At 42.5% G+C, this 57,671-nt stretch carries 44 protein-coding genes (1 of these 44 running past the window's edge); 18 read left to right on the top strand and 26 right to left on the bottom strand.

Annotated elements, in window-relative coordinates:
* The 6 genes from MWU82_RS13320 to MWU82_RS13295 form a co-directional block, all read left to right on the top strand.
* Nucleotides 1–1,874: the 3' portion of a TraG family conjugative transposon ATPase gene (locus tag MWU82_RS13320; RefSeq protein WP_247096738.1), read on the top strand. The gene continues 541 nt to the left of window position 1, outside the view; only the last 1,874 of its 2,415 coding nucleotides appear in the window; its start codon lies off the left edge, out of view; its stop codon occupies nt 1,872–1,874.
* A complete protein-coding gene (locus tag MWU82_RS13315; RefSeq protein WP_247096737.1) occupies nt 1,871–2,452 on the top strand; it encodes a conjugal transfer protein in 582 nt (193 codons plus the stop codon). The genes MWU82_RS13320 and MWU82_RS13315 overlap by 4 nt, the downstream gene beginning before the upstream one ends.
* Nucleotides 2,452–3,294, top strand: coding sequence for a hypothetical protein (locus MWU82_RS13310; protein WP_247096736.1), 843 nt, complete (start codon nt 2,452–2,454; stop codon nt 3,292–3,294). Before MWU82_RS13315 ends, MWU82_RS13310 begins: the two co-directional genes overlap by 1 nt.
* Nucleotides 3,295–3,358: 64 nt before the next feature.
* Nucleotides 3,359–3,973, top strand: a complete 615-nt coding sequence (locus tag MWU82_RS13305) for a conjugal transfer protein TraK (protein WP_247096735.1) — start codon at nt 3,359–3,361, stop codon at nt 3,971–3,973.
* Nucleotides 3,963–4,886 carry a conjugative transposon protein TraM gene (gene traM / locus MWU82_RS13300; protein ID WP_247096734.1) on the top strand — a complete coding sequence of 308 codons (924 nt, stop codon included), beginning with the start codon at nt 3,963–3,965 and terminating at the stop codon, nt 4,884–4,886. The genes MWU82_RS13305 and traM overlap by 11 nt, the downstream gene beginning before the upstream one ends.
* 21 nt (nt 4,887–4,907) lie before the next feature.
* Nucleotides 4,908–5,729: a DUF4138 domain-containing protein gene (locus MWU82_RS13295; protein WP_247096733.1), complete on the top strand. Its 822-nt coding sequence runs from the start codon at nt 4,908–4,910 to the stop codon at nt 5,727–5,729.
* A 521-nt stretch (nt 5,730–6,250) separates the two neighbouring features.
* On the opposite strand, the gene MWU82_RS13290 is transcribed toward MWU82_RS13295, so the two are convergent.
* From MWU82_RS13290 to MWU82_RS13255, 8 genes are all read right to left on the bottom strand, one after another.
* Entirely contained in the window at nt 6,251–7,480 is a 1,230-nt protein-coding gene (locus tag MWU82_RS13290; protein WP_247096732.1) for a M20 family metallopeptidase, read from the bottom strand.
* A 312-nt stretch (nt 7,481–7,792) separates the two neighbouring features.
* Nucleotides 7,793–8,809 carry a Gfo/Idh/MocA family oxidoreductase gene (locus MWU82_RS13285; RefSeq protein WP_247096731.1) on the bottom strand — a complete coding sequence of 339 codons (1,017 nt, stop codon included), beginning with the start codon at nt 8,807–8,809 and terminating at the stop codon, nt 7,793–7,795.
* Nucleotides 8,810–8,929: 120 nt separating this feature from the next.
* Nucleotides 8,930–9,997, bottom strand: a complete 1,068-nt coding sequence (locus MWU82_RS13280) for a dihydrodipicolinate synthase family protein (RefSeq protein WP_247096730.1) — start codon at nt 9,995–9,997, stop codon at nt 8,930–8,932.
* 139 nt (nt 9,998–10,136) lie between these two features.
* Nucleotides 10,137–11,702, bottom strand: a complete 1,566-nt coding sequence (locus MWU82_RS13275) for a sodium/solute symporter (protein WP_247096729.1) — start codon at nt 11,700–11,702, stop codon at nt 10,137–10,139.
* Nucleotides 11,699–13,072: a hypothetical protein gene (locus MWU82_RS13270; protein ID WP_247096728.1), complete on the bottom strand. Its 1,374-nt coding sequence runs from the start codon at nt 13,070–13,072 to the stop codon at nt 11,699–11,701. The genes MWU82_RS13275 and MWU82_RS13270 overlap by 4 nt, the downstream gene beginning before the upstream one ends.
* Before the next feature lie 17 nt (nt 13,073–13,089).
* Nucleotides 13,090–13,866: an SDR family oxidoreductase gene (locus MWU82_RS13265; protein WP_247096727.1), complete on the bottom strand. Its 777-nt coding sequence runs from the start codon at nt 13,864–13,866 to the stop codon at nt 13,090–13,092.
* A 15-nt stretch (nt 13,867–13,881) separates the two neighbouring features.
* The gene (gene dgoD / locus MWU82_RS13260) at nt 13,882–15,060 is read right to left on the bottom strand and encodes a galactonate dehydratase (protein WP_247096726.1); all 1,179 of its coding nucleotides are present in this window, start codon (nt 15,058–15,060) and stop codon (nt 13,882–13,884) included.
* A 9-nt stretch (nt 15,061–15,069) separates the two neighbouring features.
* Complete coding sequence (locus MWU82_RS13255) at nt 15,070–16,389, bottom strand: aspartate aminotransferase family protein (RefSeq protein ID WP_247096725.1); 1,320 nt, start codon at nt 16,387–16,389, stop codon at nt 15,070–15,072.
* Nucleotides 16,390–16,581: 192 nt separating this feature from the next.
* Between MWU82_RS13255 and MWU82_RS13250 the strand changes: the two genes are divergently transcribed.
* Complete coding sequence (locus tag MWU82_RS13250; protein WP_247096724.1) at nt 16,582–17,397, top strand: SMP-30/gluconolactonase/LRE family protein; 816 nt, start codon at nt 16,582–16,584, stop codon at nt 17,395–17,397.
* 25 nt (nt 17,398–17,422) lie between these two features.
* Here MWU82_RS13250 and MWU82_RS13245 read toward each other — a convergent pair whose 3' ends face one another.
* The 4 genes from MWU82_RS13245 to MWU82_RS13230 form a co-directional block, all read right to left on the bottom strand.
* Nucleotides 17,423–18,058: a GntR family transcriptional regulator gene (locus MWU82_RS13245; protein WP_247096723.1), complete on the bottom strand. Its 636-nt coding sequence runs from the start codon at nt 18,056–18,058 to the stop codon at nt 17,423–17,425.
* Nucleotides 18,059–18,267: 209 nt separating this feature from the next.
* Entirely contained in the window at nt 18,268–21,006 is a 2,739-nt protein-coding gene (locus MWU82_RS13240) for a hypothetical protein (RefSeq protein ID WP_247096722.1), read from the bottom strand.
* A 75-nt stretch (nt 21,007–21,081) separates the two neighbouring features.
* Nucleotides 21,082–22,695, bottom strand: a complete 1,614-nt coding sequence (locus MWU82_RS13235) for a RagB/SusD family nutrient uptake outer membrane protein (protein WP_247096721.1) — start codon at nt 22,693–22,695, stop codon at nt 21,082–21,084.
* 10 nt (nt 22,696–22,705) lie between these two features.
* Nucleotides 22,706–25,807, bottom strand: a complete 3,102-nt coding sequence (locus MWU82_RS13230) for a TonB-dependent receptor (protein ID WP_247096720.1) — start codon at nt 25,805–25,807, stop codon at nt 22,706–22,708.
* Between the two features lie 518 nt (nt 25,808–26,325).
* On the opposite strand from MWU82_RS13230, the gene MWU82_RS13225 reads away from it, so the two are divergent.
* The 4 genes from MWU82_RS13225 (at nt 26,326) to MWU82_RS13210 (ending at nt 31,899) form a co-directional block, all read left to right on the top strand.
* Entirely contained in the window at nt 26,326–27,837 is a 1,512-nt protein-coding gene (locus tag MWU82_RS13225; RefSeq protein WP_247096719.1) for a PQQ-dependent sugar dehydrogenase, read from the top strand.
* Nucleotides 27,838–27,841: 4 nt separating this feature from the next.
* Nucleotides 27,842–29,065: an Nramp family divalent metal transporter gene (locus MWU82_RS13220; protein ID WP_247096718.1), complete on the top strand. Its 1,224-nt coding sequence runs from the start codon at nt 27,842–27,844 to the stop codon at nt 29,063–29,065.
* Between the two features lie 4 nt (nt 29,066–29,069).
* Nucleotides 29,070–30,089, top strand: a complete 1,020-nt coding sequence (locus MWU82_RS13215; protein ID WP_247096717.1) for a hypothetical protein — start codon at nt 29,070–29,072, stop codon at nt 30,087–30,089.
* Nucleotides 30,090–30,474: 385 nt separating this feature from the next.
* Nucleotides 30,475–31,899: an L-serine ammonia-lyase gene (locus MWU82_RS13210; protein ID WP_247096716.1), complete on the top strand. Its 1,425-nt coding sequence runs from the start codon at nt 30,475–30,477 to the stop codon at nt 31,897–31,899.
* 999 nt (nt 31,900–32,898) lie between these two features.
* Here the strand turns inward: MWU82_RS13210 and MWU82_RS13205 are convergent.
* The 11 genes from MWU82_RS13205 to MWU82_RS13155 form a co-directional block, all read right to left on the bottom strand.
* Nucleotides 32,899–34,485: a type IV secretion system DNA-binding domain-containing protein gene (locus MWU82_RS13205; protein WP_247096715.1), complete on the bottom strand. Its 1,587-nt coding sequence runs from the start codon at nt 34,483–34,485 to the stop codon at nt 32,899–32,901.
* Nucleotides 34,486–34,535: 50 nt separating this feature from the next.
* Nucleotides 34,536–35,561, bottom strand: coding sequence for a MobB family relaxase (mobB, locus tag MWU82_RS13200; protein ID WP_247096714.1), 1,026 nt, complete (start codon nt 35,559–35,561; stop codon nt 34,536–34,538).
* A gap of 4 nt (nt 35,562–35,565) precedes the next feature.
* A complete protein-coding gene (locus MWU82_RS13195) occupies nt 35,566–36,120 on the bottom strand; it encodes a BfmA/BtgA family mobilization protein (RefSeq protein ID WP_247096713.1) in 555 nt (184 codons plus the stop codon).
* A 396-nt stretch (nt 36,121–36,516) separates the two neighbouring features.
* Nucleotides 36,517–36,897, bottom strand: coding sequence for a DUF6876 family protein (locus MWU82_RS13190; RefSeq protein WP_247096712.1), 381 nt, complete (start codon nt 36,895–36,897; stop codon nt 36,517–36,519).
* A gap of 93 nt (nt 36,898–36,990) precedes the next feature.
* The gene (gene ssb / locus MWU82_RS13185) at nt 36,991–37,329 is read right to left on the bottom strand and encodes a single-stranded DNA-binding protein (protein WP_247096711.1); all 339 of its coding nucleotides are present in this window, start codon (nt 37,327–37,329) and stop codon (nt 36,991–36,993) included.
* 679 nt (nt 37,330–38,008) lie between these two features.
* Nucleotides 38,009–39,121, bottom strand: a complete 1,113-nt coding sequence (locus MWU82_RS13180) for an endonuclease/exonuclease/phosphatase family protein (protein WP_247096710.1) — start codon at nt 39,119–39,121, stop codon at nt 38,009–38,011.
* Nucleotides 39,122–39,272: 151 nt separating this feature from the next.
* Complete coding sequence (locus tag MWU82_RS13175) at nt 39,273–39,956, bottom strand: ATPase (RefSeq protein WP_247096709.1); 684 nt, start codon at nt 39,954–39,956, stop codon at nt 39,273–39,275.
* The gene (locus tag MWU82_RS13170; protein WP_247096708.1) at nt 39,940–40,614 is read right to left on the bottom strand and encodes a hypothetical protein; all 675 of its coding nucleotides are present in this window, start codon (nt 40,612–40,614) and stop codon (nt 39,940–39,942) included. Before MWU82_RS13170 ends, MWU82_RS13175 begins: the two co-directional genes overlap by 17 nt.
* Nucleotides 40,614–40,901: a helix-turn-helix domain-containing protein gene (locus MWU82_RS13165; RefSeq protein ID WP_247096707.1), complete on the bottom strand. Its 288-nt coding sequence runs from the start codon at nt 40,899–40,901 to the stop codon at nt 40,614–40,616. Before MWU82_RS13165 ends, MWU82_RS13170 begins: the two co-directional genes overlap by 1 nt.
* 285 nt (nt 40,902–41,186) lie before the next feature.
* Nucleotides 41,187–41,927 carry an RteC domain-containing protein gene (locus tag MWU82_RS13160; protein WP_247096782.1) on the bottom strand — a complete coding sequence of 247 codons (741 nt, stop codon included), beginning with the start codon at nt 41,925–41,927 and terminating at the stop codon, nt 41,187–41,189.
* Between the two features lie 122 nt (nt 41,928–42,049).
* Nucleotides 42,050–44,479, bottom strand: coding sequence for an aminotransferase class I/II-fold pyridoxal phosphate-dependent enzyme (locus MWU82_RS13155; RefSeq protein WP_247096706.1), 2,430 nt, complete (start codon nt 44,477–44,479; stop codon nt 42,050–42,052).
* Between the two features lie 165 nt (nt 44,480–44,644).
* Between MWU82_RS13155 and MWU82_RS13150 the strand changes: the two genes are divergently transcribed.
* The 4 genes from MWU82_RS13150 (at nt 44,645) to MWU82_RS13135 (ending at nt 47,024) form a co-directional block, all read left to right on the top strand.
* Nucleotides 44,645–45,046: a hypothetical protein gene (locus tag MWU82_RS13150; protein ID WP_247096705.1), complete on the top strand. Its 402-nt coding sequence runs from the start codon at nt 44,645–44,647 to the stop codon at nt 45,044–45,046.
* A 62-nt stretch (nt 45,047–45,108) separates the two neighbouring features.
* Nucleotides 45,109–46,080 carry an AraC family transcriptional regulator gene (locus tag MWU82_RS13145; protein ID WP_247096704.1) on the top strand — a complete coding sequence of 324 codons (972 nt, stop codon included), beginning with the start codon at nt 45,109–45,111 and terminating at the stop codon, nt 46,078–46,080.
* A gap of 82 nt (nt 46,081–46,162) precedes the next feature.
* Nucleotides 46,163–46,609: a MauE/DoxX family redox-associated membrane protein gene (locus MWU82_RS13140; RefSeq protein ID WP_247096703.1), complete on the top strand. Its 447-nt coding sequence runs from the start codon at nt 46,163–46,165 to the stop codon at nt 46,607–46,609.
* A gap of 145 nt (nt 46,610–46,754) precedes the next feature.
* Nucleotides 46,755–47,024, top strand: a complete 270-nt coding sequence (locus MWU82_RS13135) for a DUF6520 family protein (protein ID WP_247096702.1) — start codon at nt 46,755–46,757, stop codon at nt 47,022–47,024.
* 82 nt (nt 47,025–47,106) lie between these two features.
* Here MWU82_RS13135 and MWU82_RS13130 read toward each other — a convergent pair whose 3' ends face one another.
* Genes MWU82_RS13130 through MWU82_RS13120 form a run of 3 tightly spaced genes read right to left on the bottom strand, consistent with a single transcriptional unit; the run spans nt 47,107 to nt 54,443 of the window.
* Nucleotides 47,107–50,013 carry an insulinase family protein gene (locus MWU82_RS13130; RefSeq protein ID WP_247096701.1) on the bottom strand — a complete coding sequence of 969 codons (2,907 nt, stop codon included), beginning with the start codon at nt 50,011–50,013 and terminating at the stop codon, nt 47,107–47,109.
* Nucleotides 50,010–51,413 (bottom strand): RagB/SusD family nutrient uptake outer membrane protein, encoded by a 1,404-nt coding sequence (locus MWU82_RS13125; protein ID WP_247096700.1) that lies wholly within the window; start codon nt 51,411–51,413, stop codon nt 50,010–50,012. The genes MWU82_RS13130 and MWU82_RS13125 overlap by 4 nt, the downstream gene beginning before the upstream one ends.
* Nucleotides 51,414–51,422: 9 nt before the next feature.
* Complete coding sequence (locus MWU82_RS13120) at nt 51,423–54,443, bottom strand: SusC/RagA family TonB-linked outer membrane protein (RefSeq protein WP_247096699.1); 3,021 nt, start codon at nt 54,441–54,443, stop codon at nt 51,423–51,425.
* Nucleotides 54,444–55,323: 880 nt separating this feature from the next.
* Between MWU82_RS13120 and MWU82_RS13115 the strand changes: the two genes are divergently transcribed.
* From MWU82_RS13115 to MWU82_RS13105, 3 genes are all read left to right on the top strand, one after another.
* The gene (locus MWU82_RS13115) at nt 55,324–55,644 is read left to right on the top strand and encodes a hypothetical protein (protein ID WP_247096698.1); all 321 of its coding nucleotides are present in this window, start codon (nt 55,324–55,326) and stop codon (nt 55,642–55,644) included.
* Between the two features lie 349 nt (nt 55,645–55,993).
* Nucleotides 55,994–56,974 (top strand): hypothetical protein, encoded by a 981-nt coding sequence (locus MWU82_RS13110; protein WP_247096697.1) that lies wholly within the window; start codon nt 55,994–55,996, stop codon nt 56,972–56,974.
* Nucleotides 56,967–57,488 (top strand): hypothetical protein, encoded by a 522-nt coding sequence (locus tag MWU82_RS13105; RefSeq protein ID WP_247096696.1) that lies wholly within the window; start codon nt 56,967–56,969, stop codon nt 57,486–57,488. The genes MWU82_RS13110 and MWU82_RS13105 overlap by 8 nt, the downstream gene beginning before the upstream one ends.
* The last annotated feature ends 183 nt before the right edge of the window (nt 57,489–57,671 follow it).

Genomic DNA, 57,671 nt, shown 5'->3' with positions numbered 1-57,671 from the left:
ATGGGTTCAATGAGGGTTTCGATACCGATATTCTTTTGGACAAATCTAAGATTACCATCGGCCAAAACGATTTTGATGTCCTAGCCATAAATAGTGAACTATGTTTTGGAGAAAGTGTCCAGAGCAGTAAGACCAATGAGCGGTTTACCTCGGATGATTTTGTATTCCATCAGGGTTTTATAGATGGCATAGGGTTAACATTGAACGAAAACCATATCGTCAACCAGATTATATACCTGGATGATAAACATAAATGGCGCAAGCTATTGGACAAGAAAATAGAGGAACTGAACAAAAGTTCCAATTTCGGTTCCCAGAACAAAGTAACCCTGACCAAAGTCCAGCATATTCTGGACAAGATTAATGGGGATGACAGTTCTAGGATCGTTCGGGGCCATCTTAACATCATCTATTGGGACCATACGGCCAAGGGACTTGAAAAAATAGGCTCCAAAATTAGGACCGAGTTCAAAGAGCTTGATATTATACCCTACTATCCTAGGGGCGAGGAGCGCAAAAATTATTTTCTGAACAGCTACTTCTGCTTTTCTTCCAATTTTTCTGATGAGGACCTATACGTTACGGACCTGAAGCATGCTCTGTGCCTTAGCATAAACAATAGCAACTATAAATCCGATGCTACTGGAATCATTTTCAATGACCGGGAACATAATATACCTGTCTTAAAGGACGTCTGGGATGAAAAGAAAAAGCGTATCAAGGCCCGGAATTTTGCCATTTTCGCCCCAACAGGCGAGGGCAAATCTTTCTTGGCCAACAATATACTCCGTCAATATTTCGAAAATGGGGTGCGCCTGGTCATTATAGACCTTGGAGGCTCCTACACTAAATTCGCGAACCTTTATCCCGAACAATATACCGTCCTGAGATATGAAAGCGGGAAGAACCTAGGCATCAATCCCTTTTACATAAGTCATAAAGCAGACTTGACTCCAGAACGTTTGGAGGATCTGTCTGTATTTCTATTTGAACTGTTGGCCACGGAGCTTAAGGCCACCAAGGCCCAATCGGTATCTATAAAAAAAATACTACAGCATTATTATCAGATCGTTGATGGGAACCATTCCTTGGACAGCTTTTATAGATTCATGGAAGGGAATCAAAAAGATCTGTTGGATCAGCTTAAAATTCAACCTGAATATTTTAACATAACAGGCTTCCTCCACATCATGTCGGAATATGTCGGCGATGGACTCTATAGTTTCTTGTTCGAGGTCAGCAAGGACCAGACCTTTAAAATTGAGGACAAACGATTGATCGTTTTTGAACTGGATGAAGTAAAGGACAATAAGGAAATTCTTTCGGTAATGCTGAAGCTTATAAAATCTGCCATCCAACGGACCATCTGGAAAAACCGAGCGGAAAAGGGCATCATCCTGTTTGACGAATTTGCCAAACAGCTCAAATTCGAAAGCGTTCTGGAAAGTGTGGAATTCTACTATCAGGCCATCCGAAAACAGAACGGGGCCATAGGGATCATACTCCAATCCATCAACCAACTGCCTAACAATTCCACCTCGGCCAGCATACTGGAAAATACCCAGGTCATATATAGCCTTAATAATGAAAAGGGATATATAGAATTAAAAAACAGGTTAAGCCTGTCCAGCCATGACCTGAACCAGTTGAAATCCATTAGGAACAATCTTACCGGTCCCCGAAAGTACACGGAAATGTTCATCAAGATAGGTAGGGAAAGCAACATTTTTAGGTTGGAGGTTCCCCCCGAAGTTTATGGTGCCTATCTAACAGATGGAGCTGAAAACGAGGCCATAATGGCCATTTATAATAAGACCCAGAATATGGAGAAGGCTATTCAAGAATTTATAACACTAAAAAAAGAAACATTATGAGAAAGAAAATCAAAACATTGGGAATCGCGCTGGCCATTACCCTTTTATTGCCTGCAGGTGCTGCTTGCCAGGGTGTACCGGTTTATGACAACACCAATTTCATCTCCTTCATGAAATCCTTGCTGGAATCCGGCAAACAGACCTCCCAATTATTAAAAACGGTCAAATTTCTGAAACAACAGAAGGAAAATGTGGATAAGGTCAATGACGTGATCAAACAATTAAAGGCCGTAAAAGAACTTGCCAATAGTAACCAACGCTTGTTCGACATTGTACAGGACGATCTGAGGGAGATTTTCAGTTCTCCCTATATCCATCCTGATGAAGTTACCCGTATCTCGGATTCTTTCAATGATATCATAGAAAACTCCTTGTCCGGTTTGGACTATATTGAAGAAGTACTATCCAGTGATAATCTCAGAATGACGGATGCCGAACGCGCTTCGATCCTCAAGGAGAAAGAACTGCAATCCAAGGAAATGGTGGCGGAGATTGAATCCAAGACCCGACGATACCGTGAAATCATCGCTTTTAGGGAAATGCAGGACAAGATCAATAACCGAGAAGCCAAACATTAATGTCAGGAATATTTTTAGGTATTGGGCTCGAATATGTGGACTCTGTCTTTCAGACCATCAAGAATAGTGATTTCTCCGTATACACAATAACGGGTATGAAGGCCCTTGCCCTACTTTTTTTCCTGATCAATATCCTCAAAAAGTACAATGAAGGAGTGGCCAACAATGAAGGTTACACCTGGGGGCTTACCCCTACCGAATTGGCCAAGAATTTTGCTGTTTTCATTTTAGTCATTTTTTCAACACAGGTATTAGCAGTGTTCGACACCATTTTGGTGGCCATCGAGGGGCAATACCGGGACACGGCACCGGCGCTCCTCCCGTTACAGATGCAAGAATTGGATATTGAGCAGGATGTGGGCGCCTTGGATGCCGCCAAAAAAGCTATGGCCCTTTTATATGAAGCATTGGTTACCCCTTTGTTCGGTCTGAAGATTTTGGCCTTTATTATCGGTCTTTTCCTTTGGCTGATGGACCTGTTCATCTATCCCTTGTTCTTGGCGGAACGTTTCTTTCTTCTGGGGATCATGCAGGCCTTTTTCCCCTTGATCATCAGTTTTGCCGTTTTTGAAAAGTTCAGGTCATTGGCTTACAACTATTTCAAACTCTATGCAGGGGTCTATATGTTGGTACCTGCATTTTTCTTGGTAAATGTATTTATCAATAATCTGTATACCGAAGTGAACACCAACTTTTGGTCGAGCCTGTTTGGTACAGATTGGGGCAGCCAGTTTTTTGCACCGTTGATGCAATTGGGCTCCATAGGTTTTATCGTATTGCTCAAGTTCAAATTGTACCGTAGGGCCATCTCCTTTACCATTAGGCTTTTTAGTGGGGCATAGGATACATTGAAATAAATCAGAACCGTAATCCATGGACAACCAATAAGAACTAAAAACTCAAAAGATGAAAACACCTTATAAAAATATTTACAGAGTGCTGAACCAAAATCGCTTTATTGTGTGGTCTTTGGTTATTGGCACAACCGTAACCTGTATCGTAGCCATACTATCCGTAATAAAACTGCACAAGGAAACCGTTAACAATGCTTTTGTGGTCAATACTGATGGAAGTGTCATTCCGTTAAAAATGATTGCTCAAAAAGAAAACCTAGGCGTAGAAGTATTGTCCCATTTGGAACTGTTCCACACCCACTTCTATAATATTGATGCCAGTAATTATGAAAAGAACTTGGAAAAGGCACTTTGGTTGGGCAACAGCTCCGTGGATGCCCTGTACCGACAGAAAAAATCGGATGGAGTCTATAATAGGTTATTGCAATATTCCCTGGTTCAAAAGGTACTCGAGATCGATTCCGAAATAGTGCTATCCCACGAACCCTATACCTTCCTCACTAAGACGCGGTTCGAAATCAATCGGGGAGCCATAACGGACACTTACGAATTGGTCACCACAGGTAATTTGATCCATGTGGACCGAAACTTCCCAAAAAATACCCACGGGCTCCTGATTACCAACTATTACGAGAAATCCTTAAAAAAACTGCAAAATGAAAATTGAAAAGAACAAGATCGTATTTGGCTCGGTAGTTCTGATCATTGTACTGTTCATAGTCGGCTATTCCTTCATGGTCATGAGCAATGGGGATAATGCAGATGCACAATTGGAACATACTGAGGTACCGGAATTGGAACAGCAACAGCAAGAATATTCCACCAAACTGGAAGCATTGGACAATATCCAGGAAGTACGTATGAAAAATGCCCCGAGCGTTTACGATGAAAAGTTTTTGGATTCCGCAGGCGTTTATGATCCAAATTTTATGGATAAGGAAAAACAGCGCATTGTGGACAGCATTTACAGTTATGGACGGATCGATTATACTCAAAGCAGCTATCGAAAAATAGATCCTCCAAGTGAAAGACCCATTGAGGCTACTGTTCTGGATACTATTGAACTGGAAGGCCAAGAGCCAATATCCTCCAAAGAACTGGCATTGGAGCATCAGCTGTTCTTTGCTTCGGATCCTCGACCGATTCCAATTTCTTATGCCCCTGATATCGAAGACATTCTTGTTGAAGTTGATGGCAATCAAGTGGTGAAGTCCAATAGCCGATTACAGCTACGTTTGCTGCAGGAGGTAAAACTGGGACCAAAGACCATCCCACGGAACACTTTGATCTATGGGATGGTCAGTTTTCAGCCTAACCGCACTCTTATACAAATAGATAATATCGACCACATTCCAGTAAAACTGAAGGCCTTTGACCTGCAGGATGGACTTGAGGGTATTTATGTGGAGAACAGTTTTCGGGGTGAAGTGACCAACGAGGTTGTTGATGATGTTCTGGACGATATCAATATTACAGGTGTTCCTCAAGTAAGCGGTATCAAAAAAGTATTCCGACGTAATAATCGAAGTACAAAAGTAACCGTAACCAACAATTACCAACTCATTTTAAAATCCAAATAATTTCAATAAACTCTTGTTACTATGAAAAACTCCATACCCTTGATCTGTCTCCTGATCATGATGGGCGTTTCAAAAGCCCAAAATCGCAAAATCATCGACACCATCTATGCCAATGAACAAAAAACCGTTTCCATGTTCTTTCCCAATCCGATTCGTCAAGGAATTACAGGTTCCTCCAATTATGCCTTTAGTTATAACCGGGATAAAGAACAATATTTTGGTTTGCTGCAGGCCACTCCGGGAGAGGAAAGCAACCTTTTAGTGGTTACCCGCGATGGAGAGGTCTACTCCTATTTGTTACGTTACTCCCAGAAACTGGAAAAACTTAATTATTTTATCGAAGCTGCGGAAAGTATTGGCAATGAAAGAACAGGTAGCGCCATCTTGCCAGAAGTTGAAATAAAAAGTCCATCCAATGAAATAGCGTTGGATAATGCAAAAATCAAAGAATACTCCAAACTTTGTTCCCAATTTCTCCGAAATCCCCATCCTTTTGACCAAATAAAATTTAAGGACGGCGTTTCCATACGTATGACCAAAAGCATCTATTATATGAATAATGTCTACATACTTTTTGAAATATCCAATGACTCTCAAATTGACTTTGAAATCAACGGCTTGAGCCTATATAAAGTGAATGGCAACAATAAACGAAAAGCCTCCTATCAGGAACTATTAATCTCCCCGAACTATGTATACAACAGACCTTCAGTCGTTCATAAAGACCGTACAGTACAATTTGTATCAGTCTTCCCCAAGTTTACTTTGGGCCCCAGGGCAAGGCTTATGGTCAAATTGGACGAGTTGAATGGGAATAGGGATGTAATAGTGAAATGGAAGTAACAATATCACCATTCATTTTTATGGTTGGTTTTTAAACAATCATGCCGGACATATTTGATTTAGTTTTACAAATCCTGTAAATCAGTAAGGCTAAGAAGGTACTCTCTCGGGTTAATTGACTTTAACTTGTCCATCATTTACCGAAATGTAGGTAGTTGACGAAGTATAAAACCTATTACAACGAATAGACACCCTTGAAATCAAAAGAAGATAGGAAATGGCAAAAAATAGTAGGTATGGCTTTAACAACTTGTCCCCAATCAGCTTGTTGTTAACTCCCACAACTGAAGTAAGCTTTTACAAGTGGATTTCATCTCTTTATACAAGAACAGAGTAACCTATATTGTCAATTAATGTTAGAAGATGGCGCCTTTATCCTAAGAGGCTACTAGAATTTTCGACCATTGAAAAGACTCATTGCATATTCTGATGAGTAAGTATTTCCACAAGTAAGATTTTTGAAGCCATTCAAATACGGGGCAATAGCACGGCGATGCCCAGAATTTCTAGAATGGATCATGTTATCTGCAAAGCTCGATTGTTTGATTGTTCAATGACTGAATTGCCAACCATGCCATTAGACCTCCTCCTACTTCAAGAGCAGTCTCATCTATATTGAAGGTTGGCGTATGCAATCCCGAATTGATACCATCATTTTCGTTACCCACCCCCAATAAATAGAAACATGACGGGTTTCTTTGCGAGTAATATGCAAAATCTTCTGAGGCCATCCATATATCAGACTCAAGTACACTTTCTTCCCCGAGATATGATTCTGCATTTGCCTTCGATTCTTGTGTTAAATCCTTATCGTTATGTAAAGAGGGATAACCATGGTTTATCCTGAGTTCACATTTTCCACCCATGCCTTCCGCAATAGAACATGCCAGCTTCTCCAACTTCATTAACGCATGTTGGCGCCAAGTTTCATCCAAAGTTCGGAATGTACCTTCAATAGATACTGTATCAGGAATAATATTGATTGCACCATTGGCAATTACTTTTCCGAAAGACAATACCGAAGGTACTTTTGGAGATGACATTCTACTAACCAGTTGTTGGGCCGCCACGATGATATGTGACGCAATCAGTACGGGGTCTATAGTGGATTCGGGGGTTGCCGCATGCCCTCCTTTTCCCGTTATTCTAAGAAAAAGTTCATCCATACTGGCCATAAATTTTCCAGAACAAAACCCTACTTTTCCAGCAGGAAGGTCTGGTCGAACATGTTGTCCGATATGTGGTATAACCCCAAGATCATTATATCTCTTTTCTTTGAGGACCAATGTCGCCCCTCCGGGCATAATTTCTTCTCCCGGTTGAAATAATAGTTTTATTGTACCGTTCAGATCGCTCTTTATATGATATAGAACTCTGGCACACAGCAACAAAGATGCCATGTGCACATCATGACCACAGGCGTGCATTACACCATTGTTCCGTGAAGTATAGTCAAGTTGGCTTTCTTCACGGATGGGCAATGCATCCATGTCCGCACGTAACAATATTGTCCTTCCCGATTTATTGCCATTGAACGAGGCTAGTAATCCTGTTCCGGCCACTGGGGTAATATCTACAATCCCAATTTTTTCCAATTCTTCCCTGATGAAGGCGCAAGTGTTGAATTCCTGGAACGAAAGTTCAGGATTTTGATGTAAATACCGTCTTACTTTTATATAATACGGGGTGTATTCTTTGGAAAGTTGTTTTATTATTTTCTTTAGGTCCATTATATCTGCAACCATGTTCATTATCGTTCGAGCTTGAAATTTAGTTATACACGGCAATAAATTTATATTGTCCAGTGCGTGTGGTATTTACTCCATTAATAGTTCATAATATGAAAAATAACCGTTACGTTATAAACGCCATGTAATTCATCAAAGTATAACCACAAAGTAAGCGGTTATGTGGGTACAACCACATGCTTTACAGCTTATTATATATTTTGATTTATCTAATTCAGTTGGCAATTCTCCAAGATTTAGCAATCCAAAGTTCTATTTAGACATCCTGATGGGACGGGCTGACTGATTTGCACAAACACATCCCATTCACTTATTTCAAAATACCGATTCCAACAAAACCTTTGTTCCACCACGCTTTTTACTTTCTTCCGCAGCTTGCATGAACGCATAGATTTCCAATGTTTCTTCACTTTTTACCGGAGCCTTTCCAGAACGAAAAAACTCAATAATTTTAACCATCAGTGCACTATAAGATTCAAATGGCCCCATATTTGCATTGCCAAGATCTCCAAAAGCCGTTCCTCCAAAACCGATTTTTCCTGAACGTCCTCCCCTGAAGCTCCCTATTCGACCATCTTCCCAAACCCCTACAACCATATCGGTTTCATCCGTGCAGGTCCTGACCACGCTTATACAGCCCTTGCCCATAACAGAAAAAAGAAGTTCCACTCCATGAATTCCGTACCAGTACAAATCTGGATGACTAGGTTCAATATGGGCCGGACTAAATGTATTTGCTCCGATCACTTTACCAATTGACTTTCCCTCTCGAATGTCCTGGACATTTTGAATATACCTAACAGAGGAGGAGGAAAACAATGGCACTTTATATTGATCCGCAGCATTATAGATTGCTATAGCATCGGAAAGCGAAGCAGCAACAGGTTTATCTATAAATACAGGTTTTCCAGCTTTGAACACCTGAAGGGCCTGTTCCAGATGAAGTCGTCCATCATTTGTTTCCAAAAGTACTACATCCACTTCAGAGAGCAGATCGGTTAACGAGCCTACTACCCTAACACCCAATGATTTAATTTCTTTAATATACTTGGGTATGCGACTGGATCCAGATTCAATATCCCGACTACCCCAAGGATATGCTGCAACAACACGGTACCCTGCCAATTCAGGTATAGGATCAGGTGTATTTAGAAGTTTTGTAAATTCAATTGAGTGTGAGGTATCCAATCCGATAATACCTACTCTTTGGTCTTGCTTCATCGTTAGTGATTGGGCGGTGTTTACCGAATATCCATTGATACCAAATCCAACTCCAATTCCGGCCAATGTAGTTCTTTTGATAAAGTTTCTGCGTGGCTTATTTTTTAGCATAATCAGTCCTAGTTTTAACAAAGGCTAGAGCCATGAGTACATCTGGCCACACCCCTCTTATAGTCGGTTGTAAGTATTCCATTCCTAGAATATGCATATGGGTCCTTTATTCTGAAATATTTATAAATCGCATAACCAATCCGCCATATTGTCCTTCACAAAAGTGTCATCGTTCAGCTCCGGATAATTTCGGTATACTCGGTCTATTTCTTCTTTCTGTCCCGGGGAAAGCCCTTCGTTTTCATCAAGGCACCATATTCCCCTAAGAATCCCTTGTCTGTACAGCACCTCGTGAATTCCAGCAATACAACCATGAAAATTGTTCGCTGCATCGAAAAACGCGGCATTGGTATCCGTTACGTCCACATTCAAGGTCAACAATTCCAAGGGGATCCCATTTTTCCGTTTTTTAGCCAATTTTACGGTCTCCAACAAATCGACCGCTTTATGGGTCCAAACTGCCCAATGGCCCAATAACCCCCCTACTATTTCCTTGGTAACCTGGCGTTCGTTGACCTTGAAATTATAGGTAGTCAAAAGGTCGACCACAATATTGTCATCATTGCCAGTATAGAGTGCAATATCTTCGCAACGGGAGGACTCACATACCGCCCTGACCACCTCTAGGGTCTGATATCGGTTAAAAGGCGCCATTTTTATGGCATGCACATTTTTTATTTCGGCAAAGGCCTTCCAAAAATCAAAACTCAGAACCCTGCCTCCTACCGATGGTTGCAAATAAAAACCAAACACAGGAATAATCTCGGCAATCTGTCTAGTCCTCTCCAATAAAGCTTCTTCAGGCCAATCTCCCAGTCCGTTGGTACTTACCAAAACAATATCATAGCCCAGTTCGGCACAGACCTTAGCTTCGTAGACCGCTTGTTCCGTATTGCCACTTACCCCTGCTACCTTTATAAATGGGCGATCCAAATCCGCCTTTTCAATTTCTTCGATGGCCATTTCCAAAACTTTACGATAAAGACCGATTTTCGGATCACGGATCTGAAATTGGGTTGTATGCACCCCAATGGCTATTCCTCCGGCACCGGATGCCATATAATAACGTGTCAGCAACCGTTGACGATCTTCATCCAACGTTCTATCGGCAGTCAATGCCAGTGGATGGGCAGGAATTACCGTACCCTCATGCAACAATGTTTTAATTTTATGATCTAAACTTCCCATCTTTTATGTTTTATTTTTTACGTAATAATTCTCTTTATTTTCTTTTAACTACCGAAATTCCAATTTCGGAGCATGTCGGTTTTCTTTTAAGAAGTCCATTAATTTATTTTTTGTGGATTGTCCATTTACACCACCCTTATCAGAAGTATCGAACGTAGAAATACAACACTATAATAGTAATGATCAACCACCAGTAGAAAGGATTCCTGATCCCTCTATTGAGTTTCCGTTCCGACTCAGGTAGCTTTAAGCTATCTTTATTCCATATCAATCCTTTTAAATCGGAATCCTGTTTTGGCCTGGAGAGCAAACTAACGACGAAACAAGCAAGCATACATGTCCAAAATACGATCCCGGTACGATTAAAAAACGGCATGTCGGGTAAAAGAAATTCGATCAATAAGGATAGAGGAATTGTAATCAGGCCAGCGGTCAGTGCCCCTACAGAGGTGGTTCTTTTCCAAAAAATCCCCATAAGAAACATAGTTGCAATTCCAGGTGTAAATAGCCCGTAAAGATTCATTAAATATAGAAATACAGGTTTATCCGAATAACTGATCAAAAGTATGGAGCTCAAAATACCCACCAAAATGATTATTACCCCTGACTTTTTGCCAAAGTTTATTGCCTGTTTGTCCGAAGCCTGTTTATTAAAATATTCCATATAAATGTCTACCGTGAGAATGGTAGTACATGAATTTATGGCCCCCGAGATATGGGACATTATTGCCGATATCAAACCTGCCATTACCAAGCCGATCAATCCTTGGGGCAATAACCGCTCGACCAGGGTAGCGAATAAAAGATCGGGTTTGTCCAAATTGGGAAGAAACAAGGGTGCAACGAGAGCAGGAACTGTAATAATCAAGGGTACCAAAAATTTAAGGTAATTTCCAAAAATGATGCCCATCCTACCATGCCATTCATTTTTTGCCGCCAAAACCCGTTGCACTATAAACTGATTTGTAGCACAATAGAAGACACTTATACAAAGTAGTCCTCCAAGATACATTGTCCAGGGAAAGTCCGGGTCATCGGCTGGATAAAACATTTTCCAATCACGACTGGAGTCAATAACTGTCTGTATCCCTCCTGCTTCCTTTACGGTCGCAAAAGTAAGAATAATTCCTCCTACCACCAGAACTACCAGTTGAACCATCTCGGTCCAAACTACCGCTCGCAAGCCTCCAATAATAGTATACACCCCGGTCAATAATGCCAATGCCAGGATACTATAAATTATGGGAATGTCAAACAGGGCATATAGCGACAGGGCACCTAAAAACAACACGGCCCCGATCTCTACGAATATGTATGTAAAGAGGATAAGCACGGCGTATACCGCCCTTGTAGCACTACCAAACCTAACTTGTAAATATTCCGGGATCGTATAAAACCCATTGCGGAGATAAAAGGGTAAAAACACCCATAAAAGTGCATTAAAACCAATAAGTATCGCTGCCCACTCCAATGTTATAGCAACGAAACCCCTATCGTAGGCCGCACCCATAGCACCTACCAAATGATGACTACTGATATTTGCAGCAATGATACTACCTCCGATCATCCACCAAGGCAATTTGTCACCCGCCAGAAAATAATCCTTTTTGGTCTTTCCATTGAAGCGGGAAGCATATAGCCCCAAGGTCAAAATGGTCAGAATATAAATAATGAATATAGATATATCGATTATTTCCAGTTTCATTTATTCAGGGTTTGGATGGCTTGGATTGTTTGATCGATTATCTTTTCAAGACTGCCTTTGGCATAGGGAGTTTGCCAAACGGCGTAAATATCCCTATCATATAATTCTGCTGGAGGCAGGTATCCTACATAGCCATTGGCGATATTGATGAAGGATATATTTTGATGGGGAAAAGTAGTACGCAAGCGCTCCTGTATTATTGAATAGGCTTCATTTGCTTGGGCAATTACAATTGAATTCCCTAGTTTCCATATCCAAATGGGGATCTTATCCACTTTTTTTTCACCGATCACATTGCGTGTATTTATCTTTCGCCAGAGTCTATCTTTCATTACACGATTTTCACAAAGTTCGTATTCCAAGGTCAATTCGTCGAGCGAAGGCAGATCTTTATAGTTAACTTCAACTCGTAGTATCTTGGTGCTTATTCGATAATCAGGTTTTGTTTTATGTGGTTTCCACAACGCCAATGGAGCACCGGAAATTAGGCTTCCTTCAAAGGCCAAATTATAATTATTTTGAGGAATGGATTCTATGGTAGCAATTGCAGCATGTCCCAAGCGACGCCCGTGACCATCCACTATGGCCGCATCGGCTACATATTGATGCTTAGGCGCCAGATCCCCGGATGCTCCCTGCAAGAACAAACAGGGACTTCCGGTGTATTCCTCCACAACTTCTCTCATTGAGCCTATGTAATCCGGTGACAGCAATTTATTCTCATGGGCAAATGTCGTTGGGTGACAGGCATAGTTTATCAGGGTCGCAAGATGACCACCATCCTTTTCCCTTACAACCCCAACAAGGAGGGTATTATCCGCACTTTCTAGGGGGTTATACCCAATTAGATACTCCCCGTCAACAAGATAATCGCGTTTGGCGGCCAAATCACAAGTGCCATAACCCCAAGTAAGGGTTCCATTTCGCATACTGTTCAAGGCTTCCTTGCACAAACGAACAGCAGTATCTGCCAAAAAAGTAAGGTATGGCCCTATCAGCCCACCTCCAGGTCTATCCTTATCCGTGGAACAAATACTTGGACCGGCATGTGTATGTGATAAGCAGAAAAGCACTTGCTCTTCTCCAAGGTTCAACTTTTTAAGAATATGATTTCTTAGGTTTTGCTCATCCAAACTATTTTTCCACCATCCCAAGTCAGCCGCAAACCACACTAGGAGCTCGTTATCTACAGATTTGATCAAAAGACACTGCATCAACAACGGTTTATGGACGGCTTCCGCCCGATCATGTAGTGAAGCTCCCCAATTACGGGCATATATGGATAAAGATGGCGTAATATCGGCAGTAGCCACTGAAAACTCTCCCGTAAAGGAATCGTTTGGGCATATTTGGGCTGGATTAATGGTCATAGCTTAGATTTAGTCCTTCATTTCGGTCCCACTAGTGAGAGGCCGCCATCCATCAACATGGTGCTTCCAGTAATATGTCGATTATTGGGAAGACAGATCCACGAGACTTGTTTTGCGACCTCATCGACTTCAATCAACTCACCAAGGGGTATACTTTCGCGAGCATCCGAAGCCATTGATGGATCTTTCTTCCATACATCCTTACTTAGTCCCGCATTAACATAACCTGGGGCAATTTCATTGACTCGAATTCCATTTTCCGCGTACGTTAGGGCCATTGTCCGGCACAACATTCTAATAGCAGCTTTGGACACCGTGTAGGCGGGTAAGTTAGGATGGATTGCGTGGGCCGCCCAACTGCCCATAAAAACAACATTTCCGGATACCCCATCTTGTACAAAGGACTTACATGCTGCATTGGCCATAAAAAAAGAACCATTGAGATTCACTTGAATTTCCTTCTCCCACTCAGCATGGGAAATTTCGTTCAAAGATTTCAATGTTACCGTTGCCGCATTTACAATAGCTATATCCACACATCCCCATTCATCAGCAACATCCCCTACCCAAGCGTCTACAGCATCCCCATCGGAGACATTGACCTGATGATAACGATGAGTTATGCCCAAATTATGGATCGTAGCCAGCCTCCTAATTGCCGATTTAGGGTCTATGATATCCGATATACCAATTTTTGCACCTTGTTTACCAAATTCCAGTGCAATGGCCTGTCCGATGTCACCTAGTCCACCGGATATCAATACAACCTTATCCTTGAAGTTGTTATTTTCCATATTAATTTCTTTAAATTACCAGTCGCCCACACTACCATCCTTATAAAATGTACGCTGAAGCACTTCTTGTTTAAACGGATGTTTTTTGATTTCTTCTTCATTGATTTCGATCCCCAAGCCTGGTCGGCTATTCGGTAGTACAATTCGGCCTTCCACTTGAACCTTGAACCCTTCTGATACAATATCTTCCCTCCATTCCACATCGTTGTGTACACTTTCACAAATGATATAGGAAGGGGTTGCAAATCCCAACTCCAATGAGGCAGCAGTACTAACTGGTCCTTGCGGGTTATGGGGAGCCATCGACACCTTATATGCCTCTGCCAACGCAGCAATGCGTCGTACCTCCGAAAGTCCACCACAGTGCGTAATATCCGGTTGAATCACACTTACGGCCCTTTTCTCCAATAGTTCCCGAAAGGCATGCAATCCGACCAGACGCTCCCCTGAGGCAATCGGCGTATGGACTGCTCTTTGAATCAAAGCAATATCATCCATGGTTTCAGGCCAACATGGTTCCTCGAAGAAGTACAATCCGTAAGGTTCGAGAGCTTTGGCAAACATTAGTCCCATTCGAGGGCTAGGGCGCGCATGACAATCCACCATGATATCGATTTCGTCACCGACGGCCTCTCGCATGGCCCGAACACAGGCTTCTGCATATTTAATTGGCCTTAGCCCTTCCAAAGACATGGTTTCTGGTACCGCCATTGACTTGAATGCAGTAAACCCTTCCTCCACAGCTTGTTGGGCCAGTTCAGCAAATCGATTGGCATCACCCGGCGCCGTTTCATAGAAATCCTCCATTTTACCGCCACCAAGATGACAATAGAGACGTACGTGATCGCGCACACGGCCACCCCATAGTTCATGACAGGGAACATTGTGAATTTTACCCAAAATATCCCATAGGGCTATATCGATACCACTAATGGCGGTTCCCCTAACAATTCCGTTGCCATGCCAAAAATGTTGGCGATACATCATTTGCCAAAGATGCTCTGTGCGCCTGGGATCTTCTCCCAACAAAAGTTGGGAAATATCCTCAATGGCCCCAACCACACCCTTGGTGTGCCACTCTAAAGTTGCCTCGCCCCAACCCCATAGTCCGGGCTGATCGGTAACAACTTTAACGAAGATCCAATTCCTCATTCGAGCATGGCACACATAGGTTTCGATAGCTGTAATTTTCATTCCAAATAATTATAATTGATCAACTACTTTTTTCGTTTTATCCAAAGTTTCTTCAATATCAGCTTTGGAATGCGCAAAGGATATACTGCCCTGCTTTGTTGCCGCCGGGAAATTGAACACCCCGTTTTCAATTAATTTTTTACGGTAACTAAGGTCATACTTAAAGTCATGATGATATAGAATATCATGAAAATCAACAGGTTCATGATCCATAAAATAAGCACAGAAAGCAGATCCCTGACGGGCAATATAATGCGTCACACCTTTGGAATTAAAAATATCCCTCAAACCTTCTTCCATCATCTGACCCAACAAATTGACATGGGTATATACATCATGTACAGGATCGGCTAGTTTCTTTAGCGTAGCCATGGCTGCGGCCGTGGTCAGCGGAAAAGCATTAAACGTACCTGCAATCAACACCCTTTCCTTTTTATCCGGATGAACAAAGTACTCCATATACTTTTTCTTACCAGCAATAACGCCCAATGGATAGCCATTTGCCACAGCCTTTCCAAAAGTGGAAAGATCGGGCTGCACCCCACATATGGATTGGTATCCGCCCAAGGCATGTCTGAAACCCGTTTTCACCTCATCAAAAACAAGCAAAAACCCATTACTATCAGCCAATTTACGTAAACCTTCCAAATATCCAAATTTAGGTTTTACAACCCCAATATTCTGCAGAACCGGTTCCAAAACAACACAGGCAACCTCATATCTTTTAATGATATAGGCAATCGATTCCAAATCATTGTAATTAACGATATGCACAAGAGAACTATGCGACTTGGGAACTCCAGCGGATAGGGAGTCCCAGGGATACTCCCCGGGAGAAACGCGATCTCCGACATCTTCCAATGCACTGATCACATTACAGGAAACATCATTGTGCCATCCATTATACCCGCCTTGCATAACAATGATATGGTCCCGTTTAGTAGCGGCCCTGGCAATTCTTATCGCGTGATATGTTGCTTCCGATCCAGTGGTTGTGATTTGAATACTATCGGCATTAGGAACACTTTTACAAAACAAGGCTGCAAATTCCCCTTCCAGTGTAGTTGGTCCTGCGCCCATTAATATGGAATTGTCTTTTAAGGTATTGTCTACCGCCAGGTTTACATCAGGATCATTATGACCTAAAAAGGACGCTGCGAACCCAGCTTGATAATCTATATATTCATTTCCATCCAAATCATGGACACGGCTTCCATTTCCGCTTTTAAAACAAATATTGGGATCGGACTTCCTGTTCAAGGAGACAACACCACCGGGAATCCATTTTTCATTTTCAACCAATACGCTATTAGATTTTGATCTGATCATAATGCTATAGTAAATATTATTAATTCCAATTACAGTAAAAACGACTAAGAACCAAAAAGAAGAAAATCTACGAAATGATTCCATTTTCCAAATAGAATCCAAACCTCAATTAAGACTACAAATAATTCTTATTCTTGTATACAAATTTATGTAATATTTGTATACATTTGCAATATATTTTAATTTTTTTTTGTGAAAGAACCGTCCCATATTGATATTTTGCTTGACAACCTTCATTTTCCAGAAGGTCCAGCTTTTGATAAAAAGGGAGCTTTATGGTTTGTTGAGCAAAACAACGGAAGCCTTAACCAATATTATAAAGGAATCCTATATCGACATTATGTAGGTGGACGTCCAAATGGCATTGCAATAGACCATAGGGATTTAATATGGTTCTGTGACTCCATTAAGAACGAGATCAGGGTATACAATCCAAGTTCGACAGCTACTTACACAATACTTTCAAAAATTGGAGAAAGTCCCTTAAACCTACCAAATGATCTCGCGTTCGATCATTTGGGAAATCTTTTGTTTACATGTTCCGGATCGGAATTGAAAAAAGGAGATGGATATTTTTGCGCTTGGAACGCACGGATGGGGCTGCACAAAATAGATTCCGTTCGATATTATCCTAACGGACTTGCTTTTAACAAAGGCAACAATAAATTATATATTGCAGAGACAGGAACTCATCGCATTTGGAAGGGAGACTGGGATAGCGTATCCTTTTCTTGGAGCAATCCAGAGGCTTGTATTATGACTGGAGGCCCTGTAGGACCCGATGGCATGGCATTCGATGAAAATGGAGGTTTATATGTTGCTGTATTTGGATCATCATCGGTCCATGTTTACAATGACGCCGGAATACTTGATCGCAAAATTGATTTGCCCGGATCGAACCCCACGAACTGTGCCTTCGATCCTTTCGGAAGACTTGGCCTTATCATTACGGAAGCAGAAAATGGGCAATTGCTAAGTTACAAAAGTGACCAAAAGGGCATTATCTAGTTTAGGTTCTGAACAAAAAGCGCCGTTAGAATTCTATTGACTCCTTTTCGCCGCGATCCAAATGTTCTATAAGTGTATCGATAGACTCCTTTAATTTGCCTTTCTTAAGATATTCTACAATCTTTCTATGCTCATTATCCGTTTGCTTGTAGTCATCCATATGGCTTAAAGCATTCCCAAGCTTAAGGTGGAACAGAGGAATGTTACTATTGTTATAGATATAAACCAATCGCTCATTCCCTGTGGATTCAATGATTTTTTCATGAAACCTGACATCGGCTTCACAGGCACCTCCATAATACCCCTTTTCAACCATTGAAGTAAAATCATCACAAATGAGCTCAAGTTCATTAATAATGGAACGGTCCTTTTTAGCAAAGAGTATTTTAAGTGCCCCAACTTCGATTAACTCCCTTAGCTCCCGTATTTCCTTTATATCCTCCGCTGTAATTTTCTTAACAAAACACCCTCCCTTTTCTCCAAATTCAATCAAATGTTCCCCCGATAGCCTCATAAAAGCCTCACGAATTGCAACACGGCTTACATTCAATTTCTTGGCCCATGCACTTTCCACCAGCCTTACTCCTCCAACTAACTGATTGGACAAAATCTTTTTTCGTATTTCCAGATACGTTTTATAAGACAACGAATCTTCTTTCATTTTAAATAGTATTTAAACATAAAAATAGTCATACACGCCAAATATTTCATAATTATTTATAATATACTCAATTATTGATTGATTCCATTATGCCCCGTCCGATATGATACACGGAATGCCCTGAAAGAAAACCAATCACCACACTGTGTATCCCAATGGTTAAGGGAACTGATAACATACATACCCTTTTCCCCTCAAAATCCAACGCACTAGTCCCCTGTACCGGTTGAAGTCTGATAGGAACGACCAGGCCTAATGCCACAATGACCACCTAGCGTCTTGAAACTCAAAACGTTTTTATTCAAATCGACAATAACGTTATAATTCTTACCGTATTTTTCATTAGTTACGTTCCAAAATCCTTCTTTCAGGCCAACAAATATGACTTCCTTTACCTCACCGTCTTCTGGTATCATGATTTCAACAGCCTCTTCAATAAGTTCCTTTCCCTTGGAGATACAAACAATTTTATCCGCCAATTGCACCAGGTAATAATGACCAAACTCTTTATACACTATTTCCAGGGCATCGGCATCACCATCTACCATTTGAAAAACCGTTAGAAACTTATCATCCCTACGGGCCTCCTTTGGAGAATACATTATTCGACAGCCTTCTGCCTCTGGCCAATTTGAATTTACCTTATATTCTGTTCCAAAAACATTGCTCGACTCCTTACCTTTAAGAATCTTAACAGTTCTATCCTCTTGTTTTGGCAATAACATATCCAAATAAGTTTTACCAATTTTCCCATCCAATTCACTGGTCAGGACCAGGCTATTTCCTTCTTCTTTTGGAGGATTCAACGTATTGATCTGCCAATATTTTTTAAAGGCAGGATCCTGTACAAGCATATCGTCGGTCAGGATAATTGCTGCCGGAACATCCTGCCGGTCAAGATTCAAAAATAAAAACCCTCGGGAATAGCTGGACATTTTTGAAGAGTACGCAGCTGTCAAATCCATGTTATAATAACTATAAGATGGCCTGTTACTCTCCGGTCCCATTGCGGAAGATCTTACAAATCCCACATTGAACCAAGAATCCGTTTGTACCTCTTCAGGGGTTTTAGGGAACCTTTGACTAAAGCGCGTACCGCCGTCGTTGGTCTTGGTCCTAAACAACAATTCCTCATTAGGATCTACTGCAAGCATCATACTGTGGGCAATGGATCGTTTGTTGAAATTAAAGTCATAAGGGGACCCATAGGATAAATAAAGACCCAAATCTCCAACCTGAATACCGCGATAATATATTTGTAATGCGCCCGCATCTGCGTGCTGATGATTTCCAAAATGATATCCACCGCCTTTGATTTCAGCTATTACGTCACTACTGCTATGCGCCTGCTCCCAACCTGTTCGGGCCACCATGGCTCCCAATACCGGTCCGAAGTCTTTGGTCAGGGGAAGCTGAGCCAAATCATAATCAGGTTTAAGATCAGGATCGTTCAACAATAAAAACAACACTGGGTTATTTGGCAATCCACCCTGTCTATAAAACTCGCCCTTAACCTTACGGTTTCCAGAAAAGGCATAACTTAAAAGCATTGTTTGGGGATTTCGCCAGTAAAACTTGTCACTTTGTGCATATTTGACGCTGAACATATCTCCATCCCTCATCATTTTGCCATCTGGAGTGCGCATATACAACCAATAATCGGTCATATTTTTTATATTGTCATCAAAAACTGAATATCCCAGCATTCGATAATACAGCCATACCGCATGCATTTCCCAGCCAAATCGGTAGCCGCCATAATCTATTCCCTGATTATGTCGAGGTGACTGATATTCAAACTTACGCATTGGCACCAATTGCTCCAAAATGGTATAAGAAACGTACTTATAGGGCTCAGGGTCCTCATCGTACACCGCCAAACTCCATGACAGCATATCCCGACAGATCTGTGCTTCGTTCCCGTGTCCGTTAATAATGCTTTCCAAACCATAAAAAGGGGGCCAACCAATTTCCATATCACGTACCAAGCGTTTAAAATCAGCTCTCATTGCGGTTTTCGTTTCTTCATCCAGCAGTGCATAGCACCAATCGTAGACTAGAGCCCCCGTATAGATGGCCCTACCCAATTCCCGTGTTATATCTCCATAGGTAACGTTACCAAATTCCAAAACTGACAGATAATTTGCCGTCAACGCAACAACTTCCTTACCTACTGAGTCATCCTCGGTCATGAGGTAATAAAATGCCTTTTGCGCTAAAACATGTTCCAGATTTTCATCATAGAACATTTCTATGTCAGGGTCAAAGTCAACGTGATAGGGCTTTAATGCTATATCCTTCACCTTTTCCCAAGCTTTCTTATTCTCAGATGCAAGCAATCGGTTGCGCACCACTGGAAGACTCTCCTTGTTTACCCATAACCTTGGCCGCTCTGTACCCGGTCTAATTTTTGGTATATAATTCACTGCTTCTGACGGGGCGATGGGCGCCACAAATGGTTTCAATTGGAGGGTAGAAAGCATTAGGTTATTGGGAAGCCAAATTCTTAGTTTCTGGTTTTTATCAGTGATTTCAAATTTTCCCAGTTCCTGTAATCCTCCTTTGTGTCGATCATAAACAATGCGTTTGGTACGTCTCGAATCACCTAATTGGAAGTAAGCATAAGTCGTCAACAAGCCCGTGGTATCTGTCCTCTCCAACTTGGCCATGTTCACTGGATAAGCTTCCGTACCCAGGACATACAGGCCCTTTTTGGAAACCCTTATCTGAATCTCAACGTCAGGCTGCGTCCTTTGAGAGATTTCGGCCAACTGTTTTTTTAAGTAAACACCGCGTTTTGCTTCTTCCTTCTTTCCAATATCCCCTATCCGGGTAGTTCTCAAATTAATCTCCCCTTTATACAAAGGAAGGACAGAAGAAACGCTCTCCTGCCCTACCAATGGTATTACTAACAACAAACTAACTATTAAAAAAATCTTGTTGAACATATTAAAATAATAATACAAAAAAATTACGTACCTCTGAGCATTTCAACTCTTCATGAAAGGCTGTTTCTAACAATTCTACCAGCCCGGATTTTGAGTTAAGGCAGGGTTTACGTCTATTTCAGATTGCGGAATGGGCCACAGGTAATAATGATCTGGAAAACCTCTTTGCCTGATTTGCACGCCCGTAAACTCTGTCATCCAAACACCATCAACAACATCTTTGGCAATACCCCATCTACGGATATCTGAATAACGCTGTCCTTCTCCACTTAATTCAACCAAACGCTCATGACGGATTCTTTCCCGCATTTGCTCCTTATTTAATCCGTCGGGAAGATCGGGCATACCGGCACGATGACGTACGGCATTAACAGCATCATAAACACTCTGATCGGCTGAACTGACCTCATTCTGTGCTTCCGCATACATCAAAATTACATCTGCCAACCTAATCAGCGGGAAATTTTGGGGCATATTATTTTGCAGGGTATACACTGAACCGGTCTCAACAAATTTCCTCCAGGCATAACTACCTGCTGCCCAAATCGGAACATAAGCTGTCGGGTCCGAACTGTCCACTGGAAACTTATAGAGAAATTCCACCCCATTGACACCTACAAAAGTGGACCAAGGCACCACGACGGATTGATGCATTCGGGGATCCCTATTTTCATAAAGCTTTCTCACCGACTCTTCATCTCCCCAATCCAACGGCTCATTTGGATCAAAAGTTTCTCCCTGTGCATTATTATAATTTGCAAAATCAAATGGCGTCCCATCTATCATTTCATAGGCATTGACCAGCTTAGGAGTAGGCCTTGTACGCTGCGAACCGGAAGTCGCACCTCTAGCATTTCCATAATTCCGGTCCGTTGCCAAACCTTCACCTTGTTCGGCAATATACTGTACATCAAAAATCACCTCTGTATTATTGTTCCCTGCAACACGGAACAAGGAATGATAATCATTCACCAGTACCCTATCGCTATCTTCCATAAGCTCCTTAAAGTCTGCCGCCGCCTTTTCATATTCCTTCGCCCAAAGGTGTGCCTTGCCGCGCATGGCCAATGCAGCCCATTTTGTAGCACGGCCCTTGTCGGACTGATCGTAATTTTCGGGCAAAAGATCATAGGCATCGGTCATATCCTTAACGATAAACTCATATACTTCCCTTTCGTTATTGCGCTCTTGGTATGACTCATCCACGTTCATTGGAAAATCATACAAGGGCACCCCACCAAAAAAGTCCCATAGCTTAAAATAAAAGTATCCCCTAAAGAACTTAGCTTCTCCCAAGGTACGGTTCTTTATATTCTCGTTCATTTGAATATCGGGTACATTGGCCAAAACGGTATTGGCCCTATAGACTCCCTTAAAAAACACTCCCCATGAATTAGAATAAAATGAGGCATTTGAAGGGAAACTCCCAGTAGTCAATCCAGTGGCCCATGATTGATACGAGATGTCGGTAAAGTCATCCATCATACCATATATCACTATACTGTTGGTAAATTCCTTATTGGCACTGTAGAGGGCATTCACACCCAGGATCGCATCTTCTTCAGATTTCCAAAAATCCCCTTCTGATAGGCCGACCAACGAATTTCTATCCAGAAAATCATCACTACAAGAACCTACAACAAAAATGGCAAGTAAGGCTAGTATTCTATTATTAATCTTTTTAATCATGACTTTTCTTTTAAAATGTTAAATTCAGTCCAAGTACCCATTGTTTCATTAAAGGATATGAAACACTTGCATTTTCAGGATTATACCCTTCAAAACCGGTAAACGTAAAATAGTTTTCAAGATTAGTGTAGATCCTCAACCTATCCACCTTAAATTTTGAGGTCACTTTTTGCGGTAGGGCATATCCAAATTGCAATGACTTAATCCTAAAGTAAGAGGTATCATGCAACCAATAATCGCTATAAACAGTATTCAGCGCCGATCCCGAAGTCCTCAACCTAGGATATGAAGTAGAGTTATTTTCCGGCGTCCAACGATTTAGTATTTCCTTACGCTGAAGGAAACCTTCGTTAATATTGAATGTATTGAATCCATCATTTCCCCAATATTGTTTTACCCCTTCTGTACCTTGGGCAACCACATTAAGATCAAAGCCTTTATAGCCAAAATTAAGATTAAATCCATAGGTTATTTTGGGCAAAGCTGAATATTCCTTTACCACCCGATCCTGATCATCAAAAATCATGTCACCGTTAGAATCCTTATAGAGCATATCCCCTGGTCCCGGATTACCTCCCACATATGAACCAAAGGTGTAACCATCGGCAACCAATTGATCTATTTCGTCCTGACTTTGGAGGATCCTATCAAACTCTAGAAGATAAAAGCTGTTGAAAGCGTCATCTTCCTGGGTAATGGTGGGCCCATTAATCGATTTATCACCGTTAAACTTCGTAACATTATTTTTTACAGAAGATAGGTTCCCGGCAAAATGGTAGGTAAAATCCTGACCGATCTTCCCTTGATATGCCAACTGAAACTCCATACCCTTATTGTTCATTTCAGCGATGTTCTGCCATGGCGGTAAAAAATTACCCAATACCAAAGGAATTGGAATCTTGGTCAAGATATCACTTGTTGTTTTATCAAAATATTCCATCGTAAAGGTCAATCTATTTGACAATAGGGTCAGATCCAGGCCAACATTGGAAATGGTTGTAGTCTCCCATTTAATTTTGCTATTGGCAATTTCCTGCGGGGCCACACCTTGTTGTAACTGCCCTCCAAACGGATATAGGTAGGATCCGTAAACCACTTGATAGGAATAATCTCCGATTCTATTGTTACCCAATTTCCCCCAGGAACCTCTTATTTTAATATCATCAAAAGTATTCTTCAGGCCATTGGCAAATGGTTCCTCCAATATTCTCCAACCTGCGGAGAATGAGGGAAAAAAGCCCCATCTATTATTCTTCGCAAATCTGGAGGAACCATCATATCTCGCATTCACTTCAAACAAATATTTGTCTTTGTAATAATAATTTAAACGACCAAAATATGACTGGAGCGCATCATCCGTCCCAGAACCGTTTATGGATTGCAGGTTGGTTCCCGCATCAAGTATATAAATTGCGTCGTCACCTAAAATATCGTTCTTGGTGGCATCAAACTTATCCATGCGGTTATATTGCTGATCGAAACCCATCAAGGCGGCAAAATTGTGATTTTCACCAATCGATCCCTTATAGCGCAAAAGCGAATTCCAAACGGTTGTGTAGTCCCTCCTGGTACCGTTAAATAGACTATTGACACTGGGTTTCTCTTGGTATTGAAAATCGGTTTGAAGATTCCAAAGCGAGTATGGCCGCGCATACTCCCAATTCCTGTTATTTCCGTAATTGAACCCAAAGCTTGTTTCCCATTCCAAGTTTTTTACCAAATTTATCGTACTGTAGAACCTCAACCCCAATCGCAACTTTTCATAATTTCCCCTTGCATTGTCGACGTACGCCCTGGGATTGGAGCCTGCAGGCAAGCCTTGGAACATTTCCCCGCCATAACGACCATCCTCGTAAACCGGAATTACACCTGGCGTTGTATTTCTTATACTAGAAAAGAAGGTACCAACATCAACCGTCTCCCTATCGGACCACGTCCCAAAAACATTTCCCCCTAATGTCAGGAAGTTTTTTACTTTCGCATCGGCATTGATTCGGAAATTATACCTTTCATAGCCGGCATTGTCAATAACCCCTTTATTATTCAAATAGCCCAAGGAGATCGCAAAATTTCCTTTGTCATTACCACCTCGTACCGAAAGGTTATGCTCGGTGAGTATGGAACTTTTCAACATTTCATCATACCAATCCGTATTGGGATACAGTGGGTTGCCATTTGCCGACTCACTTCTCCATTCTTCAATTAGGGCATTGGAATACTTTTCACGGCCTTCGGATTCGTTTACCAATTCCATATGAGTGGCCATATCAGTAATAAAATCCACGCTTTTTGCCACGGAGACAGGCCCTGTATACCCATTATAAGTTACTACAAACTTTTCACCTTTTCCCCTTTTGGTGGTGACCAGAATAACCCCATTAGCTGCTCGAGAGCCATATATGGCCGAAGAAGATGCATCTTTAAGAACACTTATACTTTCAACATCATTGGGATTTACGTCATTCAAAGCCCCTGGCACACCATCTATTACCACTAGAGGAGAGGCATCGTTCATTGTTCCATTCCCCCTGACCAGTATATTAAAGCCTTCAGCCCCCGGAGCCGCTGAAGTCTGGGATATATTCAGGCCAGAACTCATCCCTACCAATGCGGACGAAAGATTCATATTTGGCCTACTGTTGGTAGATTCGTTAAACTCCAACGAACTCACCGCACCGGTAAGATTTAATTTTCTCTGCGTACCATAACCTACGACCACAACCTCACCCAGTGCAGCTGCCTCTTCCTGCAGTTCAACATTTACAGCAGATTGTCCATTTACAGTAATCTCTTTCGTAGTGAAACCCATATAGGAAATCACCAAAATTGAATTTTCATCCGATAGTTCAATAGAAAAATTTCCGTCAAAATCAGTGGTAACACCATTGGCCGTACCTTTTTCAATGACATTCGCACCCCCTAGGACAACACCCTTGTCGTCCGTTACCCGTCCTCTAATGGTATTTTGCTCTACAAAGGACAGTGTTGTCATTTTACCTTCCATGGCCTGGACCTTTAATGGAGCCATCACCAGGAAATTAATTACAGGAATAACGAAAAGACCTATTCTGGCCTTATTCCATAACCTGTTCCGATTAAAGTACATTTTCATAATTTATATTGGTTGTAAAATTTATGTTTTATTATCAATTTCGTTTCCATATCCGAATTGACTGAGTTTGTTTTTCGTCATTTGTAATTCGCAATCACCCTAGCCCCATACTTCCTCCTTTCCACAAAACAAGTTTAAGTTTTTCATACTACTCCTGATTTAAAGTAACACTACACCAGTAAATACCGCTTCTCACCACATTTACTTTTCCTACATTAACGTTATTTTACGACCACGTTAAGTTTACTTTTGAATAAAAATGTATACAAATATAAACATAAATTGTAAACATTAAAATATTTTTTTGACTTTAACTAAATTATTCACAATCCACTAATTCCCACTATACAACCCTTTACGAGATTCGATATAAATATTCAAATATCAAAAAGTAGTCTAAATCATATCTTTTTTGTATACATAATAATTGCAACTTACTTTTGTATTCTCTACATTTGGGGACGAAGAATAACAACAATCTTAAAAAATATCAATAATTTAACCCAATTCGATCATCCATGTTACCAACAAAATATTCAACCGCACTTGTAATTTCAGTAGCTTTTGTACTTTCTTCATGTTTAAATGAAGACAAACTACCTGAATGTGCCGAATTTGTCAAATTGGACAACACCCTTTTGGCGTTGACCATCGAAGCCGACAATTTGGACGTACCCTGGGATCTACAATACGATCGGCATAGGGATGCCATCGTGTTTTCTGAAATAGCCGGTAAGATCAAAAGATTAAATCTGGAGACCGGACAAATAGATACTCTCCTAAGCTTACCAGATGTTTACCATATGCGAACTTTGGGTCTGTTGGGAATGGCTATTTATCAGCCGGAAAATTCACAGAATTACCTTTTCCTATCCTATACAAGTATGTCCAATGACAGCATATATTCAAATCTTGTCCGATATGATTACGATGAGCAACCGACCAATCCCCAAGTGTTATTAAAAATACCTGGAAGTACTGGGCATAACGGTTCACGTATAATCATCTCAAACGACCAAAAAGTTTTATGGGCCACTGGAGATGCCGCCAGTGAAACTTACGCCCAGGACAGTACTGCGCTTAACGGGAAAATCCTGCGTCTGAACCTGGATGGTTCGATACCCTATGACAATCCCCTAGCAAACAGCTTTGTTTATGCCTGGGGATTTAGAAATATGCAAGGTCTGACACAATCGCCAGATGGCAAGATTTATACCTCCGAACATGGGGATGCCATTGAGGATGAAATCAATTGGATACGGCCATTGCATAACTATGGATGGCCACAGATCGAGGGAATGCACGACACCGACAAAGAAATTGCCATCGCCACAAATTCACCTCGAACCGAACCGATTCGTTCCTGGACTCCTGTAGTCGCCCCTGCAGGCTTGGCGTACTATGGTAGCGATAAAATACCCGAGTGGAGCTCCAGTCTATTGCTAACGACATTAAAAAGTCAATCAATAAGGATTCTGAAACTTTCGGACAATGGCACTGAAATTGTCGGCGAGCAAATCCTTTTCCCGGACTACCTAGGGAGAATACGCTCTATACTGGCAGTCCCAAATGGGGATGTCTATTTTTCAACGAGCAATAAAGACTGGAATCCGCAATCGGGTTTTCCTAAAAACGGTGATGATATTATATTTCGGCTTCGTCCTACAAAAAAAGCGTTCAAACTGCCCATAACACCGGTAGAACCGGAAACTAAGGCACTCAAAAACGGAAAGGAACTATACCAAGCCTATTGCGCATCATGTCACAAGGATAACGGAAAAGGCGTACCCTCCTCTTTTCCTCCACTTTCTGGTTCTGCCGTCGTTACCGGTTCCGAGGACGGATTGCTAAGAACAATCCTCTATGGATCAACCTCTAAAAAGACCAATGGGAGTCAATTCAATGAAGCAATGCCTTCTTTCTCATTTTTAAGTAATGAAGAAATAGCTTCCATCGCAACCTACATTAGGATAAATTTTGAAAATAATGCCGGACCCATAAGCAACGACAGGGTCCGATCCAACCGATAGTCATATGACCAAAAAACAAAATTCAAGAAAGTCCAACTGGCTGCTCATTCTGGGACCGGGAATAATTACGGCTGCCCTGGTCTTTGGCCCCAGTAAAATGACCATTACTTCCAAAATGGGCGCGGATTACAGTTACAACTTACTGTGGGTCATTGTAATCGCCATATTTTTCATGATGGTTTTTACGACCATGGGCGCACGGATAGGTGCACAAAATAACGATTCGCTACTTACATTGATACGGTTGAAGTTTGGAAAGCCCGTATCCCTATTAATAGGTATTGGTGTATTCCTGGTGGCAACTTCCTTTCAGGCCGGCAATTCCACCGGTGTTGCTATTTCAATATCCGAAGCATCCGGCACTAACCCCAAGATATGGATCGTGGTCTTTAACGTTGTAGGGATCATGCTTCTATTTTTCAGATCATTTTATAAGGTTCTCGAAAAAATCATGATCACCTTGGTCATCCTTATGTTATTCTCATTTTTGACCACTGCGGTACTGGTCCAACCAAATTTAGCCGAAATGGCAAAGGGTTTGATGCCTACCATTCCAACGGGTTCAACCGGCCTTATCATTGCTTTTATAGCATCCTGCTTCTCACTAGTAGGTGCCTTTTATCAATCCTATCTTGTACAGGAAAGAAAAAAATTATCCATAGGGAACCAACCGGACGGAACTGAACGATTAAGTAGCCGTGTTGGTATAATAATCCTAGGGGTTATGAGTGCAGCAGTGATGATCTGTGCTGCAAATGTCCTTCACACCCAAGGCATAAAAGTGTTATCCGCCAGTGCTATGGGCATTGCACTTGAACCACTTCTGGGGGATTACGCCTCACATTTATTTTTGATCGGTTTGTTTGGCAGTTCGTTTTCCTCCCTCATAGGGAATGCGGTTCTAGGTGGCTCTCTCTTAGGTGATACGTTTGGATACAGTAGTAGCCTTAACCATAGGATGGTAAAAGTCTTTATTTCCTTGGTCATGATAGCAGGATCATTCATTGCACTCCTATTTGGCAACCTGCCATTGGAGCTTATTGTATTCGCTCAGAGCATAACCATATTCCTTGTTCCCTTTATTGGTATCACCATGTATCTAATAGGCAATGATAAGGACATTATGAAGGAAAGGGTCAATTCAAAAGTGACAAAAATTTGGGGAGCACTCGGCCTACTTTTGGTCCTTGGACTTGCGATAAGTAATTTTATAAATTTAATAAACTAAAGAAATGAATCGAAATTTAATTGAGTTGGAGGATCGAATATTAGCACCTTCAAAGGCACTTGTCGCCGATATGAAGAAGATATCCGGTGACATTATGATCTTGGGAATAGGGGGGAAAATGGGTCCAAGTATGGGCAAGCTTGCCATACGCGCGATCAAAGAAGCGGGGAGCACCCAGCGCATTATAGGGGTTTCTAGGTTTTCCGACAATGCGGTACGACAGGAATTGGAGGAGCTGGGGATTGTCACCTACTCATGTGACCTTTTAAACAGAAACGAATTACAGAAACTACCACAGGTCCCCAATATTATTTTTCTGGTAGGACATAAATTTGGCACCACTGGGAATGAGGATTTTACCTGGGCAATGAACACTTATCTTCCGGCCATAGTCGCAGAGCATTTCAAGGATTCAAAAATAGTGGCCTTCTCTTCGGGCAATGTACTTCCATTTGTCCCCATTACAGCTGGTGGAGCTTCTGAAGAGATTGCTCCGGAACCGATAGGGGAATATGCACAATCTTGCCTTGGGCGGGAACGCATGTTTCAATACTTTTCAAAAAAAAATCGAACTGAAATTCTAATCTATCGTCTAAATTATGCTGTTGATTTTCGTTACGGGGTACTGGTAGAGATCGCCAGATCGGTTTTGAACGATCAACCGATCGACCTCGCAACTGGGAACGTAAATGTGATTTGGCAGGGAGATGCCAATGAAATAGCCCTTCGGTCCTTATTGCACTGTACTACTCCGGCAAAAGTTTTAAACGTTACTGGACCGGAGACCTTATCCGTAAAATGGGTAGCGGAACTTTTTGGAGAGTTATTTGAAAAAGAGCCTACCTTTATAAATGTGCCAGAGGGTTCTGCCCTATTGAACAATGCATCAGAGTGCCACAGATTGTTCGGTTACCCGCAAATTACCATACGTCAAGCGATAGAAATTACTGCCCAATGGCTTATCCAAGGAGGGGATTCCATAAATAAGGACACGCATTTCCAAGAGCGAAGAGGGAAATTCTAACTAGACAAGCAATGTAAAACGGATAGTACAAATACATCCTTGAACTGTCATATGGCGTCAGCTTTATAACGGTATAGTTGGCAAACAGGGAAAGCTGTGGCTTTCCCTGTTTTGACTAAAATTTTTTTTTGGATGATATAAGTCAATGTTTCCTGTCCATCAATTTGGAATCGCGGTTAAGCCTTCCATTATTTGATGCACATAGTATTTGTAGCAACTAAACCAAAAAAAAACAGCCATATTACAAAAGCAAAATTGTTTAAGTCTCCATCACTTATCTGTACAGAAAATCATAAATTTAACCGGATAAAATCAAATGTTTTGCATTAGTGTTTTTGATCACTTATCCGTACATAAAATCATTAATTTAACTAGATAAAATTAAATGGAGTGCATTAGTGTTTTTGATATGCTTAAAATAGGTGTTGGCCCATCCAGCTCCCATACTTTGGGACCATGGCGTGCCGCAGAGCGTTTTATTGGGGAACTGTTGGAAATAAAAGTATTCCGATCCGTTGCCCACATCCAAATAGAAGTTTACGGATCGCTCTCCCTCACCGGTAAGGGACACGCCACAGATCTGGCCCTAATGCTCGGACTCACCGGGGCCGACCCGGTCACCATTCCCATTGAAAATATAAATGAAATTATTAAAAAGATTCAGGAAGATAAAAAGCTACTTTTAAACAATTCCCATGAAATTCCTTTTGACCCAAAATCGGACATTATTTTTAAGAGGGAATTCTTGCCTTTCCATGCGAATGGAATGATATTTAGGGCTGTTACAACAAACGGAAAGAAAATAAAAGAAACCTTTTATTCCATTGGGGGTGGTTTTGTGGTCAAAGAGGAACTAAAGCGTTCCAAAAAGAAAATGGAAGTCTTTAAATCCTTCCCCTTTCCTTTAGAAAATGGGACCGAACTCTTGGCAACCTGCAAAAGGGTAAAAAAATCCATTTCAGAACTGGTTTTGAAAAATGAGCGCTCCCTACGTACGGATGCCCAAATAGATAAGGGATTCCAACATATTTGGGACACCATGTTGGAGTGTATGTACATAGGCTGCCATACCGAAGGAAATCTTCCCGGAGGGCTAAATGTTCGCAGAAGGGCTTACGATACCCACCAAAAATTAAAAGGGGACCTCCCCTATTCCACCCCCCAAGAATGGCTGCAAACCATTAGACAGACCGAGGTTAAATTCAGATCCATCCTTAAATGGGTAAGTTGCTTTGCCCTAAGTGTCAATGAGGTCAATGCTTCCCTGGGAAGAGTGGTCACCGCCCCCACCAATGGCAGTGCGGGGGTAATTCCGGCCGTGCTCATGTACTATATGGTCATAGAAAACCATGAAGCCAACTTTAAACACATCAAACAATTTTTATTGGTGGCGGGGGAAATAGGCAGCATCTTTAAAAAGGGGGCTACCATTTCTGCCGCAATGGGCGGTTGTCAGGCCGAAATTGGGGTCTCCTCTGCCATGGCCGCCGCCGCACTGACAGAACTTTTGGGCGGTAGCCCGGAACAGGTACTTATGGCAGCAGAAATTGCTATGGAACACCATTTGGGCCTTACCTGCGATCCCATTGGCGGCCTGGTACAGGTTCCATGTATAGAACGCAATTCCATGGGCGCCATAAAGGCCATCAACGCCTCGGAATTGGCGCTGGACTCCGACCCGGCCAATGCTAAAGTACCCTTGGACAAGGTAGTAAACACCATGTGGGAAACCGCCAAGGATATGAGTAGCAAATACAAAGAAACCTCGGAAGGCGGACTTGCCGTTGGTGTTTATCTCAGCGATTGCTAGGATTTAATGAACAACAAATAGGAAAATCAATTAAACCGCTTGTTCATAAAATTAGCTTCACTGACCATGAATATCGACTTGAAGAAATAATTCCAGTAACATGGTCTACACGTAAAACCTTAAATGGGCTTGTCATAAAATCCTTGTTTACAAAATTGCTTTTAAACCTATTAACAACATAAGAGGGTAGGATTTCAATTGTAATGCGCATTTCAATGTACCAGTCCTGAATTAGACAATGATTTAAAAAGTCCAATACTGTATAAAAGGGTGTTGGCAGAAAAAATAATAGTTGGACAAAGCGATGGTAGCATCATATTTGAAAATTTTTAAGTTAAAAGGAATTCACATATTTAGCTTCGGATCAAAGCCATGTTCCACATTTTCTATTGCTATAACGTACCAATACTGTTGAGTAATATCTACCAAAACGGCATTAAACAACAATATAAAATTATCATACGCGATCAAAAAATACTAGTATGCCCTTAATATATAGCGCGGTTCCAAGGTGTAAGCTGAGCCTTAGAGGTTACCAAAAAGTGATAGTATCCCATCAAAGACAGGGCTAATACAGCACATAACCCCATAAGGAGCATAAAAAATGGTCCACCCCTATTACCCAGGACTTATCCCTGTTACAACCTAGACCTAAAAAAACCTAAAAGAGGAATTGAACATTTGTAACCTACGAAACTCTAACTCTTTCATTTTGGGCATCACTATATCTCTAGCACTTCAAACACGATCGGATACATTAGTTGTCTTGGAAGATATATTAGAGATATCGATTATTGTATTGAATTCAAAGCCATTTCAACCCCAATTGCTTCTTAAAAACTTTACGCATGGATCCTTTGCGATTTTTGCAGTGTTCAGCTAGATAATCGTAAAGCAAAAATTGGTAAGGGCGCATTTGCCAATGTGCTTTGGAACTTGTGGTGGCAAAAGTAAAGAAATGTTCTAATCAAATTTGTCATCAACAAACCAATGCTGTTTCTAGCTTAAGGTCAGAAATTTCCTGACCTCCAAATGGATCCGTTCAAAATTTTCTTTTATGGCTCCATCACCGATTTGGAATTGAGGGTCTGGAAGACATTTGATAATATTGGGCTTTGGAAAACGTACTTTTTTATCCTTGCCATCCGCGAAGGCTATAAACTCCCCTTCTTTCAGCCTAAAGAATTCCTCTGCCCTGATCTTGCTTACTTCCCTTTCCCCTTTGGTAATCCTGGTATCAAAATTTAAGGTATTCTCTCCTTTGCTTATACTTTTGGTAGGGCGCTTTACCATTTCAAAAAAGCGTTCATAATATCGGGCCGTATCCGGGTCATTTACCTTACCAAAGAACTGATAGGAAAGATTGCCAAGAATGGCCCTACTGGCCTTGTCCCCGTACATCATATCGTTCTGTACCTTGTCCTGGAGCACATAAACTGTGGCAATGTCATAACTTCTTAATGTAGCAGGAATGCGGTGCATATTGAGCAAACGAATGGTAGGGGCTTCCTCCATTAAGATAAAGGAGGGCGAACGCCCACGAATGCTTATCTGCTTGGTGATGGTGTGCATTATAGTGGCTATCACAGGGGAATAGGCAGTTTCAAATTTCGGATTGTTCACTATGGTAACCACGGATGGGTGTTCCGGATTATTGATATCCAAAGGTACTTCATCGGCGGACAGTGCCATAAAGATGCGTTGGGTACTTATTTTTTTAAGCGCATTGGCCAACGTGCTCATCACACCAGCGGTTTGGCGTTCGGAATCCTTCCCTGAGATAAAGGCATCCGCCATGGCTTTGGAGGTATAGTCGGAACTTAGGAACTGTATCAGATTTTGCGTATCCAGATATTGGTATGTGGCGATGAGATGTGGCAGGGTGCAATATTCTCCATGGTCCGTTTTCAGTTTCCAGATCAGCCCTCCCAACAGCCCTTCCACGGCATCGTTAAAGAATTTGGAAGAACCCATGGCAATGGATTCGCGCTGCTCCAAAAGATTTTCCAAAAGCACCCTGGAAACCTCGTTTACACTTTCTTCATCCACCATGTACCTAGGAGCAATAGGATTCACCCGGCTATGGATATCGTCAATGGAGACAATATGAAACGGTATTCCTGCCTTGGCGAAAAGTGGATAGGCCATTTCTGTAATTTCAAAATTCTTGTAGTCATGGACGACCCCTGAAAACTGGTGCTGGCTAAAATGTTTTAGGAAGTTATAGACCACACTTTCGGTTTTGCCACTTCCTGCCGAGCCTATGATGGAAGCACCCCTTCGGATATTCCGCAGTACCAGGCTACCGTTTAAAAGACTGAACCTGACCTTAAACTTTTCAGGTCCCTTTGGTATCCCAAAATTATAATGGAAACCTATAAAAAGCCCTAGATTAATTGCTTGAATAGGCAACAAATACCACAATAAGACTTTGGCAAAAACCAGCCAACCGTGCAAGAATTGAAGAACTCCCCCCAACAGCATCAAGATAAGCACATTTTGTACAAAGGCGTTCTTGTTGTGCGCATAGGACAAATAAAACACGGCCATCGCCAACCCGTATATTCCAATTGTAATAAATACCATAGCTTTCAAATTAGTTTACTGATATTAACCTCTTTCAATTTCTTCATTTCCTAAATGCCTATGGAACTGGAGGATCTGGCAATATCGATGGCCTTCTTCAATTGCTTAATGGCCTGTAGGGCTGCTTCCACCTTGTTCGTTGGAATGTTCAATTTGGGGATATGCACGCCGGAAGCACCCATTATTTTAAAGGCAGCACTTCTTTCGTTTGTAGGTAATCCCAGCAGATGTGCAAAATAGATTTTGGGATCATGGGCAAAGGCCTTACGGGCGCTATAGGATTCCACATAGTTCCGTTGGTATTTAAATAGCGCATCGAATCTTTTTTCCGCATTTTCATAAAATTGGTCCCGTTTAAAACCACGCTTTACCATTATGCCATTTAGTTTGGATTCCGACTCCATGTATTTGCTCCCAGGGGATAGACTATATCTATTGGTAACATCCTTTCTGCTTACGACAATATGGATATGGGTCTGCAGTCCCGGCTTTTTCACCCCCTGTGCCACCACCTCTCCATTGATCCGGTGTGGTATTTGGGCATTGAGCCTGGCAATTTCTTTTCTGATAGACCTAACGTTTCCTGAAACCTCACCACGTTCCACCTTACGGATTTCATTTTCCAATTTTACGATCTTGGCCCGGTAAACTTGGTTCTCCTTCACTTCCTTATCGAATCCCTTAAAAGTGCGCTCATACTCCAACTTCGCATAGTATTTGATACTGTCCACGGATACCGGGTTATCTCGATGGAAGGAAGCCGCATAATCCTTCATGACCTCGCGCACATATTGTTTTAGGAGTTTCGGGTCATTATTGATGTGCTTCAATTCCCGCTGACTGGGGTTGATGGTCAGGGCAAAGAATTTGGGTTCCTGTTTTTTCAATTTGGCGGTGTTTCCGTCTATTTCCTTGATGACCAGTTCTGGGGCGATCTGGTCATGGTACTGGTCAAAAAAGTGCTCTTGAAGTTCGGGCAGTTTTCCTTCATTCTCCTTTTCTAAGTAGGCCACAAAATCACAGCTACTTTGGGAAAAGTTGGTATCCAGGTGTTGTTTGGTAATACTGATGTACATATTGTTATTGCTTTTCCATTTTTATCTTAAGTTTTTGAAAATCTTCCGGAGTCATGTCCAGTTGTAACCTGGGCTTTCCGAAGGTGCCCTTCACCAATTCTACCCTGTCAAGAAGGTTCAAAAAATCGGTTCTTAATTCTTTAAAATCCAGTTTAATATTGGTGAAATCCTTTTCCATGGCAATGGCCGCCTCTACCTTTTTAAAGAACATATCCCTTTCAGGATCGACTTTCCTACCATCCATAAGTAAAGGGGGCTGTCCTTGTTTCTTTTGGGGCGAGTGTTCAAATAGAAGTTGCAGCATGGCAGTAGTTGGCTTGGTCTGGTTCTTTTCAATATCCCTGATAATGGCAATCGCTGCTTCCGTTCTTTTTCTATTCTTAAGGACTTCCTTGCCAACACTCTTTTCAAATTTGTCCGATGGCAAAAAACCGTGCCACTCAAAAAAATCAATTATCATCTCCATCGACTCAGAATAGGTAACACCTATTTTCTTCGAAAACCGCTTGAACCGCTGTGCGGTATTCTTTTTAAACCGTATTGTATAAAAATGGTCCATCACTTAAAAATTTACATTGGGTCATTTTTTATCAATGTTTTTAGGGGTTTCCAATGGATTTGACCCAATGGGAATCTTGCTCCAAAAAAAGAAAACCCTATGAAGGCCTATAAACAAAGGCCTTTCAAAGAAAAGTAGTTAGTAACGTCGCTTCAGCGCGTTACCCTCTTGCTCTTCCGTTTTTTCGCGCCGGCGAAAAATTATCAACCTACGACCCAATGTAGTCCTCTAAGACACCGTACAGTAACGGAAAATAAATTTTAAGAGTTTTTGGTTAGTGTTATTGCAGGATTCTTAACTGATTTGGGGAAATGGTGAGGATAACGAAAGTAAATTCCCTTAGAAAGTTATACAAAAAAAAGGGCGGTACCAGAATCGGTCCGCCCATATTACAGATCAATATTCACTGGGAAGCATCAGGGTATCGTCCACAAAGAACAATCTGATTTCGTCCAACGGAAAGTCGGTCAAATGATATTTTTGGGTCTCAAAAATATGCCCATTACCATCGCTATAATCAATTTTGGCCGCATATCCCATGACGTTCTTTTCCTTCTCTGTTAATTTTCTAAAATCGATGGTAATGAACCGACTTTTGTCCATCAAACTTTTAGCTATAACAGAGGTATCCGTCACCAACCAAAAGCATTCACCGGCCTGTGCAAGATATTTTATGCCTTCGGTGAATTTTGTCCTGATAAGGGGGATTTGATAAAGTACTAACGAACCGTTAAAATGTTGTATCCGGTCCTTTATTTGTCTAGTTTTGAAGTTCATATTAGTTATGTTAGAATTAATATTAATCGATAAGAGGGCGTATAATTTCGGGAGCGCCCTCTTTGATTTTCCTACATTTGAAATAACACCCCATTAGGACCTGTTTCCCAATAACAGGATTTCATGGGCCACTACCTCCGTTATATATCTCATGGTACCTTCTTTGGTTTCAAAGTGTCGGGACTTTAATTTCCCGGTAATTCCCACTTCCCTGCCCTTTGTAACATACTGCTCAACGATCTCCGCGGTCTTGCCCCAAGCAACAATAGAATGCCAGTCGGTATTCTGGACGGTCTCCCCTTTGCTATTTTTGTAACGCTCATTGGTGGCCATTTGAAATCTGGCCACTTTTTTGCCACTCTCAAGATTTGTGATCGCAGGGTCGTCCCCGATGTTTCCGATCAGCTGTACATGGTTTCTGAATTTGCTCATAATTGAAAAAGATTTATGTCCACATTACTGTGGACGGTTAATAATAGATTGAAATGATTTACTTATTATATCTCGAACGTTTGCCTTGCCTGCGGCAGGCAGGCCCTTTTGTTTGTTTTGTGCCGTTTCATTTTTAGGATCTGGATTCGATTTCATGTTTTCCTGTTATTGATTTACTTCCCATAGAGCTCTCACGTTACCTTTTTTTGATGCACCACTCTCCACAACATTTAAACTTGTAAAGACGTATAAATAAGATCGCGCCCAGGGCGTGACTGGTTTATGCCGTCGAACAAGGGGGAATGTTGTTATTTTGCCTGCAAAAAAGGTACGGGGGTTCGCATGGAGGCAGTCCGGAAACGCCCATGAAAAAATTCCACCGTCTTTGGAACGGCACAAAAAGCATGGATGGAACTCCGATCAAGCTTAACAAAACCAAATACTTATCCGCGGCCAAAAATTGCCATCAAATTAGGCGGTCGGCCCAGCGGACTTGAGCAAGGGTTTTTCGGGTCTGTAGTGGAGAATTCGCAACGAAGCCCGTAAAACCCTAGTTCGTGTCCAAGACACCCCCCGAGGCTTATTGCCCGAAATAAAATGTAGTGGCAATGTGCTGAGGGTGGCAGGTTTCACTAAGTTGAGTGAGGTTGAGCTGATATTAAAGCCCAATCCCCATCCATCAAATATTCTTGAACCCACCCCAGATCAATGGATGCGCACTGGCGGCATGCGTCCTATTTTTCAAACCTGGATACGTTTCCCATCGCGAATGCCCATCGGGCCACATCCCTTTACGATCAAGTCCACAGGAGGTAAGCTTGGCCTTCAATTCGGGGGAAAGCAACATATAATCCTTTTGCCTAATATTGACACCCATGCGATAGGCCCCCAATCTAAAATATCCCGCACCTTTACCTAAGTCGCTTTGCACTTTGCATTGGGAATTTCTGGTGACATCCGAAAGATCTGTCTCCCTAAGTATAGGTGACAGGCAATCGCTATAGGAGACGTCGTTCAAGGTGCCACAAACCAGGACCAGCTCCTTTCCTGAGCCTTTCATTCTATGATAGATATCGGCCACCTTTGTGGCCTGAAGTTTCCTTCGGGTTTCCTTGTCCAAGGAAAACTGTGTGGAAAGGATATGGACCCTTTGCCCTTCCGGGGCAATAATGGCATATTCCTGACAGTCCACCTCAAAAATAGGTTCCTGCCCATCGGTTAGCTCCAGGCCATGGCTTTTTAGGGTATCCAATCGGTAACCGTTTTTGGCCATGATTGCCATACCCCGGCCGTGGCCATCGTTGCCCTCCAAATGCAGCACCTGATCGTAGGGTTCCACATCAAATTCCCGCAAAAGTCCATGGTTGAAATCCATCAAGGAGGCCCTGTCCTCCACTTCTTGGAGGACCAGCACATCCGCATCCGTCCCTGCAATGAGCCTGGCCTTGTTGAGGATCGCGTTATGGGGAACGGCCACCGTTTGCAGCGCCACCCATCCGTTCCAATCGGTAAGCTGCGAGGCCTTAGGCTCATTGGAAGATCCTTTTGGTTTTAGAAAAAGTTCCCCCTGTTTTTTTCGCAGGACCCCATAGGGGCCAGGGTCCGTCTTCTCAAACCCCAATAAAAAAGTGAGTTCCCTGATCCGATCCATATCGTTGACATTTTTTTGAATTCTGTGCATTAGGCTATCGAGTTCCGATACCCAATCAGCAATACATTTGTTAAGCTTTGGCTGCACAAGGCCTTTGTCCCGATGATATAGATTTTCAATGTTAAAGCTGGCTATTTTCATATGTCTAAATTTTATTGTTTCTAATATATCAGACCTGCCCGACTACTTTATTCCCGTCCGTACCGGAACGGGCGGACAGGCGGGTGTAATTCGCCTTTACGCATCTCGTTGGTTTCAAGTGTGGTATTGGCTCATTTCATATTTGTTGTTTTTAGATTCGTTTGTCCTTGGTGCCCTTATCAAAAGAAATCAGATTGAACATTTGGCGCATACGGCTTCGGACACGTTTGCCGTAGCGTTCTTCCAGTTCTTCTGCATTTAGGTTCGTGGTGATATGGGTGAGGATCTTTGTCTTTTGGTAGAGTTCGTGGCGGGAGACCAACACCTCCCCCATGACATTGCAGTCGTCCCCAAAGTATCTGCCCATGGGTTCTACCCCCAGGTCGTCGAAACAGTAGGGCCGACCGTTCCCATAATCCTCAATGATCTTATATCCGATATGGTTAAAGGCAAAGGTGATATTGCGGGCGGAAATGATATTATAGGTCCTTTTATGGGGTACCAGGTGACGTACCAGGCGCATCATGCTTGTCTTGCCGCAACCCACGGGCCCGGTCAACAAAATACCCTTGGCCGTATCCATTTCCATTTTTCTACAGTTCTCGACATCCTTGACCATGTAACTGCAGAGTTTCAGGAAAGTGCCCCTGTCCTCGCCCCTGACCTTAAAACTTTCCTCGAACAGGGACCTACCCTTGGCTTCCAGATAAGTGAGCACCTTGGAGAAGTCGTAATCGATGCGCTTTCCATCAAAGTTTCCAAGACAGTATTCCACACCATTCTCGACAAGGATATGTGGGCGCTGATCGGCCCTACGGTTACAGTGGTTCCCCATAATTTTTGTTTATACTGATATCCAAATAATTCTTTTTCATTTTTTTATGGGATCGCCCGGACATAGCACTGTCCCGGTCCAGTTCCTTCGCCCTGAGCATCCAATTTTTCGCCGTGGCCTTCCAGTCCTCAATGTTGGATTTCCCACCTACCTTCCATCCCACCCCCTGATAGTGGTTGTAGAATTTAATGCCCTCGTTAAGCGGCCATTTGTTCATCTTAAAAAATTCAACAACATCATGTTCATTATTTGGCCGGCTCTCTCTAGAGTGTTTAACTAATGTTTTATTATGTTTATCAATGTTTATATATGGTACCACCGCTGGTCCATCACTAGTTTCGGGGTGGTCCATGGGTAGTCCAGCAGTTGTCCCAAAAATGGGCATCATGATACGGCTGCCCTTAAACCGGCTATGGGAGGGCAGATAGGCGATATAGCTCCAATCGTTCAAGTTGTTCAAACAACGGTGGTAGGTGGTCCTAGATCCAATCTTGGCGCGGGACATAGTCTCTTCCCTATCCACTTGAAAACTATCGGGGAACCTGTTCTGGTTCCAACATTGGAATAGGGCCATATACAGACTTACGTGTGAGGGGTTGAGCCTTGAATCTTTTGAAAATTGCTGGAATACCGCATTAAGGTGTTTTATATAGTTCATTATTTAAGTTTTGGGTTGGTGACAAGGTTGTCCGAAAGCATCTTTTCTATTTGCCCGGCCTCATAAAAAATGAGCCCTCCTATTTTGGTATAGGACAGGGTACCGTTACTCCTAAATTTCTGTAGGGTGCCAGGACTAATATTGAGCATCTCCATGACCTGGGTGCTTTTGAGCCATTCCTTTGTTCTGACCCGGGTCCGGCTTTCGTTGATCAACTCCTTGATTTCCTGGAGAAGTTCCAGTTTGAATTCCAATAGGTCTTCTGTGGTGATAATTGTTGCTGCCATAGTAAAACGGTTTTAAGGAAAGGGACTTGCGCATTGCTTTCGACCAACTTGATGGTCCCTGACCTGGTTTATTTTTCGTTCTACAAAATTGCAAAGGCATTTTTGTTCCATTTCCATAGCTATGATAGAGGTGGGAGATATTTTTTTGGAACTATTTTTTAGGGGCATTTAGCGTGATTTGACATATGCGACCCTCCCCGTCCACCTTAAAAAGTGGCCAAATTCAATATTGAAGGGGGTTAAATGGAAATCCCCCACCTCTATCCCAAGGTGGGGGATTATAGGTCAATCGTCCAGACCTTCCATCCTTTGTTGTAACATCTCGATAAGCCTGTCCAGAAACTTGGTCCTACCCGTCTTCCTGGACCTGATCTCGATAAAGGTGTGGTAGTAGTTGCCAAGGTCCACATTGTAGAAGTGTTCGAAATGGGCCGCCAGTTCCTTGATGTCCGCGGTCCCGCTATTGATACATTTAGTGGAGTGAAGGGCATAGAGGAGTTCGATCAGGTCCGTCTTGCTTCCGGTCCAAAATAGTTTTGAAGGTCGTTCCATAGGTTTGTCTTTTAAGTCGTCCATGTTGATCGTCAAGGTATCTATCTCCCTTTGTAGGTATACGATGAGCATGTCATAAGCCATGATGGTGGCCACCGTACCGTCCTGACAGGTGGAGAACTGGTCGTCGATCATAAAGTGAAAGGATTCAAGGGGCAGCCGCAGATCCATGTTGCCTCGGACAAAATATTGTTCGTCCAAGGATATGGCCCCACGGCGGTAATAGTTATAGAATTCAAGGTTGTCGTTAAAGAAGATCTGGAGCTTTTCGATCTGGTTTTTCAGGTATTTTACCTGTGCGGCATTGCTGCCCCTGGGGCGTCTGCTCTCGATGTTGAACAATCGTCCGTAATAGATGAGCTTGCTGAAGAACTGGGGTTTGACATGCTTAAAAAAATTGATCTCCTCCACCTGGGAAGCGAAGGACTTTTTTCCTATTTGGACCTGAAGCCGTTTGATGTAGCGTTCCACCATGGTAATGCCCGACTCGGCCCTGAAGAGTATGTCGCCGTTCCCGTTCTCCAGCCTATCGAGTTGGTTCTTGAAATCCGATACCAGTTTTTGATACTTCATCCCCTTTCGGTTTATCCTTCATCCTACATGGTTCCCAAAAGTTCCATCACGAAGTTATCGGAAGCCTGTACATAGGCAAATTGTTCGGTAACGGTTGCACCCAACTTTCGTTTTTCGAAGGCAACGGTCATTCCAAAGTTGATACCGGAAAAGCCGAGGGCAATGGCCCTTTTAATGGTCTGGTACAGTAATTGCCGATAGGTATGGTGACTTGTGACATGAGTATAATCCAGACCAACAAAGGCCGGGACGTAAGTTTTGCCCTGGTTTTTGTAGCAGAACATTGCCCCTATGGGTTTTTGTGGGCTGGTCTTTAACCTAAGTACTATAAATTCCCAATTTGGATTATCGGACATATTCTTAAAGACCCGTTCCGGAAAGGAAAAGGTATTCAGTCCGAGATTGTTGCGATGGACATTGCCGTAAAGTGCCACAAGCTTTTGCAAATGTTCTTCATTACAAGTTTGTAGGATATCGACTTGGAACTGAGGCTCAAAAGCTTTTATCTCCTTTCTGAAATGACGGCGGTTACGTACCGAAAGCCCGGAGATATAGGCTTCTATGTCTGCATGCCCCGTTAGGTCCACGGCACAGGAATCCGGCATTTGAATACGCACAAAACCCTGGCCGATAATAAATTCCCCTAAGTCATCATCCGGTTCAAAGTCCCTGAGAACGGTCATTTTGGTACCCATTTTATGTCCGAAGGTTTCCAGGGTCAACATTAGTGCCCTCAGCGCCCTGTCCTTTAAGGGGTGGTTCTGGTCAAGAAACAGATGTTTGCCCTCTGTGAACAGGGAACCGATGGCCAGCACCCTGCTGGTCAAATGATAGGGATCGAACTTTCTAATATTTTCCAAGGTTTTTGATATACTTTCCTTGGCCAGCATATCGTCCTTCCAAAGCCCTGCGGTAATAAAGGTGGCCAATATCGGCTTCCCTTTGCCGTCCCGTACGATCAGATATCTAAACTCCCAATTGTGTTCCTTGAGATCGTTCCCCTGAAAACTGGTCTCCAAAAACAACAGGCCGTCCCAGTCCATGACCCCACGTGACCCTATTAAACTGTTCCATACCTCTTTCTCCACCTTGGTTATAGAATTTTCCAATCGGATATCGAGCTCTTCATGAACAACTACTGGTACTGTTTTAGAGGCTGTCATGGCAAAGGCATGGCGTACCCTGTCCAGATCGGTCCCGGTCTCCTCCAGGGCTTTTGGATAATGATGGACCATGGCCTCCACCAATGCACCTATTTCTTCCTTATGGTTATGTCTTGAAATGGTGATCCGTACCCCTGTGCTCTTTACAGGTACTGCCGGGAACAATCCCAGGTTGACATAGAACCCCTCCTCCATCAATCGGTTGACAAAATTGTAGCCTGTTTTGGGCATCCCGGTACCCATATAGAACACCGGTGAATCATTCTTATCCACTAAGGGCAGATCCGTTTTTGTTAGTAGAGCGTTGAAATATTGAATACGTTCCTTCAATTCGTTCTGGAGCCTGTAGATCTCCGGGGAAAGATGGATATCCGCCGAAGCAGAGGCTGCCGCGACGGATGCCGGTTCCAATTGGGCCGAAAAGGTCAATGGCCCTCCAAAGGTCTTTATCCTATGGTGCATTTTTTTATCAGGGCATACCAGTACAGCCCCGCTTGCCCCAAAGGTCTTGCTCAATGTCCCAAAAAGCAGCATATTATTTGGAAGCTCCTTTAGCTGCTCCATGACAAAACCGGTACCATGTCTCCCCGCCCAGCTCATGCCATGAACGTCATCGATATATAAATACAGTTGGGGATATTTCTCCGAAAGGGCCATCAGTTGGTGTAGGGGCGCACTGTCCCCGAACATGGAATAGATCCCATCCGCCATATACCAGATACGTTTCCGCTTTCGGGAATGGTATTTTATCTTGTCCTCGAGCATGCCCAGATTGTTATGGCGGACCATGTCCACGGGAACACTTCGATTCTTTAGCAGTTTGCAGGCATTCTGAACGCTCCAGTGTACCTGGTGGTCGAGGATGACCGCATCCCTATCGTCCACGGCGCTAGGAATGGCGCCCATATGCCCCAGGGTGCTGTTCTTGGTAATAATAATAGGCTGCCCGTACATATGTCCTATCTTTTGCTCCAGGTCACTATATAACGGATGGGAGATATATGATTTGGACAGGGGAAACTGGGTACCGTACTTTTGGATGGCACCCACTGCGGCCGCCTTTAATCTGGGATCCTGTTCCAGTCCCAGATATCCGGTGGTGCCAAAATGGTAGAGGGCCTTGCCCCCTACTCCGATGGTCCTTCCTGTAAATTCCTCCCCTTCCGCATATAGGTGCAGTATGCCCTGTTTGGCGGCATCGGTTATTACCTCGTTGACGGTGTCCAAAAAATTGTTGTGCTTGATCTTTGCCATGGTCATTTGTGTTTGGTCCCTAAAATGTAGTGGCATTTGTAGGATTTTATACTACCTAACACAAAATTCATCCCTCTCAGATAAGTTTTAATCCCTCTCGGACAAGAAAAACTCCCTTTATATGGGACTCATAGCGGGTTTTAAAATTCACAATCCTTATATTTTTGTAAATTTAGAACTATCTACCAGTTTTTAAGGATCATGCACAATTATTTTGAAAACGATTTCACCCAGTACATGCTTGTGGACAACATTGTACATATCATTTACAAAAAAGGAGTAGCAATCGACCTCCAGGCGTCTAAACGGATAGTAAGGGACCGACTGATGTTCCAGGAGGAACGGGCCTATCCTGTCCTATGCGATATTAGACAGTTGCGCAAGGTGGACAAGGCAGCGAGGGACTATCTGGCCCTGGAAGGTTCCCTATTGATAAAGGCCCTGGCCTTTATCATTGAGCCGCCCGTGACCGATGTCATGACAAGGTTCTATCTTATGACCAACCATCCGGACATCCCCACGGCCTCCTTTCGGGAAATTTCCAAGGCCCTGGCCTTTTTGGGCAAGTTCCTGGGCCTGGGCTTGGCACCGGTCTTCTTTTGAACTTTATCAACCATTAAAATACAATGTAATACCCCCTGCGTACTAACCTATAAAACATAGCAATGTCCCCATTACGAACAGAACATAGAATGCAACAGATCCAGCACATGCTTCTGGAAATGGCCGGAGGTAATTTCTTCTACCGTCTGGAGACCTCCGATAGGAACGACAATGTCGAGGCCCTGGCCATCGTGCTCAACATGCTGGCCGAAGAGATCCAGGAATCCTTCTACCATCAGGGCTATGTGAGTTCCAAGGGCACCACCGAACATTTGGTGCAGATGTGTTTTTTACTGGATGGCGAAGGCCTGGTCCAAATGGCCAACCAAAAGGCCTGTACCATCCTCTCCAAACTCCATGGCCATATTGTCCAAAAACCGTTTTCGGAGCTATTGACGGAAACCTCCAAAACGGATTGGGACCAGAAATGGAAGAGCCTTCGCAAAAAGAGCTTTTATGATATGACCTTGCCCCTGAGTTTTATGACCAATGAAAATCTGGTCGTCCCCAACCGCTGCCATATCACGGCCATAAAATCCGAACGGGACGGTTCCCATAACATTTTGATCACCGTAGTCCATACCACTACGGGAAGGACATTCGGTAAAGAACGCAACCAAACTGCCATAAGTTCTGATTTGAACAACCAAATCTCCCATAAGAACAGAACAAAACCAAAGGTCAAACTGAGTTATGAGGACATCCGCAAGATAAGGGAAGGGCGAGACATGATCCTCAACAACCTGCAGATGGACCTGCCCAACCTTAAGGACCTGGCCCACCAATTGGGCACCAATGAGTTCAAGCTGAAATATGGTTTTAAGGAACTTTATGGCACCACTGTATTCAAATATCTGGTACAGGAAAGGTTGCGCAAGGCCAAGACCTTGGTACAATATACCCAACTGAACTTCAAGTCCATCGCCAAGATGGTAGGCTTCAAAAGCGCCCCTCATTTTACAAGGGCTTTCAAGGAGCAATTCGAACATTCGCCAAAAATTTTCAGGGAAAAAGCCGATTCGGGAGAGCTCTAGATATATAAATCCCTCTGGGATAAGTAATTATCCTTTACAAGCAATTTCAACTCCCGACCTTTACCATATCAATTCAAATGATATGAAATGGCATCAAAAATACAGGGGAACAATTGTAGAGCTCAGCAGCTTGATGTTCATTATCCTATTTGCTTACACCGGACTCACCAAACTCCTGGAAGGGCATCTGTTCTATGACAACATCAGGAATTCACCGGTACTTGGGGGCAAGGCCATGGCTTCTTTGGCTACTTGGACCTTACCGCTATCGGAATTGGCCGTAGCCCTGTTATTGATTTGGAGAAAGACCAGATTGATGGGTCTTTATGGATCCATGGGCCTTATGCTCCTGTTTACAAGTTACACCCTGGCCATAGTGTTTTTTGCCCCCTATAGGCCCTGTTCCTGTGGTGGCATTATTTCCCTGCTGTCTTGGGAACAGCACTTGGTTCTCAATTTGGTATTGCTCCTATTGGCCTTAACGGCCATATGGTTCTCCCGTAAACCTAAAAACGAACCATGGAACTAAATCCTACAAGGATCATAGATGATCATGGAACCAAATATATAAAGTAAAAAAGATGAAGATATTTTGTTGCGCAACAAGAGCAGGGGGAAGACCGAAAACCTGTATAAGAGAGTAGGCACTTATTATTAATTAAAATTATATTATCATGAAAAAGTTGAAATTGATATTACCGATGTTGGCATTTGTCTTTGCCATTACACTGTCCTTTGCCTCCGTTACCTTGGGGGCGGATCCCGAGCATGATTACATCAAAATTGGTGATTCTTGGGAAGAAATAGATGCCCTGGAGTGTAATTCAGGATCCACTACCTGCCAAGTTAGGTTGGCTCCTGGAGCAACCCCATTGGACGTTTATGACAACGAAGGCGATCCCCTTCCTAAACCTGGGGATGGAACTGTATTCCAATTGTACTAATTTTATCTGATTTTATTTAAAAAGTGGGACCGTTTCCATAAGTAAAAACGGTCCCACTACAATCAGTCTTCCATGAGTGGTTTTAAAAAGACCCGTCCCCCATTACGAACTCAAACTGTAACCTTTCGTCAAAATACCTATTGGCCGTGCCAATGATATCCTCTCTATCAAGGGAATTTATAAAGTCCACCTTTACCTTTGGCGTTGTCCATGGAATACCAAATCTGTAATGCCCATACATTCGGTTCTGCATTTGTCTATTACCACTACTTCTATCCACATTATAGAGAGTCCGTAACCGCTTTATTCCCTGTTGGAAGAATTCTTCTTTTAAGTTTCCGGATTTAATGTCAGAAACAATGTCCTTACATTCCTTTTCAAGTTGTGCCAACTCCTCCGGTTCACAATCAAATTGAAATGTTATTTCAAAACGTGATGTCCAATTATTGTACCTACCGTCCACTCCAACCAGATATAGCGAGTAGCCCTTATCGAAACGCAGTTGCCATAGCATCATTTCCGCAACCGCCGCCAAGGCCTCTACTTTAATTTTTTCTGTCCAATCCAATGAATCCGGGGGAACGTTTTTAATATACTTCAAGGCATAGCTTGCATTTTTAGTTTCATATGGCGGAGGTGGAAGAACCGTATATGATGGTCCTGTGGGCAACGTTTTGGGACCGTGGCCTTTTACGGGATCTTTGATGAAATCCCTTCTATCCGGAAGATTTCCCAAATATTTTTTTAATAACGGCAGTATCTTCGGAACATCGAACTCGCCACTGATCATAAAGGTGAAGTCGCTTGGGTTCCCGAAGAGTTTTAGATAAATGGAATAGGCCGCATCCAAATCCGTCCCCTTAATGCTATTAAATAGTGCTGTCCCTGTTAGGTACGGCCTACCAAGGATTCGGGTAAGGGAACTATCTCCCGTGAACTCGCGAATTGAATTATTGAAATCTACATTGACCAGATTATAGGAGGTATGTAGATAATTGCTTTCAGTATCCTTTTTCCATTTTTCAAAAGCATTTTCGCTCTTGTTAGGTACCGTAAAATATAAATGTAACAGTTGCAGCATAATTTCAAGTTCCTCCAAAGAGGCATCGCCCCTTATCCCTGTCTCTTGATAATCTATGTAGGGAAATAGGCCATTGGAAAAGGAATCCGTTCTTTCCAAAAAGTGCCGCAACCTTGTTTTGTCCATTGTCCCCGCCCCGGCGTTCAAGATAATATCCGGTGCATTGGTCGCGGAAAAATAATCTCCCTTGGGGAAGGAAGATGCCCCATATGGGCTGAACCCGTGGAGCGATATCTTGTTGTCATTGATACCCGCGGATGGCCTATAGGACATCAGAACGACCTTTACACCATTTCCCAGAACAATTTCCCGCATTCCCGAGATCATCGTCCTATCTTCAATAATTTCGGCCTCTTTTAGCTGGGCAATTTCTTTTTGATCCATAAGGGCGGTAGGTGCTTCTATCTTTTTCCTTTGCCCTAGGGGCAGGGAATAGGCCTCTCTTATCCAATTGCGTACCGCTTCCCCCTCATAGGACAATGCCCTATGCCCATTGGGTGCTATTATACCAATATCTTCCGGCATGGAAATAAAGGATTTGACCAAGGCATTAAATTCATCCAACGAAAGATCGGTATACCATTTTTTTAAACCTTCCCGTTTGTTGTTGGGCAGCGCTTCGCCATTTACAAAATGCTTCTTTATCTGATCTACCCAATATTTCTCCCCTGTCCGGTTCAGGGAACGGAGCATTTCTTCCTTGGCCCTATTCCATTCCCCTTGTAAAAATCCTTCCTCCCTTATCTGGTGCAGCACGGATATGGCCCTTTGTAGTCCAATCTTTTCACGCTTCCCGTCACTCGTTATATTGACCATTAATGCAGATGGCGACCTGTTCCACCTTAGGGAATGCCCACTATAAATTTTAAGTCCGTTCTCGTAGGAACCAGTTACTTTCACAAACCTTTTATTGAGCAGATTACTGAACAGCTCCATCATAATCCGACGTTGGATCCCCCGAGTGCCGTGGATTTGATTTCCAGTCATCGGGTCGCGAAAGAACAATTTTATATCCACCCCATCATTGGAAACAGATTTAAGCGTATCCCGGGTGCGGATTATCGTGGCTAACTGTGGTAGGCGCTCCAAATAAAGGGAATCACAATTTTCCCGATCCCTAGGGTCTTTGGGGGAAGGGATATCGGAAAATCCCTTTATGATGCGCCTTTCCATATCGTCAAGGTCCGCTATGTTCCCAACAACGCTCACGGCCATTAGATCGGGACGGTACCAATCCCGGTAAAAGGACCGTAATACACTTGGCGAAAAACTGCTGTGATATTCGAAAAAGTTACTGTAGTCCTTGCGACAGGGAAACAGTTGGGCAAACAGTTTGGTCTCGGCATAAAATTCATGGATCTTGTTTCCTTGTCTCAGTAGGAATTCCTGTTTTAATGCCCCCCTTTCCATATCTATATCCTTGTCCAGTAATTTCAATCCATCGGCAATATCCCTAAACCATGACAACCCCACCTCAAGGGCCCCTACATTGTTCGAAGGTGCCGCAAAATTATAGGAGGTTGAAGAATGGCCCGTATATGCCCCAAGGTCGAACGTCCTCATTCCGATACTGTCCAACAGTTCCACACTGGTAAAGATACCCTCGGGAAACGTTTTGCTGGATCGGAACGCCAAATGCTCCACGGCATGCGGTATGTTCAACTGGCCAGGGTCCTGTTGGTAATAGCCGGCCTTGACATAGAAACTTAAATACAGCTTGGAATGGGGCTTTGTTATAGGTTTGAGATAATAAGTAAGGCCGTTGGCCAAACGGCCGGATCGTATACTGCCGTCCAATGGGATGGAATCCACCGATTGTGCCTCCATGCCAAATACCCCAACGAACGGGAAGAGCACATAAAAAATAATTCTGAACATATTCATAGGGACCGGTTTTAATTTTTTCAATATCCAGGGTTTTGACCAAGGTTGGGATTCTTCTCCCGCTCCCCTTCGGGAATGGGATATAAAAGGTCCGTATCCTGCCATAAGGGGCGGTTACTGCCCAATACCTCCCCTGCGTAACCTGTACGCTTCAGATCGAACCATCGGTGCCCCCACTCCGTAAACAATTCTTTTCTTCTTTCCTCTAGAATGGCCAGTATCAAGGCCTCTTCTCCAATTCCGGGATCGGTATCGGCCAACAGGTCCAGGCCCGATCTGGATCTAATAATATCCAATTGTGCAATGGCCCCGCCAATATTGCCCATTCTGGCCAAGGCCTCCGCCCTGATCAAAATTTGTTCTGCCAACCTTAGCACCATGGAGTATTCGGTGATGGCCGCAGTACTGTTCCTTATTTTGTATTTAAAGGGATAATGGCCATTTGCTCCTTCATGGAAAGAAGTCCAATGGGACAAACGCTTATCCTGGACGGAGAAAATATCTACCATACCGGCCGCCAATTTTAAATTGGACAGGGATGGAAAGATGGGATGTATGATAAAAGAACCGCCCTCATTGGTATTTGTACGTGTACTGCCCCTGCCAATGGGCGATAATTGCCAAATGGCCTCCCTGCTATTGGCCAAAAAAACCTGGTCCAGGTCCGTCAGAATCTTATAGGTCGCTGTTTCCGCTATAATATTGCCGCTGAACTCTTCGGCCATTTCCCAATCGTCCAAGTAGAGGTATACCCTTGCCAATAGTGCCATGGCTACATATTTGTTGACCTGGGTCCTGTCCCCGTTGCGGTATTCCCCGTCCAGTACTTCCAATGCTACCTTTAGATCCTTGATCACCTGTTGGTACACCTCTTCCTTGGTATTTCTGGCGGCCAGGGAATTTGCCCTATATTCTGTTGTGAGCAACAGGGGTAACTCCCCAAATAAATTTATCAATTGGAAATAGGCAAAGGCACGCACAAATTTGGCCTCCCCTTCCATTTGCTGCCGCACCTCCGGGCTTATTTGGTCCGAATTCCCCATACCTTCCAATAGTGAATTCACCATATATATTACATTGTAGGCGCTTGACCAAAGATTGGCAACATGCTCATTGTCCGGAAGGATATTGTTTTGTTCAAATTCTAAGCGGGCATGGTCCGTTTCCTTTAGGCATTGTAGTTCATCGGATGATAGTCCACATAGGACACTGACACTGGAAAGGGAACCGTTTATAAAGGAAGCGTTGAACAGTTCATTATATATCCCCTGTAGTGCGGTCATGGCCGTTTCGTCATTATTGAAGACTTCTTCCCTAATTATTTTATAATCCGGCGCTTCCACCTCTATAAAATCCTCACAGGCCACAAGTGTTCCCAAAACGGTTAGGGCAATGCCCATTTTTTTTAATAGGTATGCTTTCATAGTCATTGTTTAAAAATTGAGTTGTAATCCACATGAAATAGTTCGTAAGCCGGAAAAGGTTGTGCCCCCAAGGGGCATTTCCGGGTCCATTCCGCCATAGGGGGAAACCGTGATCAGGTTATATCCGTTCACGAACAACCTGCAGGCATCCAACCCTATGTTCCCCAACACCTTGGAAGGGAGGTCATAGGCAATGGACAAGGTCTTTAAACGTAAGAAGGAGGCATCTTGGACCGGTAACCTTGTATTGAGGGCGTTTATATAGGCTGTGCCAGCAGCGGACGATTGTGAGACCTGTTGGTAGCTACTTTCCGCTTCCAGTGCGTCCATGACCAACGCAAGCTGCGTACTTAGGTCCCCGGCTCTAAAAAGGGAAACCTTCCCTTCCTGCTTTACGTACTGCCATAAAAACTGCAGGGATAGCCCTTTGTACTGGAGGGCGTTATTTATGCCCCCGAACAGTTCCCTGCCCCAATCCTGGACCACCACTTGGTCTTCATACGAGTACCTACCGTCATCATTGATGTCCGAAATACTATAAAGGCCGGTTTCGGGGTCTATGCCGTTATATTCATAGAGTAATGAAATGTTCAATGGATGCCCTACCCTGTATGTATTGGCATATGGGGATTGCTCTATATCCGGATAGCTGACCAATCGGTTCCTGGGCAAGCTCAGGTTAAGGGTTGCTTTCCATTTTAGGTGCCCTCTCCGGAACAATTGGGTGGCAAGGTCCAGTTCCCAACCTGTATTTTGGACCGTAGCGGGCAGATTGGCCTGTACCGAAGAAAATCCGGTCATATCCGGCAATACATAGCCTACCAGTTGGTTGGAGGAACGGTTGCGGTACCAGCTCAGCCAAAGATGGATCCTGTCGTCATAAAAGCCCAGTTCCATGGCGGCCTCCAATTTTTTGTTGATCTCCCAGGAATAGTCCGGATTGGCAAGCTGGGTGGGATATAGCCCCCCTGGTCCCGGGGTTGCCTCATAGGCATCCAGATAACCGTAATCCCCGATCTGGTCGTTTCCCGCTGTTCCATAACTGCCCCGGAGCTTACCAAAACTGAGAAAGGAAAGAAAATCCTTCATGACCGGTTCTTCCGAAAATAACCATGCCCCTCCAATGGCCCCGAAATTGGCAAATTGCTTATTGGGCCCGAATCGGGAGGAACCGTCCCGTCTACCGGTAAGGTTGAGGAAGAACCTTTTCTCCCAATCAAGTCCCAAGCGGGCGTACAGGGCGGAATAACGGTAGACGGAGTTTTGGGAAGTGGGGTACAGTAGATCCGATGCGGCATTTAAATTGCCGATCAGGCTTTCGGAAGCATATCCCTCTCCCTGAATGCCCATCATGGCACCGGTGGACTGCTGAAAGGTACTTCCAACAATACTGTTTATATTTACCTTGCCCCATTGTAGCGTGTAATTGAACTGTGGTTCTATTATCCATGATTTTCTTATGGATTGGAGATAGGCCGAGGAATGGCCTATACTTTCCCTAGTGGTGGGACTGTAGGACCTTTTGGGCTTTTTTATGGATTCCGTGCTTTGATAATGGGTATATCCCAAATTGGTCCTGAAGCTTAGCCCTTTGAACAGCTCATAGCGGAGTCCCATATTGGATACCAGATTATTGGCCTGTGTCCGGCTATGGTTGTAATACCCTTCAAAGGGGTTGTTCCACCCTATTTCTTCCCATTCGTCCCAATTTAGGCTGCCATCCCCATTAAATATTGCCGGTGCATTGGGTGGCAGAAAAAATGCAAAGGAGGTTAGGTTTACGCCCCCTGCCAACAAGTTATTGGTATCCGCCCCATAATTTACCGATAGGTCCATACTTAACTTCTTGTTCTTTGTCGTATGGTTCAAGTTGACTGATGCCGTTACCTTATTATAATCATGGTCCCCTCTGTAGACCGTCCCCTGCTTTTGGTAGGATCCGCCCATACGAAAGGAAGTATTTTCATTGCCCCCCGTTGCCGAGACATCCACATTGGTAATGGTAGCAGTGCCACCAAAATAAAATTCTTGCCAGTCCGTATACCTGTTCTGATCCCAAAGCAACAGATCATAAGCGTTGGACAAATTGGGCTCAACGCCATCGTTCTCAAAGGCCTTTTTACGGATTTGGATATATTGTTGGGTATTTAACAGCTCCAAGCTATTGGGTACCACGGACATTCCACTATAGGCACGTGCGGCCATCGTTGTTTTCCTACCAGTCCCTTTTTTCGTGGTGATCAAAATAATCCCATTGGCCCCACGGGAACCATAGATGGCAGTGGCATCGGCATCCTTTAATACCTCTATGCTTTCTATACTGTTAAGGTCTATGGTATTCAGGGGATCGATACCGGTGGCACCCAGGAGGCTATTGCTCTCCACCGGAGCAGCGTTTATGGGAACCCCGTCCACTATATATAAAGGGAGATTACCTTCCGAACGCAAACTGTTGGTACCACGGATACGGATGGTGGACGCCATACCCGGAAGGTTTCCATTGGGCACCATCTCTACCCCTGCCATTCTGCCCTGTAGAGCCTCTAACGGACTTACTACAGGTTGTAGCTCTATCTCTTTGGTGGTGACCCTGGCAATGCTGCCGGTGCGCTCCTTTTCCTTTACGGTATAGTAACCGGCATTCACCTCCACTTCCTGGAGTTTGGTAATCTCGGACTGCATTTGTACGTCCAAGGTAGTCCTGCCCAGTATGGGCAGTTCCCTGCTGTGGTAGCCCAAGTAGGAAAAGATTAAAGTGTCCTTATTGTTTACGGTTAGGGAGTATTCCCCTTGTTGATTGCTAAAAGTGCCCGTATTGCTACCTTTGATCTGGATATGTACGCCGGACATAGGGCCATAGCTATCGGTAATAGTACCTAAAATTTGGTGCTGTTGCTGGTATTCCAGGATAGTGAAATCCTTAAAACAATGCCCATGGGGGAAATGGGCAAAGTATGGTGGGGGAACTAAAAAGCAGATATATAGTAGACATAGGCGTATAACACCCCTGTACTCAAGATTATTTTTCATAATTTTGAAGATTAGATGAAACTTAGTTTTATTTAGTTAAGGCCTTCCAAACGATTGCTTCTAACAGGGTTTGGGAGGCTATTTTGTATATGTTCTATGTCATAGGCAGTAAGGATCTATTGGTTGGTGTTGTTCTTTAATGTGCAAGATTTGGATTGCCGATTAGGCATACCTCACCTAGCTCATTGTACGGCTTCTCCCCTAGCCTTTAAACAATGCTATAGCGTAGCACTGTAGGAGCGAAAAGGGATAACCTTAAATGACTTTAGGTTGCTTTGTCGTTATTTGGCCGGATGCCAAAAATGTGTGGATCGTGATTATGGGATAAAAGGATTTTCGAGTTCCGGAAAAAAGGGTACAACACAAATCCCATAATAAATGAACTGGTTTACTTTTTTAACCAATTCAATGCTAACCTATATTGGGTTCTTGGGCTTTTTGGTAAAGAGAATGTCATACATGGTATGCTGCAAAAGAACGGTAAGCTGCCCAGTGGCTGTTTTACCGTTTAAGTTACAAAAGATGTGTTTCATAGCTCTTTTAGCCTTTAAGTTACTACTTGCAAAACTTCTAAATAAAACAACGCTCGGCATAAAGTGGGCTGTAACCCACTTTAAGGTCCTAAAACTGGTTTAGTACACTCTGATAAGAAAACCCATGCCCCGGGTCATGGGCATCTTGCTTATCATCCCGTGCATCAAGTTACCAGTTTTTAGACCGGGAATCCAAGCGACTGCTTCTAGACTAATTCAAACAAAGAAGAATCGCATTATTCATTCAATTATCATCATAAATGAATGATAACAAACCAAATATAAAAAAATATATCGGTACGCCAAAGCGTACCGATATATTTTTCACGAAATAGTTAATTGCATATATGAAAGAGGAATTAATTCCAGATATTAAAATTAAGATTGCAATTAGCCTGAACAGGTTATTGGATACAACCAAAAATTTTAGACCTAATAATCACAATGAGGAAGAAATTGCCAAAAGCTATAATAAAATTGCATTGGCCTCATTCTTACGAAAAGCTACCGTTTCAGATATTTTCAATGCAAAATCAAAAACAACGCCTGCCTGCGGATCATTATTTTTAATTATTGAAGCCATGGGATATACCTTAGGTGACTTTGCCAAAATATATGATTCGGTCACAACCAATGATATTAAAGATTTCAAACAACCTTTTGAATAAAAGACAAGACGGCTAGAAATTCTACACTCCCTTTTAAATAGTAACTTTAAGGAAAAGGCCATGTAGCATTACCATAATCATGTGGTCCCTGATCTAACACAGTTAGAACCACAACATATATAGGAAAGACCTTTGAAAAGAACAATAAGTTGATGGTTTTTTTTTTATAAAAGGGAACAAATCAGAGGGATATATTTTAATGGTAGTGTTCCCATTTAATCATAACTTTTGATTATTCAAATACAATCTTCGGCATATCTTCTATAAAATAGCAAAAGAAAATATCTATTTTGCTTAAGTAAGAAATTGTGTACATTGCATTAGGTTTTATTTAAGCATTTTTTTTAGAATGGCGAGAAGGAAAAAATTTCGTGAGTTAAGACTTTATTTAAACACATTAAAATTCGTACCTTATAAGGACTTTGAAACAACTCACAATACAACAAGTATTTTAAAGGAGGTTTTTTCATATTTAAGAGCGGAAAGGAGAAATGGGAATGGTCTTTTGATAGATAGACATGAAAACCAAGATAAGGCGGAACCTAGAGAACTTTATATGGTTACCCATAGAATTTTACCTAAAGAGAGACGAATCCGTTGTTCAATGGCCTTATTGAGAAAGGGGAAACAACCTAAACTTAAGCCTACTGATAAATTCAAACTTTTACCCCTTAGCTCTTTAGATGGCGATATTGTTGAAGAAACTCATTTTTTTATTGATTTTAGCGGCTCTACATGTATTATTTGTGCGGAATATAATCACAATGGACCTCGCTTAAAGGATTTGGAGTTTTATCTAAGAAATATTGCAGGTCCCAATAATCTTAAACTGTCTAAGGCCACAGAAATAACTATTCTGTATAACAGCACCTTAGACCAGACTTTGGCTCGTTTACAGAATGTACTTTCAATGGATATAAAATTGAAACCATCTAATCTTGCAAAGATGGATGTTGATGTAAAAAAGACTTATTATTCGTCCATGGGAAACATTGCCAGTCAGTTCAAACCAAAATTTCTTCGATTAAAGACATATTTTCAAATTCCCGGTTCCAGTGCACCTATTGATATAAACTACGAGGCAAATGATTGGTTTAGAGGAATGCTAAGAGTTTTTAAAAGCAAAGAAAGGAATATTAAATATTTTGAAAATTTTGAGGTTAGATATGAAGATATTCATGGCGATGAAAACATATTTAATCTTTCAAAGACTAGGGAGGAAATAGTTATCAAAATTGGTGCTCTACAGGACTTTTCCAATAAGGAAATGTATACATTAATTGACCCTGAGTTAAATACATTTATAGCTAGTTATTATGCGGATGCTTAATAAATATTTTAGTTATTCAATATTTTGGGATTTATTGATTGCTGTTGTGTTTACATCAGCATTCTTTATAATGGTCTATGTTTGCTATGTTATTATTCCCAGGGAAGAACTCTTAATTTCCATTGTTACTGACATATCAAATATAGCTTTTACTTCGGCAGGATTTGTACTGACTTTCTTGACCCTATTGGTAAGTTTTAAAATAAGTGCCAAACCAATTAAAAAGAAAAAAGGAAATACTCTAGAGGATACATACAAAAAGGTTTCAATATTTAACCTTTTTTTGAATTCCCCTTTATACGTGGAAACAATACGACATTTAAAAAATGGGGTTAAAGAATTATTGGTAATAGCTATTTTAGGATTTAGTATTAAACTTTTAGCAGCTAATATTAAAATTGAAGTACTCTTTTATTTTAGCATATTTGGTATTGTGATTATTTCTCTTGTTTTATGGAGAAGTTTGTTAGTACTTTCAGGTGTTCTTACTGTTCAAGATAAAAGCACTGATTAAACAAAGCCATAAGATTATTTTGAGTATCGTGTATTTTCACATTTTATCGACTACAAAATTATATTGAAAGTTTTATTTCAACAAGAATGTGTAGCCTTACCCTTTTTAGGACATCTCTAAATTCAACAATTTTTCTTTAATATTGGTCGTTTCGGGGAAGAATTCTTCCCCGAAACGGTCTTT

It is taken from the genome of Arenibacter sp. S6351L, from assembly GCF_023016025.1.
Taxonomy (GTDB): domain Bacteria; phylum Bacteroidota; class Bacteroidia; order Flavobacteriales; family Flavobacteriaceae; genus Arenibacter; species Arenibacter algicola_B.
The sequence above is the reverse complement of the archived record's forward strand: the minus strand, read 5'-3'. Positions and strand labels throughout refer to the sequence as shown.

Excerpts from the sequence above, each read along its gene's own strand:
- MWU82_RS13315 (WP_247096737.1), top strand. The coding sequence starts at position 1,871 with ATGAGAAAGAAAATCAAAACATTGGGAATCGCGCTGGCCATTACCCTT.
- MWU82_RS13310 (WP_247096736.1), top strand. The coding sequence starts at position 2,452 with ATGTCAGGAATATTTTTAGGTATTGGGCTCGAATATGTGGACTCTGTC.
- MWU82_RS13305 (WP_247096735.1), top strand. The coding sequence starts at position 3,359 with ATGAAAACACCTTATAAAAATATTTACAGAGTGCTGAACCAAAATCGC.
- traM (WP_247096734.1), top strand. The coding sequence starts at position 3,963 with ATGAAAATTGAAAAGAACAAGATCGTATTTGGCTCGGTAGTTCTGATC.
- MWU82_RS13295 (WP_247096733.1), top strand. The coding sequence starts at position 4,908 with ATGAAAAACTCCATACCCTTGATCTGTCTCCTGATCATGATGGGCGTT.
- MWU82_RS13290 (WP_247096732.1), bottom strand. The coding sequence starts at position 7,480 with ATGAACATGGTTGCAGATATAATGGACCTAAAGAAAATAATAAAACAA.
- MWU82_RS13285 (WP_247096731.1), bottom strand. The coding sequence starts at position 8,809 with ATGCTAAAAAATAAGCCACGCAGAAACTTTATCAAAAGAACTACATTG.
- MWU82_RS13280 (WP_247096730.1), bottom strand. The coding sequence starts at position 9,997 with ATGGGAAGTTTAGATCATAAAATTAAAACATTGTTGCATGAGGGTACG.
- MWU82_RS13275 (WP_247096729.1), bottom strand. The coding sequence starts at position 11,702 with ATGAAACTGGAAATAATCGATATATCTATATTCATTATTTATATTCTG.
- MWU82_RS13270 (WP_247096728.1), bottom strand. The coding sequence starts at position 13,072 with ATGACCATTAATCCAGCCCAAATATGCCCAAACGATTCCTTTACGGGA.
- MWU82_RS13265 (WP_247096727.1), bottom strand. The coding sequence starts at position 13,866 with ATGGAAAATAACAACTTCAAGGATAAGGTTGTATTGATATCCGGTGGA.
- dgoD (WP_247096726.1), bottom strand. The coding sequence starts at position 15,060 with ATGAAAATTACAGCTATCGAAACCTATGTGTGCCATGCTCGAATGAGG.
- MWU82_RS13255 (WP_247096725.1), bottom strand. The coding sequence starts at position 16,389 with ATGATCAGATCAAAATCTAATAGCGTATTGGTTGAAAATGAAAAATGG.
- MWU82_RS13245 (WP_247096723.1), bottom strand. The coding sequence starts at position 18,058 with ATGAAAGAAGATTCGTTGTCTTATAAAACGTATCTGGAAATACGAAAA.
- MWU82_RS13240 (WP_247096722.1), bottom strand. The coding sequence starts at position 21,006 with ATGTTCAACAAGATTTTTTTAATAGTTAGTTTGTTGTTAGTAATACCA.
- MWU82_RS13235 (WP_247096721.1), bottom strand. The coding sequence starts at position 22,695 with ATGATTAAAAAGATTAATAATAGAATACTAGCCTTACTTGCCATTTTT.
- MWU82_RS13230 (WP_247096720.1), bottom strand. The coding sequence starts at position 25,807 with ATGAAAATGTACTTTAATCGGAACAGGTTATGGAATAAGGCCAGAATA.
- MWU82_RS13225 (WP_247096719.1), top strand. The coding sequence starts at position 26,326 with ATGTTACCAACAAAATATTCAACCGCACTTGTAATTTCAGTAGCTTTT.
- MWU82_RS13220 (WP_247096718.1), top strand. The coding sequence starts at position 27,842 with ATGACCAAAAAACAAAATTCAAGAAAGTCCAACTGGCTGCTCATTCTG.
- MWU82_RS13215 (WP_247096717.1), top strand. The coding sequence starts at position 29,070 with ATGAATCGAAATTTAATTGAGTTGGAGGATCGAATATTAGCACCTTCA.
- MWU82_RS13210 (WP_247096716.1), top strand. The coding sequence starts at position 30,475 with ATGGAGTGCATTAGTGTTTTTGATATGCTTAAAATAGGTGTTGGCCCA.
- MWU82_RS13205 (WP_247096715.1), bottom strand. The coding sequence starts at position 34,485 with ATGGTATTTATTACAATTGGAATATACGGGTTGGCGATGGCCGTGTTT.
- mobB (WP_247096714.1), bottom strand. The coding sequence starts at position 35,561 with ATGTACATCAGTATTACCAAACAACACCTGGATACCAACTTTTCCCAA.
- MWU82_RS13195 (WP_247096713.1), bottom strand. The coding sequence starts at position 36,120 with ATGGACCATTTTTATACAATACGGTTTAAAAAGAATACCGCACAGCGG.
- MWU82_RS13190 (WP_247096712.1), bottom strand. The coding sequence starts at position 36,897 with ATGAACTTCAAAACTAGACAAATAAAGGACCGGATACAACATTTTAAC.
- ssb (WP_247096711.1), bottom strand. The coding sequence starts at position 37,329 with ATGAGCAAATTCAGAAACCATGTACAGCTGATCGGAAACATCGGGGAC.
- MWU82_RS13180 (WP_247096710.1), bottom strand. The coding sequence starts at position 39,121 with ATGAAAATAGCCAGCTTTAACATTGAAAATCTATATCATCGGGACAAA.
- MWU82_RS13175 (WP_247096709.1), bottom strand. The coding sequence starts at position 39,956 with ATGGGGAACCACTGTAACCGTAGGGCCGATCAGCGCCCACATATCCTT.
- MWU82_RS13170 (WP_247096708.1), bottom strand. The coding sequence starts at position 40,614 with ATGAACTATATAAAACACCTTAATGCGGTATTCCAGCAATTTTCAAAA.
- MWU82_RS13165 (WP_247096707.1), bottom strand. The coding sequence starts at position 40,901 with ATGGCAGCAACAATTATCACCACAGAAGACCTATTGGAATTCAAACTG.
- MWU82_RS13160 (WP_247096782.1), bottom strand. The coding sequence starts at position 41,927 with ATGGTGGAACGCTACATCAAACGGCTTCAGGTCCAAATAGGAAAAAAG.
- MWU82_RS13155 (WP_247096706.1), bottom strand. The coding sequence starts at position 44,479 with ATGCCACTACATTTTAGGGACCAAACACAAATGACCATGGCAAAGATC.
- MWU82_RS13150 (WP_247096705.1), top strand. The coding sequence starts at position 44,645 with ATGCACAATTATTTTGAAAACGATTTCACCCAGTACATGCTTGTGGAC.
- MWU82_RS13145 (WP_247096704.1), top strand. The coding sequence starts at position 45,109 with ATGTCCCCATTACGAACAGAACATAGAATGCAACAGATCCAGCACATG.
- MWU82_RS13140 (WP_247096703.1), top strand. The coding sequence starts at position 46,163 with ATGAAATGGCATCAAAAATACAGGGGAACAATTGTAGAGCTCAGCAGC.
- MWU82_RS13135 (WP_247096702.1), top strand. The coding sequence starts at position 46,755 with ATGAAAAAGTTGAAATTGATATTACCGATGTTGGCATTTGTCTTTGCC.
- MWU82_RS13125 (WP_247096700.1), bottom strand. The coding sequence starts at position 51,413 with ATGAAAGCATACCTATTAAAAAAAATGGGCATTGCCCTAACCGTTTTG.
- MWU82_RS13120 (WP_247096699.1), bottom strand. The coding sequence starts at position 54,443 with ATGAAAAATAATCTTGAGTACAGGGGTGTTATACGCCTATGTCTACTA.
- MWU82_RS13115 (WP_247096698.1), top strand. The coding sequence starts at position 55,324 with ATGAAAGAGGAATTAATTCCAGATATTAAAATTAAGATTGCAATTAGC.
- MWU82_RS13110 (WP_247096697.1), top strand. The coding sequence starts at position 55,994 with ATGGCGAGAAGGAAAAAATTTCGTGAGTTAAGACTTTATTTAAACACA.
- MWU82_RS13105 (WP_247096696.1), top strand. The coding sequence starts at position 56,967 with ATGCTTAATAAATATTTTAGTTATTCAATATTTTGGGATTTATTGATT.